The sequence below is a fragment of the Micromonospora sp. NPDC048040 genome, assembly GCF_055587185.1.
The window spans coordinates 1-47860 of sequence record NZ_JBVJGT010000050.1 but is presented as its reverse complement, the minus strand read 5'-3'; the positions used below and the strand labels follow the sequence as shown (position 1 = coordinate 47860).

Here is a 47860-nt window from a genome sequence, read left to right as displayed (position 1 = left end):
CGAGCGCCTGCAGGACCGGCTGGACACCGTGTTCGGCCTTCTGGGAGTCGACGAACTCGACCTTCATCGCGACGGACGGTCCAACTCCGCCGCGAGTGGGATGCGCTTCTCCGGGTCGAGCCACTGGCCGCCGTCACCGTCGAGGTAGCAGCAGAGCAGTCGGTCTGACTCCGCTCCCAGGCGGGTGGACGCACGCCACTCCGGTGTCTCGGTGTGACTCAACGATTGCAGATCGGTCACATCAATGGGATCGGGTATGACACCTAATTCGGCCGTTCCGCGCACCGCCATGCCCTCGGCCCGGTATCTGTCATACTCCGCGCCTAGCGTCGGCTCGTGGCGGATTGACTGCGGCACATACACCGCCTCCACAAGGCCCTGCACCGCGTGAGGTACGGTGATCTTGTCGACCCCCGCCAGCCGAAGGTGCGTGGCCCGCAGCAGGTAGGGCGCGTACACGTCGCCCCAAGCAGCGGGCTTGACGTGATCGACACCGCCCGACCCACGCGGATCGAGGACCACGACCCGCGGCTGCTGGGCCCAGGGCGGCCTCGGCCTGACATGCCGATGGCATCAGCCGGCTCGCTGCAACAGCTGCGCCATCGGAGCCAGATCCGTCACCAGCAGGTCGAAGTCCAAGTCGAGTGACTGTTCGATCACCTGGGTGGCGACGACGATCGTCGACCGTGAACGGTCACCATCCCTACCCAACCGGCCCGTGATCTCCGCCGTGATCTCCTCCCGACGGCGAGCCGGAAACCGGGAATGCAGCAGCATCACGTCTACCCCGTGGGGCGCCCAGTCACGGAGCACGCAGTAGGTCTGCTGGGCATCGTTGACCGTGTTGCAGACCACGGCCGCACACCCGCCATGTTCCGCAACCGGTGTCAGCACTTGCCGTACGACAGCCCTGCGGTCGGCGGGATCGTTTACCGGCCCCTCGAGGTGACGAACTGGGCGTACGTCGAGCGTGAGCTCCATCGTCCTGCCCGACACCAGCGCATCCCGCGCCAGCGGTGAGATCGAAACGGGGTCGCACTCTCGGCTCGCTGGCACGAATGTCCAGCCCGGATACGGCACGGACGCCTTGGTCGGCTCGGTGCCCGCGCCTTCCTCGTACGCCCGCATGAGGGTCGCCGCCTGGGACGACGGCAACGTCGCCGACAGCAGGACGACTGGGCATCCGTACGCTCCCAGCCAGTTCAACAGGCGGCATAGCAGGGTGGTCATGTAGTCGTCGTAGGCGTGCGCCTCGTCAACCACGAACACCTTGCCTGAAAGGCCGAGTAGACGCAGCGCGTTGTGCTTGGTGGTCAGCGAGGCCAGCAGGGCCTGGTCGACGGTGCCCACGGCCATCGGGGCCAACAGTCCACGCTTGCGACCGCGCAGCCAATCCGTCGCCACCACCTCACGGCTTGGGTTGTCGGACACCACCACGCCGGGATCACTGAGGTCGGCAGCGGCGCGGGCCTCGTACTCGGCGTTCAGCCACGACATGCTGTGCAGCAGCGTGACCGGCGCCGGGCCCGCGGCCAGCTTGGCGGCGAATGCCCGCACCCGGCGGTACATCTCGTCAGAGGTCGCCATGGTTGGCAAGGCGAAGAAGAACCCGTGGGCCCCACATACCTCGGCCAACCTCCGGGCGGCCACCAACGCGGCTTCGGTCTTTCCGTCCCCCGTCGCCGCCGTCACGACCACCATCCCCGGACCGTCGACTACCGGCAGCAACTCATCGATGATCGACCGTTGAAGCGCGTTCGGGCGGTGCGGAAACAAATCCTCGAAGCCCACGGCCCGAAACGAGGGCGTCCCCAGTCCAGCGTTGTCGAGCAGGACAGCGACGGGCGCGGCCAGGGCCGCGAGGCGAGCCGAGACGACGGTGATGTCCGTGCGCTGCGGCACTCGTGACGACTGCTGGCGCAAGAAGTCTTCTTGGCTGGCCAGCCAATCGGCGAGGATCACGAGCCCCGTTACCAGCACACTGGCCGGCGCGCTGATCGCCGGCGGCGGCTTCGGCGAGCCCACCGCCTCATGCACCACCCGCACCAGGGCCGCACGCTGTCGTGCCCAACCGCCTTCACCCAGGTGCAACCGGCCGCCATGCGGACCACTGGTCTGCTGGAAACGGCCGTGGTGGCCGCCGACGACTTGAGCGATGCGGTATGCCAAGCGGCCGCTGGCTCGCCTGGCTGACTGCGGATATCCCAGGGGGTCGAGAAGGCCAGGCATGGCGAGTTGACCAGCGGTGTCGTGCCTGAGCGATCCGTCGCCTGCAGTGTCCTCATACGAACCGCTGCTCCGCAGCGCGCTGAACGCGGTCTCGTTCTGCTTCTGGAAGCCAGGCGTGGCCTTGCCGACGTCGTGCAGCCCTGCCCAGAACATCATCAACGACCTGGCGTGGGCATCGTCGGTGCCCAGCCCTCCCACAATGATCCTCCGCTGGTTCGGAGCCAGGTAACGATCCCACAGCGCCCCGGCAACGGCAGCAGTGTCGATCAAGTGCCAGAGCAGCGGGTACGGCACCTCGAGATGATTAGACTTGCCCCAGATTCCGGCATCGACTTCCTCGTGGTCGAAACCCAACCCGACCGCCTCCGTCCACATCCGCTCGTGAGGACGTCCGCATGCAACCACGGCCATACGACACTTCCGTCCGCTCGTTGCAGGACGGGGCATCGGGCGAATAAAGCCGCAGGTCGCGAAGTGTCCTCCCCACGCACGTGGGGGTGCTCCGGATTGGGGGGCGGCCCCCCCCCCTCGGTCCGTCGAGTCCTCCCCACGCACGTGGGGGTGCTCCGGATCCACTCGGCGCCTTGGACGACATCCGCCAGTCCTCCCCACGCACGTGGGGGTGCTCCGCAGCTCGCCATCACCGCCGTGATCGCGCTGGCGTCCTCCCCACGCACGTGGGGGTGCTCCTGTTCGTCATCGCGCGGGCCAGAGACGAGAACGGTCCTCCCCACGCACGTGGGGGTGCTCCGCTGCCGACGCTCGACCCGGCCGAGACGTGGACGTCCTCCCCACGCACGTGGGGGTGCTCCGTTCGACCGGCACATCCCTCTGGACCGCATCGGGTCCTCCCCACGCACGTGGGGGTGCTCCGTCGGCAATCGCCGTTGCCGCCGCCCAGGACCGGTCCTCCCCACGCACGTGGGGGTGCTCCGGCCGACCGGTGGGACTGCCCGCCGTGCAAGGCGTCCTCCCCACGCACGTGGGGGTGCTCCGATCGCCCGGCATGTCGGATGCGGAGATCGCTGCGTCCTCCCCACGCACGTGGGGGTGCTCCGCTCTGCGACTGCACGAGCGTCCCGGACCCGATGTCCTCCCCACGCACGTGGGGGGTGCACCTGGTCGAGGCCGACCGGCGCCTACCGCTGGACCTCGACGAGTCGGCCCACCGCGTTCTGCTGCGCACCCACCTGCTCACCTCGCCGCGAGCGGTCCTCGTTGAGGCACCCACGCCGGAGAACCTCGGGTGGTGCGACGGCCGCCCGCACGAGGTCATCGTCGCGTTGCATGCCACCGAGCCACCGCCCTGGCCGCCGCTACCCATACCGACCCCCGCCCGGGTCATCGGACGCGACCAGGGACAGAGCCCGGCCGCCGCCTCCCAGATCCTGCTCGCGAAACTGTACGGAGACATCCGCCGCCAGGATCTGCTCCTGGCTGAGCACCTGCCGCGGCTGATCGCCGAGTGGGACGCCCCGCCTGACTGGTGGTTCCTCCGGTTCCGCGACCCGGACCAGCACCTACGCCTGCGCATCGCGCTCCCCGACGCGTCCGCGTTCGGGCCGGCGGCCGAGCGTGTCAGCGCGTGGTCCGACGACCTGCGCCAGCGCGGCCTGCTGCGGGAGGTGCAATACGCCACCTCCTACCCGGAGACCGGCCGGTGGGGATCCGGCCCGCCGTGCGCCGCCGAGGCGGTGTTCATCGCCGACTCACACGCCGTACTCACGCAGCTGCGCCAAACGGTGCGCCCGAGCCGGCAGGCGCTGGTCGCCGCGCACACCGCGGCCATCGCCGTCGCCTACACCGGCAGCGTCGAAACCGGAATGCGCTGGCTGGTTGACCACGTACCCGCCACGGCACCCCAGCCGGTCCCCCCGGCCGCTGTTCCGCGAAGCTGTCCGCCTCGCCCAGCCCGGTGGCGACGCTGCGCGCGGTCGCCGGCGGCTCCGCCATCGTCGACGCCTGGAAGAACCGGGACGTCGCCCTCGCCGTCTACCGGACCCACCTACCCGGCCCACACACCGACGGCATCGACCCCCACGACGTCCTCGGCTCGCTCATGCATTCGCACTACATCAGAGCAGTCGGCATCGATTTCGACGACGAGGACCAGTGCCGATACCTCGCCCGGGCCGCCGCCATTGCCTACTTCGCCCGGAGCCGGTCATGAACCGGGCGTACGAGAGCCACGAGTTGGCCGTCGCGGTCGCCGACCTCCTCGCTCACCCCGACGATCCCAGCCTGCTGATCCACCAACCCTGGTGGCGGCAGTCGCTCGCCTTCGGCGTACCCGGCATCCCCCTGCTACACGTGGAGCTGGCAGCGGCAGGGCTAAGACCGTGACAACGCGCCCATCACTGGCTCACCGCCGCTACCAACCACCCGGTAACAGCGGGCCCCGACAGCCACCCCTTCTACGGCGCACCCGCGCTGGCGCACGTCCTGGCATGCGCTGCCGCCCACCAGCCCGGTTCGTACGCCCGCGCGCTGGATGGCCTCGACACGGCGATTGCCGCCGACGCGCGGCGCCGCGTGGCCGCCGCGCACGCCCGCATCGATGCCGGCGAGCTACCGGCCCTTGCGGAGTTCGACGCGATCCGAGGGCTCACCGGGATCGGGGCATACCTGCTGCGCCGACCGCCCGGCGAGAAGGAGCTTCGCACCGTACTCGAGTATCTGGTCCGCCTGACCACTCCCCTGCACCGCGACGGCGAGGTGCTGCCCGGCTCGTGGACCGGCAGTGGTCCCAACGGACGCGCCGATGACCGGTTCCCCGGCGGGCACGGCAACACCGGTGTGGCCCACGGCATCGCCGGGCCCCTGGCGCTCCTGGCACTCGCCGCCCTGAGGGCGAGGTCAACAGAGGCGTGCTCACCGAATTTCCCCAAGTCAGGCTGCCCGCCACGGCGATCCTCGTTCACTTGGCGGAAGGAACCGGCTCTCCGTGATCACGATAGGCATCGACCCGCACAAGTCCTCCTTGACCGCCGTCGCCCTCGACGAGACCGGTCACCTGCTGGCGACCAGGCGGATCACCGTCAACGCCGCCGCATACAAGACGCTGACCGACTGGGCCGCCCGCTGGCCGCAACGCCGCTTCGCTGTCGAAGGCGCCGCGGGCCTGGGGCGGGGTATCGCGCAACTGCTGGCCGCCGCCGCCGAGCACGTCGTCGACGTCCCAGCCACCCTGGCCGCTCGAGCTCGACTGCTGGACACCGGCGGCACCCGCAAGACCGACGCCGCGGACGCCGCCAGCGTCGCCCACGCCGCCATGCGGCACCAGCGGCTGCGCCACGTCGTCGCCGAGGACCATCACACCCGGCTGCGGCTGCTCTCCGAACGCCGTGACGACCTGGCTCGCGAACGCGTCCGGCTGCTCAACCGGCTTCACGTGCTGCTGCGTGATCTGATCCCCGGTGGCGCGGCGCTGGACCTCACCGCGGACAAGGCCACCGCGCTGCTACGCACGACCCGGCCGCTCACCGCCACCGACAGCTGCCGCGACCTGGCTCGTGAACTGATCGCGGACCTACGCCACCTGGACCGGCGCCTGCACACCAACCAGGCCCAGATCCGGCAGGTCCTGAGCGAGACTCACTCCACCATCACCGAAATCCGCGGCGTCGGACACATCATCGCCGCCAAGATCCTCGGCCACGTCGGCGAGGCCACCCGCTTCCCGACGGCCGACCACTTCGCCAGCTACGCCGGCACCTCGCCACTCGAGGCCTCCAGCGGCGAACGCCGCCGCCACCGACTCAACCCCACCGGCAACCGGCAACTCAACACCGCCCTGCACACCATCGCGCTCGTCCAAGCCCGCGACGAAGGCCCCGGCCGCGTCTACTACCAGCGCAAACTCAGCGAAGGGAAAACACCCGCCGAAGCCCGCCGCGCGCTCAAACGACGCCTCACCAACGTCCTCTACCGACACCTCATCAAAGATCAACTCAAACTCGCCACCAGCACGGGTTGACACAAAGAGGCGCTCTTGGCAGCTCAGCAGCGACCGCTGCCAGGCGCTGGCCACGCGGCTTGATGGAATGCGCCGACTGGGCGCTCACGATCGGCGGCAGATCAGCGCACCGGAAGCTGGTGGCGGCTTTGCCGGGTCTGGCGGTTCCTCTACAATGGCGAAGGCTGCGGGTGAGCGTCCGCTAACGCCTCAGAGATCGGATGCTTGCACCGATAAGCATATTGCGGCCCAGAAGGGATGCCTGTCGCCGCGAGGGTTGCACCGCAGACCGAACAGTGTGTCGCCATCCAAAGTCTGTGGACACTGCGCGCAAAGCTTCGCCCCTCCGCATCGGAAAGCGTTTGAGCCCATTCATTGAAATGTGCACCAGCCGTATTGCGCAGGACATACAAGTCATTAATGCGATTGGCTGGCTCTTTTAGATCCGACGGGAGACTCGCCTTGCGTAAGGCACTATACACCGGTGGCCATATTGCCTCCAAGGTGTAGCGATCCCCCTCCATGCGGGTGATGCTGACACGCATAGAAGCCGACAAGATATCGGAGAGTTCTTCCAATGCCTTGCCGGCGTAGCCGACCAGCACGTCAGCCTCGGAGTTCTTGATTTGTTGCTCAAGTTGCGCTGGCGTACCGAAGTAGCCTTGGCGGACCACTGGTCCGCTCTCTGGCGACCAAGCGACCACGCGTAGCGTTTTGAGGGAAAACCCTTGACGACGGGCCTTATCTTCGATCAGACGGGCCCAGAGCCTGTCGTGTACCGTTATGACTAGCTGCCATTTCTTGAAGTTGCCGCCGAACATGTAAGCGAGCACTGCGGTCCGATGCACCGTATCGACGCTCTGCCACACGTCATCAAGCACGAGGACCGGCACTTGTCCGCGTTTAGCGCAGGCGCGCGCCACCTCGAGCATGAGAAGAAGCGCAAGTAAATCCAATGCACCTTCGCTCAGAACTTGTCGAGGATCGACATCATGTCCTGACGTCAAGGAGCAAGTGAGCTGCAGTCCCCCCTCCTCGTCGCCAACTGCCATCACGATTCCTAGGATATGTGGCAGCTCGGCGATACGCAGAAACGCGGCAGTGACCTCATTACTGATCTCAGCTAGCAACATCGGCAATTCGCTTGCGATAACAGGCGGAAGTTCGCCTGGCGTTCCTCCCGCCGCCTTGGTGGCCGCCTCCAGCTGCTCTCGCAAATCGTGCCTCGCTTCTAGAGCCGCCGCAAGATCGGAGTTTGCCCGCTGGATATAATGCGGGAGTCTTCTAATCGCTTTCAACCTTTGCGGAGATGACGCGCCATAAGGTGTCGATCCGGTCGGGGTCGCATAAGCCGGCCACTGACGGGCTCGCCATTGATAAAACGCGACGCGGTCGCTAACTGGAATGTCAGAAATGGGAACGTCGGCGGCCACAGCCAGGGCAATTTGCGCTTTCAGGATCGCAGTCTCCGCTACACCAACAGCCACCGCCAGCCGCTCCGCCTCCAGAGCATGATATCCAGCATGACGGTACTCACTCCGGAGATAATCGAAGAAGAATCGCATTCGCTCTCGATCTTCGAGTCTCCAGAACGCATCGATATCCGCTCTGCTGATAGTTACGGGCGCCAAATGAAAGCCGGGCACAAGCTCTCGCCCCAGATGTTTGCCCTGACTTGACGGCTGCGGCCGCCCTCTTTGATAACGCTTCCCTCCCACTTCGACGACCACGTTCGGCCGACTCGCTAAATGCAGCAGGTTCCGAGCTTCTCGCTTGACTTTTGTGCCAGCATTCCCTCGCCGACTGACCCTACCCCGGAGCGCGAACTCAATAGCATCCACGATGCTGGTCTTTCCCGTTCCATTGTCTCCCAGGATTAGGAGACTCGTAGGCCTACCATCTCGGTCAGCGAAATTGATAGTCAGGCTATCTGCAACGCCACGGAAAGACTGAATTTCAAGTGTCGAGATCTTCGATGCGGTCAGACGTTGGGGCTTCGTTTCAACATTCGGCTGGACAGCACCCCGGCCCTGGCTTACTTCTCGAGGTTGATTCGCCATCGTCGCATCATATCTGTCCACCGCTGCGAGGCAGAAGGCATCGGCCCTCGCCTTCGCCCCACTTTCAAAACGTTCGTGGATGCTCCTCGTGGTCCGGAGGATCAACTTCTGTGCCAGCAGTACCTCGTCGCGCCCTATCGTCGGCAGAAGAGGATGGCCCGAACCACGACGGGCGCGGTCGAATGAGAACTGCGGCTGCAACAATGAGCCCCCGAATCTCGTTGCCCGTCAGGCTGAGCTACGACGGGCGCGGTCGAATGAGAACTGCGGCTGCAACTCCTCGAACTCTGCGCAGCCTCGCGGAACACGCTCGCGGCCGTTCGGGTCTGGAGGATCGCGACCTGGATCATCCGGAGGCGCCAACTTGCAGCGAGGTACCTTCGCCTGGTTGCTGCAGCACAGCACATGGACGCTCGTCGACCAGCTGACCGTCGGCCGGGACGCCCTTGGCAGTCAGCAGGGCGATGATCTAGGGCGCGAGGGCGGCTTCACCGGCGCGGTGACCGTGGGGCCAGGCTTCACCAAGGAGTTTGATCGGCATCAGCAATGGTTCGCTTCGGTGCGGTCGATGTCAGACCGACCTCCGCACCGCCGCAAGACCACAGGCCACCAGGAATGTGACCGCCATCAGTCCGATCCGTAGCCAGGGCACGTCGCGGGTCGGCCGTACGCCGATCGACACCGCCAAGGCCAGCTGTGCCAGCAGAGTCAGGCAGATGACGACGCTGAGCGACCGGTAGGTGTTTCCGAATTCGGACCAGAACATCCAGGTGCCGTAGACGGCGGGGACGACCATCAGCAGGCTCAGGCCGATCAACGGGACGGCCAATCTCCATCGCATGCGGGCGTTCACCGCCGCTCCTCCCGGCCCTCGCTGGTGGCACCGCCCAGAGGCTCCGCCTCACCGGTCAGCGCCGCGCCCGCGTCACGAAGCTGCTGCGCCTGCCGCTCCCATGCGGCGCGCTCGTCCCGCGTCAGGGCGTCGCGCTCGTGCAGCGACGCCGTGAAGGCGTCGTCCAGCGCGCGGCCGTGCCAGGAGAACGTCGCCGCCGTGCGCAGGTCCGCCTCGCCGCGCAGGACGGTGCGAGCCAGGGAACCCAGCGGGTCGTCGCCGCCGCGGCTTCTGGCGAGGGTCGTCAGGACCGCGCGGGCCAGTGGCTGGCGGTGGATCTCGTCGGTCATGGCCTATCCCTGTTGTCCGGGGTGCTGGTAGGGCTTGAGGTCAGGAAGCGCGGCGACGGCCGCGCCAGCCTGGATCATGCCAATGGTGCCGGCGATGCCCTTGAAGGTGGCCTCAGCGTTGCCGTAGAAGGTCGAAATCTCGTTGTAGAGGTCGTACGCCTGCCACGCGTAGTAGGCGGCCACGCCGTAACCGAGGACTGGCCCAACCCCCGTCTCGATCGTCGCCGTGCCCACGGCCGCGGCCAGATTGATGACGATCAGGACGTCGATGAGTTTGGCGGTCAGGCCACTGACCACGTCGAAGAGATGCTTGGCAGCCTCGGCGGCCTTGGTGTAGAGGTCGGCGTACTGGTCGCAGATCGGGTGCAGGGCCATGGCGGCATTGCCGAGCGTGAGCTGGAACTCCTGCTCGGCCTCCGCGGCCCGGCCGCGCCAGACTTCCGGTACGTCGCCAGCGGTGGTGACGAGGTTGCGGCCGACATCGAGCAGCGCGTTTCCGATGATCCGCCACGCCGCGGCGCAGTGGATGTAGGCGTCCCAGTCGCCGCTGAGCTGCTTGCTCCAGCTCTCGAACGGGTCGTGCCCGAACAGCCACACGCTGACCTGGCGCAGCCAGGCAGCAGGGCTGATCAGATCCGCGAGAGGGTTGATCTTCCACATCTCGACCGGGGTCGCGTAATTGGGGGGCACGAGGTGTTTGGTCGGCTCGGCTACATCAGCGAACGCAGACCGGGGCGCGGTGGGCCACAGATCGGGACGGCCGGTGCTGAGTGCGGCCCACATCGCCGCCGGGTCTTTCGCGCCCGGATAGGTCCGGTCGAGCCGACCTGCCGACTCCGCATCGGAGGTGGCGTAGGCGCGCTGGGCCAGGTTGATCTGGGTGGCGGCGCTCCGACTGACCGTCTGCAGCCGCTCCAGCCCCTGCGTCATCCGGTCGTACACCAGCTTGTGCGGGCTGGCGAAGATGACCAGCAGACCTTCCTCGGCGAAGGTCAGGTCGCAATGCCGCTTGACGTACGCGAGCGTGTCGCCGACGTCGCCCGACGCCCGGTGCAGCACGTTGTACAGCCCGTTCAGGCTGCCTGGATCTACGTAGAAGCCGCTCATGTTCCCCCGTTGAACGTCGTTCGGCTCTTGTGAGAACACGAACCGTACTGGACTGTGATCAACAGCGTCAATGAACACTTCGGCGCACAGTCACCCACCCGACACGAGGTGTATCGCGGAGAGGCCGGGGGCCTCCTCAGGCCATGCGAGATCTCGCCTCATGTGTCGAACTGGGACCAGCTGGGCGCTTGGCACGGGCCCGCGAGACCCGCAGGATGGCGTTCGGCCCTGCTCGGGCTCATCGCGTTCGGCGACGACCGTGCCCCGACACTGCATCGGTCCCTGCTCGGGTCGGCGTCTGAGCCATCGGAGCTCTTGGGCGTGGTGGGTGGGGAAACGCCCGAGCCGCGGTCCCTGGGCCGCCGTTGTCTGGCTGATGCCGCTGCGCCAGCCCCCGACTCAAGTCCTGCACCACATCGTCATCGTCGACGGCCGGTCGCCACCGCTCGGCAGCACGGAAAATGAGCGAGCCGGCTGGACGCGCCAAGGGCATCTCGGCCTTGACGAACAGCTCGCCCCGCTGAAGGGCAACGGACAGCCCCCGGTGGAGAGTGTCCGCCAGGAACGGAAGCTCGGAGCTGAGGCGTACGACCTGCTTGTCCCCCAGCTGCGCACGCTCCTTACGGCCGACCGCCGCCTGTGACCGCGCCCAGCGCAGGAATTCTGCCAGCTCAGAGGCGGCGTCTCGGGCTGCACCGGCCGGCGGGGTGGCCCGCAGGTCGGCGGCCGCGATCGCCGACTGCCGCCAACCACCCACCATCGTGGCGCACCGTCGCTGACCAGGATGTGCACGGCGAGTCCGAGCTGAGTTCCGAGCTGAAGATGTGCACCGTGACCTGCCCAGGGTTCTGCCACATCCAGCTCCGCGCGGCGGCCGCGGCCCCGACCGCATCGTCGGTGGTACGGACGCTGGGCGCGGGGGTTCTCGGCCTCGTTGCGGATCCGCCAGCTCGTGCGGTAGACGGGTTCGATCTTCAGCGTCGACCAGAAACTCTTGCGAGGTGCACCTGCCCATAGGGTGTGGTCAGAACGAGATACTCGCCGCCAGCAGCCGTCACAAGACGCTGACCCGCCGCCGGGGCGAGGGCCGGTACCGTATCCCGCCGACCGGTTCGGACACCAACCGGACTACCGGGCGGCGGGCCGGACCACGAGTTGGCTCACCTGCGGCAGCCGGACGCCGAGATCCCGCGACCGGCCGGTCGCCGCGTCGACGGCGGCGAGTTGCCCGTCCAGTCCGGTGACGAACAGCCACTTGCCGTCCGGGGACCAGACCACGGACCCCGGACTGGCCTCCACCGGCAGGTCCAGCACACGAACGGCACCCGAGCGCAGATTCAACAAATGGACCCGGGGCGCGCCGGTGGCGTTCGTGGCTATCAGGGCGGCCATCCGACCGTCGCCGGAGATCGCTCCGCGGTCGAAGGCGGTGATCTCGGCCGGCAGCGTGACCGCCCGCCGGGCACCGCCGGGGTGTGAGATCAGCACGCCCGCGCACCGCAGACGCTCGTCGCACTCCCGGGCCAGCCAGTGACGCGGGCCGACGGCCACCAGGTCGCCCGTGGTGATCCGGCGGACCCCATCGGGACGGATGGTGTAGACCCCGCCGGTCGCGGTGATCGCCGGATAACCGGCCCCGTCCGGCTGGGCGAAGGGGCTGACCCCCGCGGGCAGGGCGATCTCCACACCGGTGGCCCTGCCGTCGAACCGGGCCAACAGTATCCTGGGCCGCACGCTGTTACCGTCGGACACCCACACCGACTCCGGATCCGGCCCGGGCAGCATCGCCCCGGACCGGTCAAGGTCGTTGGTCGTTTCCGTCGACGGCTGGCCGTCGGGCACCCGGTAGCCCTCCACCGCGTCGAGGGGACGGATGACCACCCCGTCCGGGGAGAGCAGGAAGCTGACCGGGCCGGTGCTCCGCAGGTCCCGCACCGGGGTGATGCTTACCCGGCCCCGCGCGAACTCGATCCGGACCACCGCGTCCGGCCCCCGGCCGTACAGTTGCCAACCGCCGGTGATCCCGAGCAGGGGCCGGCCGACCTCAGTGACCGTCGGTGGCGCTCCGGTCGTGGCTGGCCCCGGGGTGGCCGGGGCGGTGGCCTCGGGCGCCGACGACGCGGCCGGCGGCGACGGCGACCGGCTCGCCGAGGGCGGATCCCGGTCGGCCCCGGTACGCGCGTACACGGCCAACCCGACCCCGGCGGCCAGCACCAATGGCAGCCACTTCGGCCACCGCCGCCAGCGGGGTGCGGCGTCATCGCGGATCGAGCCGCCGATCTCGATGATGTCGCCCCGCGCCGGCCGGTCCTGGTCCCCCGTCATCCTGACATCATCCACCTCGAACATTCACGGCCCCGCATCCGGCTACCGCCCGGCCTCCGAACCGCCCGGCATGGATTCCTGGTGCCTCGATGTTTGACGGCTCTTCGAAGTTCAGTGGTTTGAGGTGTCCGCGGTGGCGTCGGGTGGTGGCGGTGCGGCTGCGTATGCGCTGGTTCTCCGGTTGCGAGAGGCGTAGGCGTCGCGGGCGATCGTTTTGATGACGCGGTTGGTGTCTTCTCTGAGCCTGAGTTGGTGATGCCGGTATGCAGGAACGCGTGGGATCTGCGGCCACCAGGCCTCGATCGTGGTGGCGAGGCGGTGGAGTTCGGGCAGGTCGGAGGCGGCGCAGCGGGCATAGATGCGGTGCAGCAGCCGGTGGACGTGTTCCCGGTCGGGGTGGGTGCGGGCGGTCACGAGCAGGTCGAGCAGGTCCTCTTCGCGCGGTCGGGATCGGGGTGCCGATGGCGGTGGGCGGGGCGTCGAGGGTGTCGACTAGCCCGTGTTTCGTAAGGGCCTGCTGGGCGGTGAGAAGAGCCGGCGTGGCGGTGATCGATAAGAGAGGAGGTCTCTGGTAGATCGGTTAGCGACCAAGCAAACCGAAGGCCGACCGGAGACCTCGTGGCCAGGGTAGCGGCAGCGAGGCGGCACGATCTCACCAACGCTTAGTGGGCGGAGCCGGAGGCAGGCTCGGCGACACAAGCGGTTGAAGCGTGACTTTCGTCAGTGGATGGCCGTCTCTGACCGCCGCGTGGAGCGATAGGAATTCGCCGGCGAGGTCGTTCATCCGGGAGTGGTTCGGCCGGTGGCAAGACCTGCAGGCACGGTATCGGGAATCCGTCGGCCCCTTGCTGTGCCCGGAGGCCAGGCGAATCCCGCAACCATCGGCTCTGCGTTCGACTGGATGGTGCGCGTCATGGTGCATCCCCCGCCCAGAACTGCGCTTGGCATTGATCGGCGTACGTATACCCTCTGCACGGCAGGCGGTCCACGACCTGGCGCTCGTGCTCGGCTACGGGGACAGCGACGGCAGCGGCGGCGTGGGCACTGCCCGGTTCAGCGGGCCGGTCGCAGGTAGCGAGGCCGACAGTCAGCTCCTCGCCCGCGCTTGCTGGGCGCTGGCGCTGCTGACCGACCTATACCGCGTCGGTCCCGCAGCAGGATCCCCGGCGATGGCCCTGGCGTCAAGATCCATCACGGCCGAGAAGCTACTTGATCTCGCGTCACCCGAAGCTGTCGAGGAGCTCCGAGCTCTGCGCGCCTCCGCCGAGCGAGTCATCCTGCCGTCCCTTGCGGCACGGCGTGGCGCTTGGGCGCTCGGGCCAACCTTCGCGGGATCATCCCTGATGAACGCCGACGCCGATCTGACTGCCGCCGGCCTAGTGCTCGAACTCAAGACGGGCCTCGGTAGCAAGCGCCGCGACGGAACGCGACGATCATCGCTGGAGGCACCCACCATCATGCAGCTGCTCGGCTACGTACTGCTCGAGTTCGCCGACGAGTTCGCCATCGAGACCGTCGGTGTCTACAACGCCCGTTACGCACACCTGGCGGCATGGTGCCTACCAGAACTCCTGGCCGAGCTGGCAGGCCGGCCCGTCGACCTCAAGAAGGAACGTGTGGCCTTCCACCAGCTGCCCGCCACCGCAGTTGCATGATCCGGAGGGGACCAAGCCCGGCACGAGGACGTAGTCGAGAAAGAATCACCCACGCCGGCCAGGAAAACCGACCGGTGGCAGCACGGTGGCGGGCTGCGGCAGTGACGACGACGACGCTGGTGCCGCAGGTGGCCGGTCGGTTGCCTTGCCTGGTTCGCAGGCGGTGAGCAGGACGCGCCCGAGGATGCCCGCCACGAGACGGGCGGGAGCGGTCAGTCGTCCCTGACCATCGGTATGTTGGTTCCTCACTGGTGGCTGGGGTGTGCGGGAACGCGGGTTGGGATCGGCGCCGGACTATGGGGGCGGTCCGGCACTGATCGGCGTGCCCAGGTGGATCACGGGTTGTGAGGAGGTGCGATCGTCGGACGGACCGGACGAGCGTTTCGGATCAGCGGCCAGAGCTTCGGTCCGCTGGGCAGGTTCAGGGGTAGGGCCGCGTGGTATCCCTGCTCGCGGAGCATGTCCCTGGCGCCCTCGGTCGTGACCACGGTGTAGATCGGCCATCCGGTGTCGTCGACGACCTGGTGGTGTCGGCGCAGCAGCTCGCTGGCGAGGCCGCGGCCTCGAAAGGACGGGTGCACGGCCAGCCAGGACAGCCAATGATGCGGCGCCGAGGACCTGTAGCTGTCGATGGCTGAGTTCAGGGCCGCGAGGCGGGGTGCTGCGCTGCCGGCAAAGGTCGGCAGGTGGTGTTGCCCGAACGTCCGGAGACCGCTGTTCGGATCGTGCCGTCGCCACACCGAGACCGCCGAGAGGTTCAGCGCTACGTCAACGCCGCCGGTTTCGACGGCGTGGTCGACGTCGACCGCGAGGAGGCGGTGCAGGACGACGACCCGCTCGGCGGCGTCGGGCACCAACCACTCGATGACGGGGTCACGGTCGAGTGCGCCGGCCAGTAGCACGGTGATGGCGGCGACGTCGCGTGGTTTCGCCGCGCGGATGGTCGTGTCCAGGGTGGGGCCGTTCACAGTGGCCGCCTTGCCGGGAACGCTTCTGCCGGGAACCGCGCGGGGACGCCTCCGTTCGGTTGGCCTCGCCACATGCGCCAGATCGTCGGTCCGTCGGTCGGTAGTTGCATCGGTGGGCCTTGGCGGTAGCCGAGGCGCCGGTACAGGTCTCGGTTGCGGGTGTTGCTGGCCTCCAGGTACGCCGCCCGGTTCGCCGCATCCAGCGCCTGGTGGGCACTGTTGAGCAGTGCCGTTCCGACGCCGCGGTTTTGTTGGCGGGGGGCGACGGCGACGTAGGCGAGGTAGTCGTGTGGGACATGCGGGTGGTGTGTTTCGAACAGGGCGTCGAGTAGCAGGAATCTGGGCGCGTATTTGCCGGTGGCCTGCTCCACCTCGTAGTACATGGCGGTTGATCCCGCCGGCGGAGCCTCGTTGCGGGTGTACCAGATCGCGACGGCTGACCGGTCGGTGGTGGTGTCCACGCGTCCGTGTTGGAGTCCGTGGTGGAAGACGAGTGTGAAGTACCGGAAGTAGACCGCGCGGCGGTCGTCGAGGTTGGGGATGAGCCAGTCGGCGACGGGTCCGTCGAGGAACGCCTCGACCAGGACGGTGATGAGTTCGCCGGCGTCGTCGGGTGTGGCCTGGCGGATGCTGATGGTGTTGGTCGGTGGCATCGTCACTCCTGGTCAGACCGGCTGGCGGGTGGCGTCGGGGGTGCGCACCGGTGCGGTGGCGCTTTCCGCGCCGAGTCCGATCGCCTGGAATATGTCTGGGCGGGTGGCGCGTAGGGTCAGTGCCCAGGCGGTTCCGGCGAGTGCGAAGAGGCCGTAGGTGGCGGGGAACCACCAGCGCAACGGGGATGTGGCGGCGACGCCGAGGAGGACGTCGAATTCCTGGATGGTGACGGCGAGGATCGCGGTCAGGGCGGCGGTGGCGGCCAGCGGCGCGATCGCGGTGCGCCACGGGCCGTCGTGGTGGGGGGTGCGGGCGAAGAACGCGACCACGGCGGCGGAGGTGACGGTCATCAGGATCAGAACGCCGAGGCCGCCGGTGACGGTGATCCAGAAGAACAGATGCACGATGGGGTCAGCGTTGGCTACCGCGTAGCTGGCGAGGACGGCTACCGCGATGCTGCTTTGGACGATGGAGCCGGCTTTCGGTGCGCCGGTGCGGCGGCTCGTGCGTCCCAGCCACGCGGGCAGGACTCGTTCGCGTCCGAGTGCGAACAGGTAGCGGGCGACGGTGTGGTGGAACGCCAGGAGTGCGGCGAAGAGGCTGGTGATGAACAGGACCCGGCCGATGGTGACGATACCGTCGCCGAGGTGGGGCGAGACGAGGTTGAAGATGAGGTCGGTGCCGTCGGTGCGGGCGGCGTCGACGATGGTGTCGGGGCCGGTGGCGACGGACATCGCCCACGCGGACAGCCCGTAGAGCAGACCGATGATCGCGACGGCCAGGTACGTGGCTCGCGGTACGGTGCGGCGTGGGTCCTTGGTCTCCTCGGCGAACACCACGGTGCCTTCGAAGCCGACGAATCCGGTGATGGCGGTGACCAGGGCGGCGCCGATGCCGGCGGCGAAGATGTGCGACGGGGCGAGGGTGCCGAAGCTGATACCGCCAGGGGCGGGGTTGGTGACCATGACGGCGTCGAAGACGAGGGCGACGGCGCACTCGGCGATGAGCACGACCGCTAGGACCTTGCCGTTGAGGTCGATGCGTAGGAGCCCGAGGATGGTCACGGTCGCCCAGGCGGCGAGGGCGCACAGCCACCAGGTGCTGTTCCAGCCGTAGCGGTCCTGGAGAAACTGGGCCAGTACCGCGCCGAATCCGCCGTAGAGGCCGATCTGCATAGCGTTGTAGGCGAGCAGCGCGACGAAGGCGGCGGCGACGCCGGCCGGCCGGCCGAGGCCCCGGGTGACGTAGGTGTAGAAGGCGCCGGCGTTGACGATGCGGCGGGACATGGCCACGTAGCCGACAGCGAACAGGGCCAGGATGGCGGCGACGACGAGATAGGACACGGGTATACCGACGACGCCGGTGACGGCGTACCCGGTGGTCGCGCCGCCAGCGACAACAGTGAGCGGCGCTGCCGCCGCGATCACGAAGAACACGACCGACGGGATACCAAGCCGGCCCCGGGCGAGAACGGCGGAGACAGTGTCCGGTCTGTGGTGAGGCATTGGATCTCTTTCGACGAGGGGGATGGAGGGGGGCAACTACGCTCAGGTGCGGTGGCTCAGGACGCTGCCGCCGACGGCGCTGCCGAGGTCGGCGAAGAGGTCGCGCAGTGGTGGCCGGGACTGTTCGACCACCTGACGTAGGTGGGCGCGGACGGCCAGCGTCGCGCCGTCCAGCAGGGCGGTGTCCAGTTGGGTGTGTAGCGTCAGACCGGCGAGGGCCTGGTCGAAGGCGTTGAGCCGACGGGCGTTACGCAGTTCGATCGACAGCCGAGCCCACGACCAGGCGGCGGTGTTCATGTCGGCGGGCACGTAGACGATGCGCTGGCGCCACAGCCGGCCGACCTGCCGCTGGTCGAGAAGCCCGCGCTGCCACATGCGGGTAGTGACCTGCTCGCAGGCGGTGGCGGCCAGGAACGCCAGCCACGTGCGGGTGTCGGTGTGGTGCGGCTCAGCGATCAGCCGGTCGAGTACCAGGTGTTGCAGCCAGTCCCCCGGGGGCCCGGTTTGGAGCACCCGGATGTGTCCGCGGGCGAAGGTGATCCGGCCCTCATAGTGCAGCTCGGCGAGCAGCGCAGCGGCCAGACCGTGAGCTAGCGCGGACTCGTAGAGGCGCGGACGGCCGGTCTGGTCATCGTGGGCCATGAACCAGAACTCGTCGCCAATCATCATCGGTCTGGTGGGCGCGGTGCCTACGGCGCGTACGGGACGCTGCGGCTCGGCGGCCTGAACATTGGCGGGCGGAGCAGCGTCGTCGTCGGCTGCGCCGGGATGTGTGTGCACGACGGCTGGCCTTCCTGGGTCAGTTGTCGAGGGCGGTCGCAGCGGGCGGGGCCTCTGCGTGGCGGCCAGGGTGGCGGGCGAGTTCCTGTTGCGCCCAGGCGTTCTGCTCGCAGCTGCCGTCCGGCTGGCAGTGGAAACAGGTGCTGCCGTCGGCGTGCTGCTTTTCGGTCATCCGCGCGGACGCGTACCTGTCGGCCGGGCCGCACGGCTCATCACTGCGGCTCATGTCGCGCTCGCGTACCGGCGTAGGGCGGCAAGGCGGACCCGCAGCTCCATGCACGGCAGGTACTCGTCGGTGCTCGGGTAGAGGCACTCGGGGCGGTGACCGACCACCCATACCCACTCGTCGCTGAGGTGCGCCAAGTCGGTGCGGAGCCTGACGACAACGACGTCGACCGCGCTGCCGGGCGTGAGGTCCCGGCCAAGGGACCAGTCGTCGCTGCCGAGCTGCAGGAGGGTGCCTGAGACGACCTGCGGGATCGGGGGCGCCGGGTTCACGCCAACCGCCCCTTCCGTCGGCGTGGCTCCAGCCACCGGCGCGGCTGCCGCGACGGTTGCTGGTCGAGCAAGACCCAGAACGCGCGGTTGGTCTCGGCGAGTTCCTGGACGGTTTGCTCGTCGGGTTCACCCGGGGTGCGGTTCCAGCCGCTGCGGCCCTCGAACAACGTGGCCGCGCCTTCGCAGTCGATGCCGAAAGGGCTGTAGGTCACGCCGTCGCCGGCGGGAGCGAACCACTTGCGCCGCATCGGCGCTACCTCCTTCACTGGGTTGCACTGCCGGGCCTCCCCGGCTCAGACGCGCACCCCGACCGGTTGGGTGCAGGGATCGTCCGCACGGGGCCCGGAGGGACTAGCGAGCGGCAGGTGTGGCCATTCGCCCGTCACATCGACAACAAGGACGAAAGCCGGTGCGCTCGGGGAAGCAACGCGCCGGCGCATCCAGACTGGCCGGGGAGGCGGATGGATGGAATGTCCTGCTGGTGCACCGCCGGTGCACCTGCTGTCACCCGAGGTGCCGCTACGATCACCAGGCAGGCGACTGTCCGTGTCGGGAGGACGTGCATGGCTGCGGTGACGACCTGGACCGGTCGGGAGGCGAACGCACTGCGCCATGCCTTGCGGATGAGCGTCACCGCCTTCGCCGAGCACCTGGGCGCGGCCCGGCGGACGGTGGCCAAGTGGAGCAGCCAGGGCGACAGCGTCCTCCCGCGCGCCGACATGCAGGCCGCGCTGGACACCGTGCTCGCCCGGGCCACCTCCGACGTACGCGAACGTTTCGAGGCCCTACGGATGACGGGCACCAGCGGTGCACCTATCAGCACCACACCGCCGTACACCGGCGCGGACGCTGATACTGGAGGTGACGGAGACGGCGGCTCGGGCTCGGATGGTGACGTGCGACGGAGAGATCTTCTGCGCAAAGCTGCGGTCGGCGTCGCCGCTGCGCCAAGCGTCGCGCCATTACTCGACGCGCTCGTCTCGCCGCGACATCCACCTGCGGCGGTGCTGTCCGTCCAGCAGCTTGCCCGCGACGTGGCCGCCGTCAAGCGCGACTACCAGGCCTGTCGCTACGAGCGTGTCCTCGACCATCTCGTCACGCTGCTACCGGCCCTCGAACCCGCCGGGGCCAGCGCGGAAGGCGAGCATCAGACGCAGGTCAGCGTCTTGGCGTCCGAGCTGTACCACGTCGTCGGGAGTGTGCTGCTCAAGGTGGGTGACCGAGGGATGGCCCTGGTCGCGGCCGAGCGAAGCACCCGCGCCGCGGCGGCGAGTCAGGACCCGGTGGCCGTCGCCGCGAGCGCACGGATCATGACCCACGCCCTGATGAGCAACGGCCACGACGCCCAAGCGGTGACCCTCGCGGGGAACGCGGCCGGCGTACTCGACCGGGACACCCGCCTCGCGTCGACCGACGCGATCGCGGTGTATGGCGCCCTCGTCCTTCGGGGTGCCGTCGCTGCAGCCCGTCGAGACGACCGGGACACCGCACACGCCATGCTCGACGAGGCGATGCGCGCCGCAGCTCGACTCGGCTACGACGGCAACGACCGGTGGACCGGCTTTGGCGCCACCAACATCCTGCTGCACCAGGTCAACATCACACTGACCCTCGGCGACGCCGGAACCGCCATCGCGCTCGCCCGCACCGTGCCCCTGAACAAGGTGGCGCTTGCCGAGCGCAGAGCCACGCTGTACGTCGACGTCGCCCGTGCCTACACCCAGTGGGGCCGCCACGAGCACGGCCTGAACGCGCTGCGCACGGCGTACGAGGTAGCACCCGAGGAGATTCGCTGCCGTCCAGCGGTCCAGCGCATCGCCGGCGCCCTCGCTCTCCTTGCCAGGGGCTCGGTCCGCACGGCCGTCGTCGACTTCGCCCAGACGGCCGGGATCCCACTGTGACCGGGGGGCACCTGCAGATCGTGGTCTGCGGCGCTGGCCCCGCCGCCGACGTAACCAGGCTGGTCAGCGCCGCGCAGGAGCATACATGGACTGCGGCGGTCACCGCCACGCCCAACGCGACGAGCTTCATGGACGTGCCGGCCATCGAGGAGCTGACCGGTGCCCCCGTGCGATCCAGCTATCGGGCATCCCCCGGCACCCGCCGCTCGCTGCCCGCCGCCGACGCTCTGGTCATCGCACCCGCGACATATAATTCGATCAACAAAATCGCCCTCGGCCTGGCCGACAACTACGCAATGACCTCAGTCGCCGAGCTCATCGGACGACAGGTGTCGACCGTCGTCGTCCCGTTCGTCAATGCCGCCCTCGCCACCCGGCTGCCCTTCCGCCGCGCTGTGGCCAGCCTCCGCGACGAGGGAGTACACGTCCTGCTCGGTCCCGAAGACGGATGGGAACCACACCCACCCGGCAGCGGAACTGACCGGCAGCGCGCCTTCCCCTGGGCGACGGCATTCGAGACAGCGGCCAGACGTGCCCACGAAGCACAGACTTGAAGCAATGCGCCACCAGCGCTGGTAACCCGACTCAGACGAGCCGGCTCGTGTAGCCCGCCGCCACCAGACGACCGAAGGCCAACCGCACCTCCTATCGACCAGGACGGGCTACATAGCACCGGCTTCCGCCGCCGCAAGCGCAGCCTCACATGGCCAGCCTGCCGCGGTGGCGGGCTGGACCGGAACGTCGCGCCGAATGGCGAGGGCGCTCCGGGGGGATGTCCGGGTCGGCGGCCGGGGCGCCGACCCGGACATCCCCGCGAAGGCCGCTAGCGCACCGGCTCCCGCCACCGCCGCCTCCCCCAACACATCCCGACGTCGCATCGCTCTCTCCTCACCTCGCCCAGCCCGATCGGTTCGCCACCGAGGCTGGCTACACCTGGCGCTGCTGGGCCGCCCGCGGGCGCCTGGACTGATCAGTCGTGAATGAGACGGACCTGCCAGGAGGTGCTCGCACAGCCGGCCTCGGCGTCGGTGACCTCGGCCACCCCGGACCCGTCGACCCGCTCGACGACGTAGTCGTCGAGCTGATGGAACCGGGCCAGTTCGTCGGCCGCGGTCCCATCGAGGCGGCCGGCGACGAAGATGTCTTCGGGATCGAGAGTGTCCAGCACCTCGGCGAGGGTGTCCACGCCGTCATCCGGATGATCGTCCGGCCGCCGCCAGATCTCGGGCGCCTCACCAGCCGTCCCGGCGGCTGTGGCGGCCACGGCCGCCAGCGCGCCGTCGAGCAGCGACACCCGCAGCTGCTCGGCGTCGGCGCCGACCAGGGAACGGGGCAGGACGATCCGCGTGGTGTCCGGGCCAGCGACGTCCGTCAGCACGCGATCGCCGTCACCCGTCACTACCTCGAGGGTGAGGTCCCGCGACAGCGTCACGCTGACGATGCTGCCCAGCACGGTGAACCAATGCTCGACCGCCGCCACTGCTTCCCGCAGGTCCCCCGCCGCCGTCCGGTTCAGACCCTCCGACCCAACCCGCCAGCTCACCCGCCCTGCCTGACCACCCATACCCGTACCCCTTCCTTTCCGCCCGCCCGCACCTCGAACTCCTGCACCACCTCGCCGAGCGCCCGGACGACGACCTCCCGGTCGCGCCGTACCGCGAACGTCGCCGGCACGGTCGCGGCGAGCACCAACTGGTCCGGCTTCATCCGATCCATCGCCTCTCGGACCCGGCCAGCGGTCACCGTGGCACCGGCGGGCCGGGCGGCGGGCGGCACGAAGAGGTCCACCAGTTCCGGCCGCCCCGGGTCGGAACGCGGGGCGCGTACCGGGGGCGCTCCGAGGCGCTGCTCCACGCCGACGGCCTCCAACGCGCCCAGCAGCGCCCGGAACAACCGGACCGCGAGTAGTCCGTCACCGGACACGTCGAACCACGCCACCGGTACCCGCACCAGGTAGCCGATTTCCTGGCGCCGCCCTGGCCGCGCGTCCGCACGTGCTTGACGGACGGCTCCGCTTCGGTGTGCACGGTGACGTCGAGGCGAAGGTAGCTGCGGGCCGGGAAGGAACGCCGCAGCCACTTCGCGCCGTCGACCACCCGTTGCAGCGCCGCCTCGGCGAAGGCGGCGAGGTTGTGTACCCGGGCGTCGTACCCCGCGACGTCCACGCCGAAATCGCGTGGCGCGTCGCGGGGCTGAACGGACAACCAGAAGGTCATGGAGGCTGACCCTACTGGCAGGACCTGGCCATGCCCGGCGGGCGCACGTTGTAGCGACGCACGTAGCTCAGGCAGCTGCGGTACTCCCAATATCCGGGCGTGGTAGCGGGTGGGAAACCTCTTGATCTTCCGGATCCGGCAGTTCCGGTAACCCGCCTTGACGCACTTGTACCGACTAACGCTGGCCCGAACGAGGGGCGGCCAGGCACTGGTGATGCCGTACATGTAGACCCGTTCGCGACCCCGCGAATCGGTGTAGTTAATCTGATAACCCCAGCTGCGGCCCCGATACCTGTTGCTGTTGCTGTTGCTGTTGCGGTTGCGGTTGCTCGACGAGCCCTTGGAACGGGCCGGTGGCCGACCCGCGATCTTCTTGATCCGCTTGTTCCGGGCGGCCGTCCTGGCCGCGGCGCGCTGCGCCAGCCGTTTCGCCACGTATCGGGCTGCCAACCGACCGCCGATACCGACGAGGATGGGCACACACACCGGGCAACGCCCATCCAGGTCCGTGACGTTGACCGGGTCCTGATTGGCGTAGTCGTAGTCGTTCGCCGAACCACCCTGCACCGGGTCGACGGACAGGAAGCGGCCGGTGTGCGGGTTGTACAGGCGGACACCCATCAGGATGACGTCGTCGAGGGCGTCACCGGAGCGTTGCTTGCCGCCCAGCCAGCCGTACCGCTGGTCGGCCTGCCCCGCCACCGGCACGCCGAACTCCTCGTAGTCCAGCAGTTCGGGTTCGGTGAGGGCGGGGTCGATGGTGACGTTGACGTCGCCGTGCAGCCCCACCGGGTGCAGCCGTACGTCGCCGGTGGCCGAGGTGGTCGCCGCCAGGTCGCCGTCCGGGCCGGACACGTTCCGGGTGACGGTGCCCTGGGCGTCCTCCACCACCCAGTGGACCTCGTCGGAGTCGTCGCCGTAGTGGTTCACCTTGGTGGTGGCGGCACCCCAGGTGTCGTCGATCAGCGTCTCGGTGGTGAAGGTGCGGAAACGCTGCGCCGGGTCCAGCATCCACGTCTAGCGCGCGTCTCCGAACTGCTGCCGCTGCACCAGGTCGTTGACGTGGAAGGTGTTGGTCAGGCCGCTGGGCATTCGGGCCGTCCGGCCGAACGCGTCGTACTCGTACCCGGCGTCCGTCATCCGGTCGGCGGTGTCGTAACTGTGACCGCTCTGCGCCTCGACCGTCGTCTCCTGACAGGCTCCCTCCGCGTCGGGCGCGTACCGGCTCAGGGAGGTGCGGTTGCTGCGCCCGTCGTAGTCGTAGACGCGGGTCACACAGCCGCCGGTGATGGGGCTGTCGTGGCGGGTGCGGACCAGCCGGCCTGCCCGGTCGTAGCCGTACTCCTTGCTGCCGCCGGTGTAGGCGTGGTCCACCCACTGGCCGGCGACGTTCTCGGTCACCGCCTCGGTGAAGACCACCTCACCGTCGGAGTCGCGGGTGTACGTCCGCTCGACCGGCTTACAACTCCTAACTCTTTGAGCGTTGGAGTCGGCGCCAGCAGATGATGGCGCAAGCGAGGGTGAGGAAGGCTTCGTGGATGTCGTCGCGGATCTCCCAGCGGATTCGTAGGCGGCGGAACCAGTGCAGCAAGGCGACCGTTTGCTCGACAACCCACCGTCGGGCGCCGAGTCCGGAGCCGTACGTGGGCCTCGTCGTTCATTACGTCGCTCGCCCAGGTTCCTGGCAGCCACGAGAGGCGCTGGGGCCCGCGCGGACGTCCTGAGACGACGCGTCGCCGTGACGGTGGAGGCCACCGCCACGGCGACGCTGCGGCGTCAGTCGCGGATCGACTCGCTCAGCACCCGACCCTGCGCGCCCGACGGCGGCTGGATGCCGAGCAGCGCGGCGATCGTCGGGGCGATGTCGACGTGGTTCGGGTCAACGGGGCGCACACCGGGCAGGACGCCGGCGCCGGAGAGCACCAGCGGGATGTGCAGCTCGGTCGTGGCGCCGTGACGGCCGGCGACGCCGCCCGCCGGGTCGCCGCCGATCGACCAGCCGGGCTCCGGCTCGATGACGAGCTCACCGAAGCGGGGGCTCATGTGCATCGCCTGCTGGGCGACATTGTCGAACACCTGCCTCACGTGCGGGGTCGCCTCGAGCGCGGCCTTGATCTTCGCGACCGCCTGCGGGTCGTTCTTCGCGGCGCCGACCATGTGCAGGCTGCCGATGCCGCCGACGACGATGACGGCGTCGGTGTCGGGCTTGGGCGTCTTGCCGGTCCCGAGGAGCTCGGCCTTGTAGCCGGCCTTGGCGATCGCGTCGATCATCTGCGTGCCGAAGCCCTTGGTGAACGTGGTCATGCCGTGGTCGCCGGTGATGACGAAGGTGGTGCGACCGAAGATGTCGGCGTCCTTGGTGGCCTGCACGATCCGGCCGATCTGGGCGTCGATATCCGCCAGAGCGCCCGGGATCCGCGGGTCGTGGTCGCCACCCTCGTGGCCGATCGCGTCGAGCGCGTCGCAGTAGACCGCCATGAGGTCGGGGATCTTCGGGGCCGTGACCATGGTGGCGCCGCTCTTGACAGGCTCGCCCTTGATCACCTTCACGATGTCGTCGACGCGACGCGAGCAGTCACCGCCGGGCTGGGTGTAGATGCCCTCCGGGTCGCCGTACGCCGTCCCGTGGTTCTGCACGATGAACCACTGCGACGACATCACAGTCCCGCCCTGGGCGCGGACCGCCTCCGCGATGGTGGGCACCGCGAGATCGCGCTCCTGGCCGCGGGCGGTGTGCGACACCGGGTCGTAGACGTAGGCGGTGTTGAGGTGCCGCTCCGGCCAGGCGCCGGTCGCGATCGAGGACCAGGACGGGTTGGTGATCGACTGCATGACGCCGTTCGACTCGGTGACGCTGCCACGCTTGACGAGCTGGTCGATGTTGGGCGTCGACACCTCGCCCAGGTAGTCGTAGTCGAAGCCGTCGAGGCCGATGAGGATCACGTGGTCGGCCGCCGGCGCCGCCTGCGCCGGTAGGGAGTCCGGCACGGCGGCGTACGCCGGCAGCGAGGTGAGCAGAGGGAGGGCGAGGGCCGCGGTGAGGTGGCCCAGGGTGCGGAGAGTTCGGATCATGGTGTGCACTGAATCGGGTCGGGTTGGCGCCCCCGTGAGCCCAAGGTGGCGACGTCGTAAGCGTGCAACGTGGTTTCGCGTCGTTCACACCTCGTCGCCCGGGGAGCTTCGCCGGGCGCCCGGTCGGCAGGCCGCGGGCCTGCTTGCCCGCGCGGGCGCCGGCGGCACGCTCCAGCCGGAGCCGCCCAGCGGATCAAGGACGGTGCGATCCCCGAGCAAGTCGCGCGCGTGCCGGCGAGCACTGGCGCGGCTGGCGACGGCACGTCGGCTGGGTGGAGGCGCTTGTGGCCGGCGCGGCGAGCCCGCGCGGATCTTCCAGCGGCGTCCGGCCACCGACACGAGAACGTTGAGCGCGACCGTTGTGGGTGACCAGCACTGGTCGTGGGTGCGCCGGTTGCGGGGGATCAGCGGCCAGTGGTGTCCGCCGTGATCGTCGGGGTGGGCGGGTCAGGTAATACAGATCGGGGTGTGGCCCAGGTACTTCGTCAGCTCGTAGCCGTGAGTGACCTCGTTGACGCTGACCAGCGACGCTCCCTGCGTGGCGCCGGGCAGCCACCGCTGGCGGATTTGCTGCGGAATCGTCATGAGTAAATCCCGGACCTACCCGCAGACCAGACACAGGCCGGCCCTGCCGAGACCACCGAGCATCGGCCCCAGCCTGGCCGCGTGCGATCCTCGCCTGGTCCGTAGACCGGGCGCAGCGGTGTCGTCCGCTACGCCATACGCGGTCAGACAGCTCTTGACCTTCATAGACCAGTACAGCGGCCCGAGCGGACTGCGAAACCGGTGGCGGCAGGGGGAAGCCCTTGCCACCACCGGTAATCGTCACCTAGAGGCCGCGCAGGTGTTGATCACGTCTGTCTTGCGTTCGTAGCAGCGTTGGAGCCGGTTGAAGGCGTTGTGCCAGGCATTGGTGCGCTCGATGTGCCAGCGCTGGGTGGCCTGCACGGGGGCTTTTGACGCCTTTACGGGCGATGCCGCCGGTCAGTTCGCGGGTGTGCAGGAGGGCGCGGGTGGCGGCTGAGTCGTAGCCGGCGTCCAGGTGCACGGTGATGTCGTCGGGCAACGGGCCGAGGTCGTCGAGTCGGTCGAGGGTGGGTTCCAGCAGTGGGGAGTCGTGGCGGTTGGCACCGGCCAGGACGCGTCCGAGGGGATGCTGCGGGCTTCGACCAGCAGGGAGCGTTTCATGCCCTGTTTGCCGCGGTCGACTGGGGAGCGTCCGGCGACGTCGCCACCGCCGGGTGCTTTGGTGATGCAGCCGTCAACGGCAAGGTCGTCGAGCAGCAGCCCGACGATGCGGTCGTAGGCGTCCAGGACGACCTTCTTGAGCTGGGCGAGCACGCCGAGGCGGATCCACTCGTCGCGGCGGTTGCGGATCGTGGTGGCCGAGCAGGTGGTGTCGGCGATGCCTTCGTAAGAGCAGCCGAACGCAGGACTTGAAGGAGCTTGTCGAACACGATCCGGTGAGCGATGCGCGGCCGGTGACAGCCCAGCGGGTGGGCCAGATCGACGAGGGGTCGTACGGGCAACAGCGCGGCGAACTGGTCCCACAGGGGATCGCTCAGCCATGATGGGACAGCGGGCACAGGCGTTCCGATGGTCACTGGGTGCAGGAATCTTCATGATCACCGATGCCTGTGCCTGCCTCGTACCCGCCCCGCGCCCACTGACCTAGTTGCGTGGCCTCTTACCAGCCGGAAACGGTTGTCCCCGGCTGTCGGTTACACCCCTTCCCCCCGTCCAGGCTCGCCTCTCGCCCCTCTCAGTGCTCCGGGTCGGCATCTCGCGCGAGACGCGACGCCAGCTCCTCCGCCCGCTGCCGCCCCTCTTCGGTCAGCCCGACCCGGGCATGCCCCTCGAGTAGTCCCGCAGCCGCGCCCGGGTGATCCGGCGGCAGCGGCTCGCTAGTCAGCCATCCACTCCTAACCGCCTCGGCGGCGAAGGCGCTGATCATCCGAGCCTGAGCACCATCAATTGAGGGCTCCACTGGCGCCGGAGCGAGATCCGCCGGTCCCAGTTGTGCGGGGTCGGCGAAGACGAGCCTACTGAGGTCGTAACCCGGCAGACGGCGCGGCCGCCCAGGAGGCAACACCGGCGCCAACGCCCGGAATGCCGCTTGCACGGATTCCGGCCGGTAAGGATCCATTGCGTCACCGGCCCTGAGCAGCACACCTCCCCCGGGCAGCGGGACAACCTCCGCGAACGCCCCACTGGCTACGAGCGAATCGACGCCGCCGAGGCGTTCGGCCAGTTCCCGAGGCACGACCGTTACCCAGTCGTAGCCCCGCAGGAAACGCCTGCTCTCGGCAGCAGAGTCCGAGTTGATGCGGTACAAGCCCATGTCCAGGAGCGTGTCTCCGGTAGTTGCCCCGCCGTCCAAGGCCACCTCGCCGTACGCGGGATCGGTCGAGTTGGCGACCCTGCGCAACACCTCCTGCAGCCGGGGGGCGATCTCGGCCAGGCGGCCCGGCTGGCCGTCGAAGGACACCGAGGCCTCGAGCATGAGGTGGTCCGGAGCGGCGAATCGGAACACGTACAGATCCAGTGATGAACGCCGTCGGCGGTTGGACCAGTTCCAGGAGATCTGGCAGACGTCGGGTGTTAGGGCGTCCCTCCATGTGCTGATCCGCCGCCCGGCGCTGCCCTCGTCCACCGCTCTGCCGTACTTCGGTGGCCGCACCCCATCGCCCAACGTGGGCAGGAGCAGGTCGGTCGTTTCGTCGTACCAGCGCTCGAGCACTGGTAGGACAGACTCGAAATCGCCGCCAAAGTCGAGATAGAGGCGGATCACGCCGTTGTCCTGGATTGTCCCATCGCCATGCCATTCGGGGGGCGTTTCGTCCGTGTCGTCGTACATGGTTGCTCTCCGAGAAACGGGGATGGGCCGGGGAGGATCCCCGGCCCATCCTTTCGGCTGTCGCTGTCGGGCTGCCCTAGCACTACCTCAGCCTGACAGCTAGGCCAGTGCCGGGTTGAATGCAGAGGATGATGCATCCGACGATCGCCACACCGGCCACCACCGCGCTGCCGACCGTCTCGACGTCGGGGTCCCAGTGCACTCCTCCGCCCGAGCTCGTAGTTCCCTTCGGGATACAACCCGGACCGGGGCAAGCCGTATGGGCCGGCTGGGTGTGGGTGAGGAACGACACCAGTGCCGGGTGGCACGGGTTTGGTCGTCGGTGCCTCAACCGGCTCTGGCGCAGTGACTGGGCGCGGCAAGGGCAACGTCGTGGGATGCGGCTTCGGCCGATCTTTGGTCTTGGGTTGGCCGGATGTTCCGTACAGGATGAGACCTGCGCTGCTTCGGTTGCGCGGCTCCATCCAGATGTTGACGACCTTGCCGTTGCCGATCGGAATACCGCGCACCGGAGGCAGGGCTGGACCCGCCATCACTCTACGAGGGTCACCCGCCGCCTTCAGCTCGGCCTGGAGCTCGTTGATGTACCTGTCGAGTTGCTCCCGCCCCAGCCTCCTACCGTCGGGGTTGGCTGGCTTGACCTCCCAGACATAGACAACATCACACCGCGCCCAAGGCGTGGATCGCCTTGGGCTTTGTCAACGCTCCTGACGAGGCCCTAGAGCGATGAGTGTCGGTTATCCATGACTACAAAGGGCCCGGAAACAACCTCCCGTGCATGAGCGTCGGATCGGACCGTGACTCCAGCAACTCTCGTTGACCAGGTGGGGCAGGGACTTCTGTCCCTGCCCCACCTGGTCAACGGCATCTATTCCTGACCTTCTGGCGTCGGTTTGCGACTGCTGAGCATGCGCACGGTTGTGCTGAGCTTGATCGGCGCGTCGTCGGGGCCTCTGAGAAACGGGTTGATGTAGACGGGGCGGCGCAGCGCTCTACCTGGCCCGTGCGGCTGGTTGCGCCAGTGGCCGGACACCCAGAACCGGTTGGTTTGAGGGCGCCCTGAGTCGCCTGGAGCCGATCCGGTGCTGGTCGATGTGATGCTGCTGTTGGCACGGATGCGGACGATCCGTACCTCGGGTGCGGGTCGGTTGGTGCGGGCGTAGGTCTTGCGAACGGCTTTGTCGACGTCTGCTGTCGTGACTTCAGCGGCCTGCTGTGCGATCAGCAGCCATGTCGCGATCAGCGCTGCCGCTGGATGGTCGCCGGGCAGCACGTGCTGCTCGTGAGCCTGGAGGGTGCTCATCGGGGCGAGCCAGCCCACGTGTTCGCGGAGTCGCTGGAGGGGTTTGCCGTCCAGTCCCCCGCCGATGGTGCGGTAGGTGACCAGCTTCCAGCCGTCGCGGTTGGCGGTCCAGGATGCGGCGGTGATCTGCCGATGTGTCACTGGTCGCGGCCATACGAGCAGTCCGTCCGTCGAGGGCATGAGGTCGCGGCTGATGGTGACGTCGGGAAGTTTCTCCGCGGCGTATTCGGCCAGGTCGGTGAAGTCGGCGTCGATCCAGAACAGGCGTGATCGGTCCAGGCCCGCGGCGACCTGTTGGCGTACGTCGGTGTTGGCGAGCGCGACGGGTAGGCCGTCGGGGCCACGGTAGAAGCGGGCGAGCCGGTCGCGCACCTTCGGTAGGTCTCGGGCGGTGATGGTTGTGGCGGGCCAAGCGGTCGTCGTGATGAGCGTGCGGCCCTGAACCTGGGCGTTCAGGAACGCCAGGTGCAGGTGTTCGATACGTTCTCGTGCCTGCGGATTGTCGCCGAGGCCGAGCGCCTGCACTGCCCGGTCGACGACCTTGTCGTTGCTGCCAGCATCGATGTGGGTCTGGCAGGTCGCGCACGCCGCCCATGCATCGCCGAAGTTTTGCACCAGTCCCCCGGTCGCGCCGATGGCGACGGCGGAGACTTCGCCGCCGAGGAGCGTCCACGTCGGGTACAGGTCCCCGCAGAAGTCGCAGGTGCGGCGCACAGTGTCGAGCTGGCTGACCGGGACGGGTATCGGCTCGTGTCCGTCGGTGGCGAGTTGGATCGGGTGCACATAGGTAGGCGGCGTACCAAGGGTGTTCAGTGGGGAGAGGCAGATCCGGCAGGCCATCTCCTCGCGGGCGGCGGCCGTCATGCCGTCGCCTCCCGGTTCAGCTGCCCGCGGTCGCGGAGACGAGGTCCTCGACGGCGCCCGGCGGCGGGCATCGCCATACCCGGCTCGTACACCACGTGGCGGTTCCGGCCGTGCTGTTTGGCGTGGTACATCGCCATGTCGGCGCGGCGTAGGGCCACCTCCTCGATCGGGTCGGTGGCTTCGGCGAGCGCCAGGCCGACGCTGGCGGTGACGGTGACCGTGACGGGTTCGCCGTCCGCAGTGAGTTCGACGGGCTCGGAGATCAGGGCCACGAAGGTATCGGCGATGCGAGCCAGGTCGTCGGTGCGGACGGGCAGCAGTGCCGCGTACTCGTCGCCGGAGAGCCGTGCGGCGGTGCCGCCGTGGAGTGTGGCGATGCCGTGGATGCGGTTGCCGATCTCGACCAGGACCTCGTCCCCTCGGTCGTGGCCGTGGGTGTCGTTGACTGGTTTGAAGTCGTCGAGGTCGATCAGGACGACGATGACGGGCCCGGCGCTGTCGGCCTCGGCGAGGGTAGCGTGTGCGGCGAGCAGGCCGGCGCGGTTGAGCAGGCCGGTGACCGGGTCGTGTTCCAGCTGCCAGAGAGCGTCGGTGAGTCGGTTGTCGAGGCGGCGGATGAATGGCCACATGGTGAGGCCGCCGAGGGTGAATGCCACCAAGGCGGTGGCGATCATGATCAGCGGTAGGGACACTGGGGTCCTCCAATTGGTTGGAGGACCCGGGACGCGTACGTTGTCGAGGCGAGGCGTCCCGGGTCCTGATACGACGACGGCCCGCCATGTGGCGGGCCGTTCTTTCCTGTGTGTGCCGCCCCGGTTTTGCGGCACGGCCGTGGCTGCCTCCTTGAGAGGCACCATCGGCAGGGCTCAGCGGGCGGCCGATGAGGGCCGGTGTGTCGCCGGTCGACCGGGCCTCACGCCCTGGGGTGGCAGGCGAGTTCCTCGGCCAGTTCGACGATCTTGTCGCGGCGCGCGGCGGCAAGGCCGGCGAGCAGCTCGATGTACTGCTGTTCCTGTGCGGTGACGGGTTCGGCGAACGCCGCCTTGTACGCCAGGCGCGCTGCTTCGTGTGCGGCCTCGATCGCGCCGCTGTGGTCGTAGGCGACAGCGACCTGACGCAGTTGCTCGGCCGCAGCGAGAGGGTCGCGGGACAGCGTGATGTCGTAGATGCGGAAGTTCGCTGGAAGGTCCGCTGCGCCGATCGCGGTGATCAGGCACAGGTTGGCCTGGACGTGGTAGGCGTACGCCTCGGTGCGGGCCGGCGTTTCCCCGCGAGCCCGCACGGCGGCGCGTTCGGCGTTCCAGCGCAGCCGCGCTTCTTCCGCCTGCCTCGCGAGGGCGAGCAGCATGCTGCGAGTGGAATCCATCGTGTTCCTCCTGTTACTCGGTTGAGGGGTCGGTCCGGCCGGTGGCGATTGCCTGCTCGAACACCGATGGCGGGAGTCCGCCGTGCAACGCCTGCCGCAGCAGGTCGGCGAGTTGGTATGTGGAGTCGACCTGCAGGGCACGGTCTGCTGCCATGGCGGCCAGGGCGCCGTCACCGCACCGCCACGCGGCGACGGCGAGCAGGGTGGCCGGTGCCGGCACGAGCGGCTCCTCGGCGCGGCGGGTGACGTCGGCCCAGAACGTGACGTGCCCGTCGTGCGGTCGGGTGAGGTCTATGGCTAGGTCCCGCACCGAAGGCCGCTTCAGGAGCAGGGTGAGCCAGGCCACCTCGTCGTCGGTGAGGCGCTTGCCGGCGTCGTGCTGTCGTAGCGCGTCGCGGACCGCTTGCGCGCCGGCCTCGTCCATGCCCGTGCCGCCGGCGGCGTTCAGTGTCTTCAGGCGGTTGGTCGCCGCCCGGGTGGCGTCGCGCATACCGTCACGGGCGGCACCGTCGACAGGCGTGAACCGGGCGGCCACGGCTGCCCGGTCCGGTAGCGCGACCAGCCCGGCGGCGGTTGCCTGCACGGCGACGAGTGAGGCGGTGGGGTCGAACGGGGTTCCCTGCGGTGGGCAGCAGGCCGGGTTTTCGCAGGTGAGGTTAAAGATCCGTGTACCGGTGACCCGCAGCAACTCCCGGACGGTCATGCCGCTGGCGGTGAACGCCTCGCCGATGGTGCGTATTGCCGGGTCAAGGCGGTCGGCGTCTCCGTATCCGACGATCATGAGATCGGTGATCGGCTGCTGCCGCCGCACGACCGGGACCAGGTTGGCGACAAGGTCGAGAAGGTGACTTGCGGGGGCGCCGAGGGCAGGCAGGTCGCTGCGGGCGGCGAAAACGATCCGGCGGTCCCTGCTCGCGATCACGGCGACGCTGCCGTCGCTGGGGCGGAAGCCGAGGAGGTACGGCACCGCGGCCACCAGGTCGGCCGGGGATCGCACGGTCAGCTTGTTGTCTGGAAACGACATGATGATCTCCAATGCGGATTTCGGGTCGGTAGATGGCGGAGGGCTCAGTCGCGGTCGGGGTTCAGGTAGAGGTCGATGCCGACGCTCTCGACGCTGGCGGTCACCGTGATCAGGGTGTGGTCGATGCCGGGCAGCGCCCGGGTCAGGTCCGCGCGGGCGAGGGCTTCGGCCGCCGCCGTCGCGTCGTCGGAGGTGGTGTGGCCGCGGAGCCGCATCTCGTACTCGTGCCGCCACGGAATTCGCCAGCCGTCCTGGTCGCCGGTGGCGTACTCGGGGGTGGTCCAGCCGTACGCGGTCCACGGCCGCGTCTCGTCCGGGCTGCCGCTGGTGGTGGCGGCCCGCATCACGTCTCGTGCCGCGTCGCAGGCTTCTCGGGCTGTGCCGACGCTGACTGGCAGCGTCAGGTCGGCGACCACCGTGACGTGGTGTGCTCGGGGCAGCCGGTCGAGCCCGAGATCGGCCAGGAACCGGTCGACCCGCTCGGCAGTGTGCTGGTAGATGCCACCAAACTCGTCGTCGATCAGGGCGCGGATCGCGCGGGCGCGGATGCTGCGCCGCAGGTCGGCGAGGGTCTGCACCGCGGCGTCACGTGCGTCCGTCGCGGCGGTGATGTCGTCGGCGAGTTCGGTCAGCTGCGCCGCCCGGTTCACGGTTCGCGTATCGGCGTCGATGTCGTCCTGCGGGATGTCGTCGGGGCCGTCGGCGGCTTGCCACGTCAGCCCGGTCAAACTGATGCCGGCGTCAGCCAGCGCAGGCAGGTGACCCTCGACGATTGCGCGTGCGGCTTCGTACGCGTCGGCTTCCCGGGTCGCTGTGACCCAGGTCTGGAGCGTGACCTGCACGGTGATGCGGTATCGCTGGGGCCCAGGCTGGTCGTTTCCGTTCGGCACGGGTGTCACGTCGAGGACGTGTCGCGGGTAGACCGCGATCGCCGGCTGCAGCTGTCGCAGTTCGTCCGGTACGCCGAAGCGGGCTTGCTCGCGGGCTTCGTTGTGGTCGGTGTGCGACCGCGTGTGCGACAGCTGCGCTTCGGCGGTGGTGGTCCATCGTTGCGGCAGGGGTTCCAAACCCCAGGTGGCGAGGGCGTCTTCGCAGCCGGGCCGGCAGATCAGCCTGCTCCGCAGCGCGTCGATGAGAGCGGATCGGGCCTCGTCGGCCAAGGTCTGCCGCTGCTCGATAGCGGCGATCGTTTCGGTGTGCAGGGTGCGGAGCTGGTCCGCGAGGCTCTCGTCGGTCATCGCTGCGCCGCCCGAGTGCCGGCGGTGGCCAGGTGGGTGTCCGTGAGCAACTCGGCGTGTGAAGCCGACGCGCTGCTGTGGGCCAGGCGGGATCCGCTGTTCTCACCGACGAGGGCGGCGACACCGTCGAGGAGGTCGGGCTGGGCGGCGTTGTGGTGGTTGGCGCGGAGGCCGTGTGTCAGGTGAAGCATCTGTCCTCCTTGGGACACGTTGAAGGCGGCCACCGGGTGGTGGCCGCCTGAAGGGATGGGGATGGCGCGCCCTGTCCGTGTGGGCGAGGGGCGTGCGTGGTGCCAGATCCGAGGCTGGCGGCGGCGGCCGACCGGAAATGGTGGGCGCGATGCCGTCGCGCGAGGCGTCAGATCAGAGGCACATGGAACGAAAGGAGAGCGTTCAGGCTAGCCGTGCCGGGAGTCCCGACGGCCGGGCTGTCAGGTTCGGCCTCCTGGCAGAACCTGACAGCCGGGCGATGCCCGCGCTCCCTGTCAGGTCTGCTCATCGCAGCGGTTCACGGCGGGACTGCAGTGCCCCTTGCTGATAGCGGCAGCCGCCGGTACCCGCTCTGCCTAGCCGGTGACGGGCTACCGGGTGCGGGGAGTCATCGCCACCGAGCAACGCGACCGATCCCCTGTGCTCTGGATCGGACCCGCACGCCGGTCACCATGCGGGCAGCTGGTGACCGGTCGGCGGATCCGTCAGCGGAACCCGCCTGCAGTCTGGCCGTCGCCGAGGCAGCCCAGAGCGGAAGGTGGCTGTGAGCCGCCGCCTCCTGCCTCCGGGCCGGGCGGCCATAGGGCCGCTACGTCGCTCGGCTGCGGCCGCCCGGCTTCGGACCTGCCCGCGACGTTCAGGATTTCCTGGGCATCGCGGGCGTTGTTCAGCAGCGCCGCAGGACCAGCACGTCCTCGTGTGCCACCAGGTGCACGGGGATGCCTTGGTCCCTGGCGCGGCGGACCGCTAGGAGCCCGAACATGTTGGCCCGGTGCACGATCTGCCCGTCACGGACGGCGGCGAGCATCGCCGCGCACCGCTGCACCGGGACCAGTCCGATCGACTGCGCGACGGCGAGGAGCTCGCCGGGCAGGTCGATCAGGTCGTCGCGCTGGCGGCGTACTGGTCGGCAGGTGATCACCACGGTCCCGCCGGGCTGCAGCAGTTGGTAGCTGGCGGCCAGGATCGCGGCGAACCCGTCGAGTAAGCGGGACCATCCCGTGTAGGCGAGGTTGCCGCTTTTCCGGTTGCCGTAGTGGTGGTCCCGTTTGCGTACCCCGGTAGTCGTCGTGCGCACGAGGCCGTGGGTCCCGCGCCCGTACGGCGGTGAGGTGAGCACGAGGCTCACTCGACCGACTGCGGACGCGGGCACCAGATCGAGCAGACCTTTGGCATCGCCGGTGAGCACCTGCGCCACGCCGGCGGCGCCCTGCGACGCTGCGAGAGCGACGTTGGCGGCAGCAAGCTCGGTGAACCGGGGCTCGATGTCGATCCCGATCCCCTGCCGGCCAAGATGCATGGCCTCCACCAGGGTGGTGCCGGATCCGCACATCGGGTCGAACACCAGATCGTCGGGCGCGGTGTAGGAGCTGATCGCGTGCGCGGCCAGGTGGGGCAGCATCTTCCCAGGGTGGCTGGAGGTTTTCGCGACGTAGCGGCCTCGGCGTTGGTCCCGGGCGGGCTGCTGGCAGGTCAGCCACACCGAGGTGACCGGCAGGGACTCAACCATCGGTGCCCCCGGTCTCCGACGCGCTGCGGGTCAGGATCAGCACGTCGGTGTGGATGTCCAGCTGCGCCCGCTGGCCACGCCGAGGCGGTCGGTCGACCGCCACGATGTGCTGCAGGTACGCCAGCCCGGCCCGCTTGGCGGCGATGATGACGTCGACCGGCAGGGTGACGTCGTCGTGCGGCAGCAGCACCGCCACGCAGCCGCCGGGCACGAGGCTGGCGCGGCAACGGATGAAGAACTCGACCGGTGAGGCGTCGTCGAGCGGCCAGCCGGTGACGATCAGCGTCGCCGCCTCCCGGCCCCAGCCGACCTGCCGAGGCGCGTGCAGGTGACTGCGGCGATGCGCGGCGATGACCGCACGGGCCAGCTGCGGCCCCACGGCCAGGTCGATGATCAGATCGGACGGGTGGGTGAGGTTGTGGACCAGCCGCACGCCCATCGCGTTGGACAGGGTCTCGCCCTCCTGCGGGGCGGGGACCGGCCAGACGGTGATCGGCACGGGCGGGTCGCCGGGCACCACGTCCCCCACAGGGGTCGGCGCGCGGCGCGGGTTTTTATCAGTCATGGGCACGGTGGCCCCCGGACCGGCAGGGCGTACTGACGATCCCTAGTGCGCCGCTGACAGGCCGATCGAACCCGCCCCGACCTGACAGAACCCGTCATTCCCTGGCCGTCTGACAGCCCGACCGGGCGGTCCTGACGGCGGCGAACCTGACAGAACCGGGCACGACCTGTCTCAGTCCGGCAACGGCCTCTGGTGTCAGGTCGGGCTGTCCCAATCGAGATCACGGGCCTCCGGACACCTCGGAGCGCTCCCTTCCGAAGGGACATCACCATGGCAACGACCACCCGCACAAGGATGGCCGACACGGCGCTGACCACCGCCGAGAAGGCATTCGAGCTGCTGACCTGCGAACCCGCACCGCTGGTGTTCGACGCGCGCCCGGTTCCGGGCCTGCCGGACACGACAATGCCGCTGAACGAGCTGCGCAAGCTGCTGATGTACGAGGCCTACGACAGCGACACCACCGACGAGCTGTGGCGGCAGCTCGCCCACCACGCCCGCGAACGGGGGCCGGCCTGGGTGGTCGGGGCGATCGGTGTGGCGTTACCCGCGCTGACGCACCTCGCGGCGAAGATCAGCCGCGGCTACGTCCGGCACGCCGACGACGTGGACTCCGAAGTCCTGGCCGGGTTCCTCCACGCACTGCGCACGGCGGACCTCGCCCCACCCCGACTGTGGCTGCGGCTGTGCTGGGCGGCCTGGCGCGCCGGCGCCACGGTCGTCAAGGCCGACGACGGCGAGGAACTGCCGTTTGACCTGTCGAGCGGGTCGCGTTCACCGCGGATGCCTTACGGGCACCCGGACCTGCTGCTCGGTCGGGCCGCCGCCGCTGGCCTGATCACCGCCGAAGCCGCCGAGCTGATCAGCGCGACCCGATTCGGCGACGCACTGATCGAGCACCTGGCCGCTGAGCAGGGCGTGACCGCGTCGGCCCTGCGGATGCGGCGACGCCGTGCCGAGCGCGTCGTGGCCGCCGCCGTCACGCGAGGCGACCTGTCCGGCCCGATCCACTCGTCCAGCCGCCGCGAAGTCACCATGGCGGCCTAAACTAGACAAGAGGATCATCAACCAAGGATTGTTTCCGTGGTCAACCAGGGTCCCCAATGGACCCCGCAGGGGTTAAAGGTCAAGTTAGCTGCGGACCGCTCGCCTGACGGGTGGGGCACCAGTTTGGAAGTCGGTGGCTGGTTGCCCCACGATGTCCGAATCGCCTGTTCAGCCGGTTGGCATTGGTGACCGCTAATGCCGCTTTGTGACCGTTCGACGAACCAGTTATTGGCCCGTGGCTGGCCTACGCGTTCGGTGGCTGCCCGCTCTGGTCCGATGCCGCCATAGGGCCACGGCGACCAATCCGGCGGCGAGGAGAGTCAGCATCGCACCGGTCGCAAACCACCAACGGCCGGGCCACTGCACAGGCGCAGGTACTGCCACGACAGGCGTTGGGGCCGCTGCGGGCGCGGACGGTGCGCCCGGCAACTGGCGGATCCCGAAACACAGCCCAGTGGCGCCGTCGACCGAATTCACCCGGTACCGGGTGCCAGCGCGAAAGTCGTAGCCGCAGCTGGCCTCGCCGCGGCTCACGGCCAGCCTGAGCGTGGCATCTGACCCGGGACGGCCCTTCTCGACCGACTCGACCGCGAGTTGGACGGCCCTGTCCGTCACGCCAGTGACAGTGCCGACGACGATGAGGTCCGCCCGCTCGTCCTCCTGGTCGGGCCGCAAGGCGCAAGAGCAGGCCCAAGCGGGCTGCACCGGTGAGACGAGCACGACGAGGCCGAGGCTGAGAGTGGTCAGGGCAACCAGAATCGCGGCGCGCAGCTTCATGCGATCACCGACGCGCGCGAAGCCCCAAGGGTTCCATCAGTAATCGTCATGCTGGCGGCTACGCGGGAAGCCAGTGACGCCCACGTCCGCGCCGGCGACAGCAGTAACCCGGACAATGCCCTGGACTACCTCGTCGAAGGTCACGTGTTCGACTGCTACTCGCCGGCGGCGCGCGCGTCGGTGCGCAACGTCTGGAGCCAAGTCCGGGAGAAGGTCGATGACGATCAGACCCAACGCGTGGTGGTGAACCTGCATAACTGGAATGGTGACCTGACGGCTCTGCGGCGCCAGTTCGACGACTGGCCCATCGACGGGCTCAAGGAACTGGTCGTGGTGAAACCCGACGGTACGTTCCGACAGATCATCCGGCGACAGTGACAAGGGGCAGAGATGGCCGTCGAGTTCCGTCTGATCCTGGCCGGTGATCTTCCCGTCGACGAGATCGCCGCCCTGACCGCCGCGGACCCCCGCGAAAAGCCGCAGCCGATGTCGAACCAGCGTCTGTTCACGGCCCGCCTGTACGACCAACGCGGCTACGCCATCGCCGTCCGCTCCGGCACGCACGGCCACTACGAGGCCGAGACAGATGGCGACTCCCGCTGGGAATGGGAACCCGAGACGTACGTCAACATCACCTTCTCCATGCGCGCCGACGACCTGGTCGACAAGGGAATCCCCAACATGGTGGCGGCGGTAGCCAGGGTGCTGGCCGGTCGCAACGAGGACGCGGCCCTGATCCAGGACGGCGACCACCTCCTCCTGACCCGCACCAACGGCGTCACCCGCACACACCGCACAAGCTGGTGGAACCACTACCACCTGGAGCACCTCGTCACCGGCGGAGCAGGCCGATATCGCCCGGTTGCGCCGTGAGCTGGAGTTGGCGCAGGCGAAGCTGGCGCGGACCGAGACGGCGTCGACGACAGGAAAAGCGCGTGAGCTCTTGGAGGACATCTCCAGGAGCGAGCCGGACAGTCCGGACGTGTTCGGGCTCGGCAGGCGCTGATGGCCGCCTATCATGCGCTGACCAGCGCGAGGATCACGACGCGGGACGCGAAGCGGCTGACCGGGATCGCCCGGTCCAGCGCCAAACGCGACCGGCGGCGGCCAACACTGGCGGCGCCGGTGCGGCGAGCGCCGGCGAACGCGCTCACCCCGGCCGAACGCGAGCAGGTTCTGCGGCTGTTGAACAGTCCGGAGTTCGTCGACGCGGCCCCGGCCCAGACCTACGCGGCGCTGCTGGAACAGGGCGTGTACGTCGGTTCGATCGCCACCATGTATCGGGTTCTTCGCGAACACGCGCAGGTTCGCGAGCGTCGCCGGCTGGCCCGGCACCCGGCCCGCCGGCGTCCCGAGTTGGTCGCTGACGCGCCGCGGCAGGTTTACACCTGGGACATAACGAAGCTGGCCGGACCCGCAAAGGGCGTCTACCACGACGCCTACGTGATGATCGACATCTACTCCCGGTACATCGTCGGTGCCCGTGTGCACGCCCGCGAGTCCGGCCCCCTCGCCGAGGCGATGATGCGCGAGGTGTTCGGTGTCCATGGCGTCCCGCACGTCGTGCACGCCGACCGCGGTACGTCGATGACGTCGAAATCGATGGCTGACCTGCTCGAAGACCTCGATGTCACCCGCTCCTACTCCCGACCCTGGGTATCGAATGACAACCCGTACTCCGAAGCGCAGTTGCCGGGTAGGCGGCCGGAGTCGCACCGGCCGCCCCCCACAGATCCGGACGTGAACCTCTCGACTCATCCGGCTCGTGCCGTTCAGTTCCCAGGGCGTCAGTACCGCAGCGCCCACTGCACGAACAGGCCGGGTGACCGTTGTCGGACTCCCTTCAGCCACGCCCGCGCCCTTATTGCCCCCCTGGTGACTCCTTCAGCGGGCACGTAACGGGCACGGCAGAGGATGCCACGTGCTTCGGGCTGCTGGCATGATTCGCGCCGTGGACCTGCTTTGCGACTACTTCTCGGCTACCGCCGCAGTGATCGATGTTCTCGGCGGTCCGCGCGCCGCCTCAGGTCTGAGGTACTGAGGTGACCGAGGCCCAACGGCGCGGTGCCGGCTGGTGGCTCGGGCGCACCTGTCTGGTGGCCGCGCTGCTCGTGCCGGTCAAGTTCGGTCTAATGCTGATCATCCTTGGGCCGGAGGCGTACCTCAGCTCCACCCAACCCGGGGGGACGTTCCTCGCCCTCGGGTTGGAGGTCTTCCTCTCCCTGGTGCCCACAGTGCTGCTGTTGGCGTTGTCGGCGGCGGTGGGTCGAGCGCTCGGAATCGGACTCGCGTTCCGCGTGCTCACCACGGTGCTGATCGCCGCCGTCGCGGCCCTGCCGGTCGTGTTCATCGGCTGGATCGTCTACGCGATGATCGAGCTCCTCGGGCAGCTCGTGGTGGCTGCCGTCGCGATCCGTTACGTGAACGCGCTGCGACCTTCGGTGTGAACGCGGCTGGAGAGCACCGACGGCTGTCGACTGCTGCCAGGAAACCTCAGTCCATGCGTGTTGTTCGGGGTCTAGCCACGTCCGGTGTTATCGGTTGCCGTCTCGTTCGCTGCCTCTCTGCTGCCCCCGCGCCTCCCGTTACCTGCACGCGCGTATGGCGGCCAGGTCGCTACGCTTCTCCGGTGACGAATGGTGCCGGTGTCGCATTGGGTATCGAGGCCGCTCGGCGGTTAGCGCAACTGGACCTGGTGGACATCCAGCCAGGGCTCACCGACGCCGAGTTCGTCAGCCTCAATCGACGGTTCGGCTTCGAGTTCGCCGACGACCACCGCGCCTTCCTCGCGGCCGGGCTGCCAGTCTGGACACCTGGCCACGATGACCACCCCGACAAGGCAAGTTGGGGCTGGCCGAACTGGCGCCAACTCGACTCCACCATCCTGCAAGAGCAGGTTGACTGGCCGCTCACAACCGCGCTCGACGACATCGAGCAGGGCGAGTGGCCACCCGGGTGGGGCAATCGCCCTCACGACCTCGTCCGGCGCATTGCCAAGGCGAAGCGCCTTCTCGCCGACGTTCCCCAGATGGTTCCCGTGTACGCCCACCGCTACCTGCCGGCCGGCCGCGGCTCCTTCGGACATCCCGTGCTGTCCATCCACCGGCTGACCGACACCATCGTGTATGGCCACGACCTCGCCCACTACATCGATCAGGAGTTCCGAGAGCCCCGGGTGACTGTGCCCCTCTGGCGTGACTACGTGTGAGGGTGAAGGCCGGCGCCCGACTGCTTGATTCCCAGGCAACCAACACAGGGCGCTGACCTGCCGTTCCATGGGTGTTGGCCTGGTAGAACGGTCCATCAACGTCCCTGCTCGTCCGCTGGCGTCCGTCCCGATCGTCACTCGGTTAGTCACCCGGCCTACGACACGGCATCGGGCACCCCCTGCAGGGGCCGAGCTATGCGGGAAAGACCACGCCGTCCGTCGTAATACGCGGCGGTGGTTCGAGCCTCATACCCAATGCGAGGCACACCGCATGGGCAGCCGCGATCTTCACGTCACCGTCAGCCGTGTCCGCCGGCATATCCACAATCTTCGTCACCGTCACCTTGTAGCCGCCGGGTCGCCCCAAGCGGGCGAGCGCATACCGCACGCCCTCAACCGCCTCAGCCACCAATCGATCATTGATCGGCCGATCGATCACAGCTCGCGACCCATAGACATCCCACAACCAGGCAAAGGCATCCGGGGAGACATCCACCTCGTCACGGTCTGCTGGCTCGACCGCGACAGCCACATCCGCCGCATGCCCAATCCGGCCAAGCACCTGCCGAAGGCGAAACTCTCCCTGCACGGCCAGAGGATACCGGCGCCGGTTCTTCGTCCCCAAGGAATGATCAGCCGTCGATGATCTGGGCGGGTAGCCCACAAACGACGCGCTATCGCCATCCCGCCTGCCGCCGGCCCGCCCCCTGGCACATCACCATGCGCGGCTAGTTGCTGGGTTACTCCCGCGAGGCGACGGACCAAGCCAGCGCAGCTACGGCAACCAGCATTGCTACCGCCGACAAGATGCCCGAGATCAGGAAGGGCATGGGTATGAGCGACGTGCCTTCCAGGATCAGCAGAATCGCGGCAACCAACATGACGCCGACACCAACGCGGACCTGTCGGGATTGCTGGCTCTCCGTCGGATGCGCGGGCCGAGCCCAGGTAACGGGGAACCGTTGCGACACGGCGAGACGGACGCCGAATACGAACAGGAGAAGGAAGAAGATCACGAGCACCAGGCGGAAGGCGACCAACACGGAGTTCGCGTCTCTCATGCGGCCATCATTCACGGCGGCGTCAAAGCTCTTTGCACGAGCCATCGCACGACGAGTTGCGGCGCCTCGCCCGGCGCGGACCCGGCTCCCGGGGTCGGAGCTGGCCACCGGCGGCCACCCTCCCCCTCCCAGGTGAGCGGTTGACCTGACCCTGAGCGGCTGCGGAGCCGGCTCCTGGACGACCGGCATGCCGTCGCGCGGCCACCACCCCCATGCTTAAAACTTGCCGCGCGGACCCGGCGCGCGCCCTCCCCTGCGCCGCGCTGCTCAGGCGCGGCGCGGCCGGCCGCCGGCGACGAACCTCCACCACTCTCCCCGCTATCCCGTCTGCGGCGGCCCCGGCTCCCCGCTCTCCGCGCCAGGCGCCGGGCGTTCTGCGTGGCCGGGGACTGTACATTTGTACAGTCCCCATCCTGGCACGGCCGACCGACGGACCGGGCGGGCCAGACACCGACCGGTCAGCAAGCCCGCTCAGGATCGGAACAGCCCGGCGGTGAGCATGTGAAGGTCGAGAGGGGGACGGCATGCCCGCAGCGTTCAACACCGCCCGAGGGCGGCTCGGTCCGCGCCAACCTTGCCCGGTGTCCTTTCGCAGTCAATCTGCTCCGGCCGTGGCGGGCTGACCTGCGCGGATCAGCTTTGGTTGAGAATCCGACTCGCCGGTTGTTCTCGGTTGATCTGCTCCGCAGGCACGCCTACGCCGGTGTTTCTCAGTTCGCCTGCTTCGCAGGACGGTGTGGTCGCGATCCTGGGACCCGGCGGATGCAAGGCGGCTACACGAACGAAAAGACACGTTCCTCCGGGTCCACGACCGCGGCCAAAAACGCTCCAGGCACGAGGGCCGGGTCATCAGCGCGGATCGTCTCGGCCTCGAAGGTGGCGAACCCAGTACCACTGATCCGCAGGCGGAGTTTCAACCCGGGATCCTCCCCACCCAGGTGGTTGGCCACCGCGAGAATCTCGGCCGTCGCGGCGACACCGGTAGCGGCGAGCCGCCGCGCGTCGCGGCGCGAGCGAGTGACCAGGCGCAAGCCCCAAACTCCGAAGCCGCCGCCGACGATCGTCATCAGTAGGCTCCCGGCGAGCAGGCCCCAGAAGTCTGCGGCAGACAGGCTCCGGCCCTGCGATACGGCGACGGACAGCAGGAACGGTCCGGGCAGACAGATCGCCAAGAACATCATTCGGCAAAGAAGTGCGCCGATCGGACCGATGCGCGGCTCCGCCTCCCGGGGTGTAGTCGTCATCCTCACAACCTAGTGCGGGGTCCTTCAGCGCTGAGGCCGGACAAGCCCCGCCTGAGGCAGAGCAGATCGATTGGGAAGACCGGGCAGTCGGAGCAAAAGTCTGAGAAACGGGGCAGGTTAGCTGCGAAAGGACAACCGGCAACGCGGTTCGCTGACCGGTCTTGTCAGGGCGTGACAGACCGGCAGCGAGTTCGATCGGCCTGACAGTCGAGATCTGGGCGGTGCATGTCGTCCACGGCATGCCCGCCCGGTGGGGACCACCCAATCGGCGAGGCCCACGGTCCGGCATGGCTGGCGCGGCGTACTGACACCGCAATCCCGTCGCATGACGCAAGGGAGGAGCGCCCCCACCGGACCACACGGACCTTCGCCCGGTCCCCACCGCGGCGGCCCGCAGATCTTTTGTGGAGCGCCGCAATGCACACGACTCTCTCAATCTTGTCCGACCTCGCCGCAGCCACCCCCACGCCCACGCCGGCACCGACGCCCAAGAGCATCAACGAGGTCATCTCTGGCATCACTGGCTGGATCATGGGCATCATCGCGTTGGTCGCGACGATGTTCCTGGTCATCGGCGGCCTTCGGTACATGGCCGCCGGAGGCGACCCGGCCCAGGTCGAGCAGGCGAAGGGCAACTTCAAGTCCGCGTTGATCGGCTACGCCCTCGCGGTGCTGTCCCCGGTCATCCTGCAGGTGCTGCAGGGCATCCTCGGCGGCTGAGGCAGTCGTCATGGTCGACTGGCTGATGAACGGCCTGGTCAGCTGGCTCGCCGAGAAGGTCACCGACCTTCTCGGCGGCCTGCTGGCCTTCCTGGCATCCTCCATCTTCATATCGCCGGACGTCACCGTCCTGCCGCAGGTGACGTCGATCGCCGACAAGAGCGCGCTGGTCGTCAACGCCTGCTTCATCCTCGCGATCATCGCCGTGGGCGTCGCCACGATGGTCGGCGACTCGGTCGAGATGCGCTACCACATCAAGGAGCTGATCCCCCGGCTCGTCGTCGGGTTCGTCCTGTCCGCGTTCGCGGTCCCGCTGACCAGCGTGCTCATCAACATCGCCAACGCCCTGACGGTGTCGATGACCGGCACGTCGGCGCCGACCACCGAGGCGGTCACCTTCGTCAAGGTCCGCATCGCCTCGGCGATGACCGACGAGAGCGCCGCCCTCCTGATCGCCATCATCGGACTGCTCATCGTCGTGCTGATGTTCATGCTCGTCGGCAGCTGGCTCGCGCGGATCGGAGTGCTGATCATCCTCGCCGGGATCGCACCGGTGGCGCTCGCCTGCTACGCCACGCCCTGGACACAGGGCGCCGCGCAGCTGTGGTGGCGCACCCTGCTGGGTTGCCTGGCCACACCCACGCTGCAGGCGGTCGCGTTCTCGGCGGGCATCAACCTGCTGATCGACCCGGGATCGAACCTGCCGATCCTGCTCGGCCTGCCCGCCTCGGACGCGATGAACCTCATGCTCGTCATCGTCGTGCTCTGGGTCACGATCAAGATCCCCGGAATGATGCGCCGGTACGTGGCCCGGGCGGGCTCGTCGAACGTCGGCGGGATGCTGCTGCGGGCGGTGTTCGTCCAGGGGGTCACCCGCCGCCTGCCGCTCGGCCGGCTCGGTGCTGCTGCCGTGCGAGGTGGGCGATGACCGACGGCGACACCACTGCGCGCGCCGTCGTCCCGACGGGCGCTTCATACTGCCTCTCCGATGACTGTTGTTGGATTGGTGGACGCGGGTCACGTGCTGATCGGGTTCTCGCGCCGACGTCGGCGGAGTAATCCGGCCGCCGTCGAGCCGCGCGAAGCTGACCTGTGTGCTTCAACGATCGAGTCGCGGCAGCCGCCCGCTCCGACCGTCCGCGATGACGGTTGGAGCCGGTGGCGTGTAACGGATAGCCCGGGTCATTGAGAACGGTCACCGTACGGGGTAAATGAGAATGCGCAGGTCCTGAGCGTTGACGGAGTCGATCGGCGATCAGAGTTGTCCGCTGAGGGATCGCCTTATGGACGCCGCCACGCGCTCAATGCGGCATGACCGCGTGTTGGCGCGTTGCAGCAGATGAACGGCAGGAACGGTACGGACGTTGTTCAAGATTATTTAGGAGGGGGCTGGCGAAGCCTCCCTGAGCGACATGCCCAGACCATGGCGGGGCTGCCGAGTTCCTCGATCCAGTCCGGCGGTTCGGTTGCGGTGAATGCCTGGGTCATTGCGGTCAGCCATGCTGCGAACGAGGGGAAGTCCGGCACTGCGTCGTCGGGATCCTCCCAGGCGTAACCGTCGAGGTAACGGACGCGGGGCTCGTCTTCATGGTGGTAGTAGACCGGGTACTCGCCGTTGGCGTCCGGCCGAGTCACGTCGAAGCACCACACTGCCTCGTCGTAGACGGTGTAGGCGAACCCGACGAGGTGGTTGGTCGACAGGTAGCGGCCGGGATCGCGGCTGACGTGTTCCGGAAGGTGTATCCATGTCTGGTTGAGCGGGACCATCTCCTCCTCGTTGACGATCACGAATTCGGGATCGTTGTCGCCGACGGTCCGGCGGCACGACAACCGGTTGTGCTCGGCGAGGAACGCGCGATAGCTCGGCGGCGCCGACCACCTCACCGACCCGAAATGCGGTTCGAGACCGTTCTCACGGGTGCGGATCGCCTCCTCGCTGGCCGGCGGGGAGGCGGAGAGCTGGAGCATACCGGCAGCAGCGGCTTGCCGTAGAGCCTCAAGGTTGGCGTGCGGTTCGATGATCACCCGTGTGACATTAGGGGTCGGGCACAAGCGCTGTGCTGTCCTGTCCGTCGCGGCCGAGCAGGTCAGCTACGGCTTGCAGCCCGCTACCACCCCAGTCACGCTCTGTAGCGCACGGAATGCGACATGGTGTGAGTATGTCTGCTGTGTGGGCATTTGCTGGAGGCCGCCCGGGGTGGTGGGGGTGTGTCAGGCCGCAACGGTGATCGACGCGGTTCGGTTCGGCGAAGTTGTGGAACTGCGATGTCGGGCGGACGTCCGGGCCGTCTCGGCCACCGCGGTCGACCTCGCCGCCGAACAGAGACGCGCCATATCTCGATGGAGCGCAACACCCGCATATCAAGCATGAGCGGACGACGATGGCACCGGAGGCCGAGGTTCTGTCCGCTGAAGATTCCCCTAATACTCCAACGTCACTTGGCTTCGGCGTTGGGCGTGGCGCAGGCATGAAGACGGCCACCGCGTTGATCATCGATGGTTTGTGAGGACAACCGAAGATCGTGCGGTGGCCGCGTGCCACAGCGTAGACCTTGATCGGTGGCGGGTCACTCTGGACGAGGCAGCGGCGCGTGTCGCTGGCCGATTCGTGCGGGCAGAGCCGCGCCGGACCGCCGGGCAGTTCGTGGAAGGGCTGCTGTCGGGCGTGGAACGCAAGACCTGCTGGTCGTTGGCGGAGCGGGCGGGTCACGCTGATCCGCAGGCGATGCAGCGGTTGCTGCGTACGGCGGTGTGGGACG

General features: G+C 68.5%; 50 protein-coding genes, 6 pseudogenes and 1 CRISPR repeat array. Of the genes and pseudogenes, 18 read left to right on the top strand and 38 right to left on the bottom strand.

Annotation, left to right across the window (positions count from 1 at the left end; genetic code table 11):
• Nucleotides 1-63: 63 nt before the first annotated feature.
• Entirely contained in the window at nt 64-522 is a 459-nt protein-coding gene (locus ACZ6O2_RS29630; protein WP_466025157.1) for a hypothetical protein, read from the bottom strand.
• 51 nt (nt 523-573) lie between these two features.
• On the bottom strand, nt 574-2583 hold the full coding sequence (cas3, locus tag ACZ6O2_RS29625) for a CRISPR-associated helicase Cas3' (RefSeq protein WP_466025156.1): 2010 nt from the start codon (nt 2581-2583) through the stop codon (nt 574-576).
• Nucleotides 2584-2705: 122 nt separating this feature from the next.
• Nucleotides 2706-3287: a CRISPR direct-repeat array (repeat unit 29 nt; unit sequence GTCCTCCCCACGCACGTGGGGGTGCTCCG).
• 30 nt (nt 3288-3317) lie between these two features.
• Here cas3 and ACZ6O2_RS29620 point away from each other — a divergent pair.
• From ACZ6O2_RS29620 to ACZ6O2_RS29600, 5 genes and pseudogenes are all read left to right on the top strand, one after another.
• Nucleotides 3318-4034: pseudogene (locus ACZ6O2_RS29620) on the top strand (thiopeptide-type bacteriocin biosynthesis protein); the annotation flags it as partial.
• A 110-nt stretch (nt 4035-4144) separates the two neighbouring features.
• Nucleotides 4145-4399 carry a hypothetical protein gene (locus tag ACZ6O2_RS29615; protein ID WP_466025155.1) on the top strand — a complete coding sequence of 85 codons (255 nt, stop codon included), beginning with the start codon at nt 4145-4147 and terminating at the stop codon, nt 4397-4399.
• A complete protein-coding gene (locus ACZ6O2_RS29610; RefSeq protein WP_466025154.1) occupies nt 4396-4572 on the top strand; it encodes a hypothetical protein in 177 nt (58 codons plus the stop codon). The genes ACZ6O2_RS29615 and ACZ6O2_RS29610 overlap by 4 nt, the downstream gene beginning before the upstream one ends.
• Before the next feature lie 15 nt (nt 4573-4587).
• Nucleotides 4588-5079: pseudogene (locus ACZ6O2_RS29605) on the top strand (lanthionine synthetase LanC family protein); the annotation flags it as partial.
• 94 nt (nt 5080-5173) lie between these two features.
• Entirely contained in the window at nt 5174-6205 is a 1032-nt protein-coding gene (locus tag ACZ6O2_RS29600) for an IS110 family RNA-guided transposase (protein WP_466025153.1), read from the top strand.
• Nucleotides 6206-6354: 149 nt separating this feature from the next.
• Here the strand turns inward: ACZ6O2_RS29600 and ACZ6O2_RS29595 are convergent, their stop codons facing one another.
• The 5 genes and pseudogenes from ACZ6O2_RS29595 to ACZ6O2_RS29575 all read right to left on the bottom strand — a co-directional run bounded on the left by ACZ6O2_RS29595 (nt 6355) and on the right by ACZ6O2_RS29575 (nt 10533).
• Nucleotides 6355-7749, bottom strand: a complete 1395-nt coding sequence (locus tag ACZ6O2_RS29595) for a hypothetical protein (RefSeq protein WP_466025159.1) — start codon at nt 7747-7749, stop codon at nt 6355-6357.
• Nucleotides 7750-7977: 228 nt separating this feature from the next.
• Nucleotides 7978-8244: pseudogene (locus tag ACZ6O2_RS29590) on the bottom strand (AAA family ATPase); the annotation flags it as partial.
• A gap of 571 nt (nt 8245-8815) precedes the next feature.
• Entirely contained in the window at nt 8816-9097 is a 282-nt protein-coding gene (locus ACZ6O2_RS29585) for a hypothetical protein (protein WP_466025152.1), read from the bottom strand.
• A complete protein-coding gene (locus ACZ6O2_RS29580; protein WP_466025151.1) occupies nt 9094-9426 on the bottom strand; it encodes a hypothetical protein in 333 nt (110 codons plus the stop codon). Before ACZ6O2_RS29580 ends, ACZ6O2_RS29585 begins: the two co-directional genes overlap by 4 nt.
• A gap of 3 nt (nt 9427-9429) precedes the next feature.
• Nucleotides 9430-10533 (bottom strand): hypothetical protein, encoded by a 1104-nt coding sequence (locus ACZ6O2_RS29575; protein WP_466025150.1) that lies wholly within the window; start codon nt 10531-10533, stop codon nt 9430-9432.
• Nucleotides 10534-10909: 376 nt separating this feature from the next.
• Between ACZ6O2_RS29575 and ACZ6O2_RS29570 the strand changes: the two genes are divergently transcribed.
• Nucleotides 10910-11176, top strand: a complete 267-nt coding sequence (locus ACZ6O2_RS29570) for a hypothetical protein (protein ID WP_466025149.1) — start codon at nt 10910-10912, stop codon at nt 11174-11176.
• A gap of 485 nt (nt 11177-11661) precedes the next feature.
• Here the strand turns inward: ACZ6O2_RS29570 and ACZ6O2_RS29565 are convergent, their stop codons facing one another.
• Nucleotides 11662-12858, bottom strand: a complete 1197-nt coding sequence (locus ACZ6O2_RS29565) for a hypothetical protein (protein ID WP_466025148.1) — start codon at nt 12856-12858, stop codon at nt 11662-11664.
• Nucleotides 12859-12969: 111 nt separating this feature from the next.
• Nucleotides 12970-13272 (bottom strand): transposase, encoded by a 303-nt coding sequence (locus ACZ6O2_RS29560; RefSeq protein ID WP_466025147.1) that lies wholly within the window; start codon nt 13270-13272, stop codon nt 12970-12972.
• 527 nt (nt 13273-13799) lie between these two features.
• Between ACZ6O2_RS29560 and ACZ6O2_RS29555 the strand changes: the two genes are divergently transcribed.
• Entirely contained in the window at nt 13800-14513 is a 714-nt protein-coding gene (locus ACZ6O2_RS29555; protein WP_466025146.1) for a hypothetical protein, read from the top strand.
• A gap of 335 nt (nt 14514-14848) precedes the next feature.
• Here the strand turns inward: ACZ6O2_RS29555 and ACZ6O2_RS29550 are convergent, their stop codons facing one another.
• From ACZ6O2_RS29550 to ACZ6O2_RS29520, 7 genes are all read right to left on the bottom strand, one after another.
• Nucleotides 14849-15367, bottom strand: a complete 519-nt coding sequence (locus ACZ6O2_RS29550) for a GNAT family N-acetyltransferase (protein WP_466025145.1) — start codon at nt 15365-15367, stop codon at nt 14849-14851.
• Between the two features lie 110 nt (nt 15368-15477).
• Nucleotides 15478-16134, bottom strand: a complete 657-nt coding sequence (locus ACZ6O2_RS29545) for a GNAT family N-acetyltransferase (RefSeq protein ID WP_466025144.1) — start codon at nt 16132-16134, stop codon at nt 15478-15480.
• Nucleotides 16135-16146: 12 nt separating this feature from the next.
• Entirely contained in the window at nt 16147-17640 is a 1494-nt protein-coding gene (locus ACZ6O2_RS29540; protein ID WP_466025143.1) for an APC family permease, read from the bottom strand.
• Between the two features lie 42 nt (nt 17641-17682).
• Nucleotides 17683-18306, bottom strand: coding sequence for a GOLPH3/VPS74 family protein (locus tag ACZ6O2_RS29535; protein ID WP_466025142.1), 624 nt, complete (start codon nt 18304-18306; stop codon nt 17683-17685).
• 133 nt (nt 18307-18439) lie between these two features.
• Nucleotides 18440-18646 (bottom strand): hypothetical protein, encoded by a 207-nt coding sequence (locus tag ACZ6O2_RS29530; RefSeq protein ID WP_350712002.1) that lies wholly within the window; start codon nt 18644-18646, stop codon nt 18440-18442.
• Nucleotides 18643-18918 carry a hypothetical protein gene (locus tag ACZ6O2_RS29525; protein ID WP_350712003.1) on the bottom strand — a complete coding sequence of 92 codons (276 nt, stop codon included), beginning with the start codon at nt 18916-18918 and terminating at the stop codon, nt 18643-18645. Before ACZ6O2_RS29525 ends, ACZ6O2_RS29530 begins: the two co-directional genes overlap by 4 nt.
• Nucleotides 18915-19166: a hypothetical protein gene (locus ACZ6O2_RS29520; protein ID WP_350712004.1), complete on the bottom strand. Its 252-nt coding sequence runs from the start codon at nt 19164-19166 to the stop codon at nt 18915-18917. The genes ACZ6O2_RS29525 and ACZ6O2_RS29520 overlap by 4 nt, the downstream gene beginning before the upstream one ends.
• Nucleotides 19167-19481: 315 nt before the next feature.
• Here ACZ6O2_RS29520 and ACZ6O2_RS29515 point away from each other — a divergent pair, with 315 nt between their 5' ends.
• A complete protein-coding gene (locus ACZ6O2_RS29515; RefSeq protein ID WP_466025158.1) occupies nt 19482-20819 on the top strand; it encodes a hypothetical protein in 1338 nt (445 codons plus the stop codon).
• A complete protein-coding gene (locus ACZ6O2_RS29510) occupies nt 20816-21373 on the top strand; it encodes a flavoprotein (protein WP_466025141.1) in 558 nt (185 codons plus the stop codon). The genes ACZ6O2_RS29515 and ACZ6O2_RS29510 overlap by 4 nt, the downstream gene beginning before the upstream one ends.
• Nucleotides 21374-21789: 416 nt before the next feature.
• Here ACZ6O2_RS29510 and ACZ6O2_RS29505 read toward each other — a convergent pair whose 3' ends face one another.
• The 17 genes and pseudogenes from ACZ6O2_RS29505 to ACZ6O2_RS29425 form a co-directional block, all read right to left on the bottom strand.
• The gene (locus tag ACZ6O2_RS29505) at nt 21790-22362 is read right to left on the bottom strand and encodes a hypothetical protein (protein ID WP_466025140.1); all 573 of its coding nucleotides are present in this window, start codon (nt 22360-22362) and stop codon (nt 21790-21792) included.
• Entirely contained in the window at nt 22359-22535 is a 177-nt protein-coding gene (locus ACZ6O2_RS29500) for a hypothetical protein (RefSeq protein WP_466025139.1), read from the bottom strand. The genes ACZ6O2_RS29505 and ACZ6O2_RS29500 overlap by 4 nt, the downstream gene beginning before the upstream one ends.
• A 23-nt stretch (nt 22536-22558) precedes the next feature.
• On the bottom strand, nt 22559-24046 hold the full coding sequence (locus ACZ6O2_RS29495) for an RHS repeat-associated core domain-containing protein (protein WP_466025138.1): 1488 nt from the start codon (nt 24044-24046) through the stop codon (nt 22559-22561).
• Between the two features lie 6 nt (nt 24047-24052).
• Nucleotides 24053-24454, bottom strand: coding sequence for a hypothetical protein (locus ACZ6O2_RS29490; protein ID WP_466025137.1), 402 nt, complete (start codon nt 24452-24454; stop codon nt 24053-24055).
• Nucleotides 24455-24503: 49 nt separating this feature from the next.
• Nucleotides 24504-24686 (bottom strand): annotated as a pseudogene (locus tag ACZ6O2_RS29485) (transposase); the annotation flags it as partial.
• 125 nt (nt 24687-24811) lie between these two features.
• The gene (locus ACZ6O2_RS29480) at nt 24812-26107 is read right to left on the bottom strand and encodes an alkaline phosphatase family protein (protein WP_466025136.1); all 1296 of its coding nucleotides are present in this window, start codon (nt 26105-26107) and stop codon (nt 24812-24814) included.
• 447 nt (nt 26108-26554) lie between these two features.
• The gene (locus ACZ6O2_RS29475; protein WP_466025135.1) at nt 26555-26692 is read right to left on the bottom strand and encodes a hypothetical protein; all 138 of its coding nucleotides are present in this window, start codon (nt 26690-26692) and stop codon (nt 26555-26557) included.
• Nucleotides 26693-26953: 261 nt separating this feature from the next.
• A pseudogene (locus ACZ6O2_RS29470) lies at nt 26954-27693 on the bottom strand (IS5 family transposase); the annotation flags it as partial.
• A 176-nt stretch (nt 27694-27869) separates the two neighbouring features.
• Nucleotides 27870-28964: a hypothetical protein gene (locus ACZ6O2_RS29465; protein ID WP_466025134.1), complete on the bottom strand. Its 1095-nt coding sequence runs from the start codon at nt 28962-28964 to the stop codon at nt 27870-27872.
• Nucleotides 28965-29832: 868 nt separating this feature from the next.
• The gene (locus ACZ6O2_RS29460; protein WP_466025133.1) at nt 29833-31131 is read right to left on the bottom strand and encodes an AcrVA2 family anti-CRISPR protein; all 1299 of its coding nucleotides are present in this window, start codon (nt 31129-31131) and stop codon (nt 29833-29835) included.
• Nucleotides 31128-31823, bottom strand: a complete 696-nt coding sequence (locus ACZ6O2_RS29455) for a GGDEF domain-containing protein (RefSeq protein ID WP_466025132.1) — start codon at nt 31821-31823, stop codon at nt 31128-31130. The genes ACZ6O2_RS29460 and ACZ6O2_RS29455 overlap by 4 nt, the downstream gene beginning before the upstream one ends.
• A 221-nt stretch (nt 31824-32044) precedes the next feature.
• Entirely contained in the window at nt 32045-32479 is a 435-nt protein-coding gene (locus ACZ6O2_RS29450) for a hypothetical protein (RefSeq protein ID WP_466025131.1), read from the bottom strand.
• 31 nt (nt 32480-32510) lie between these two features.
• The gene (locus ACZ6O2_RS29445) at nt 32511-33521 is read right to left on the bottom strand and encodes a DUF4192 domain-containing protein (protein ID WP_466025130.1); all 1011 of its coding nucleotides are present in this window, start codon (nt 33519-33521) and stop codon (nt 32511-32513) included.
• Between the two features lie 44 nt (nt 33522-33565).
• Nucleotides 33566-34759 carry a hypothetical protein gene (locus ACZ6O2_RS29440; RefSeq protein ID WP_466025129.1) on the bottom strand — a complete coding sequence of 398 codons (1194 nt, stop codon included), beginning with the start codon at nt 34757-34759 and terminating at the stop codon, nt 33566-33568.
• Complete coding sequence (locus tag ACZ6O2_RS29435) at nt 34756-34950, bottom strand: hypothetical protein (protein ID WP_466025128.1); 195 nt, start codon at nt 34948-34950, stop codon at nt 34756-34758. Before ACZ6O2_RS29435 ends, ACZ6O2_RS29440 begins: the two co-directional genes overlap by 4 nt.
• A 686-nt stretch (nt 34951-35636) precedes the next feature.
• Complete coding sequence (locus ACZ6O2_RS29430; protein WP_466025127.1) at nt 35637-36479, bottom strand: TRM11 family SAM-dependent methyltransferase; 843 nt, start codon at nt 36477-36479, stop codon at nt 35637-35639.
• Entirely contained in the window at nt 36472-37044 is a 573-nt protein-coding gene (locus tag ACZ6O2_RS29425; protein WP_466025126.1) for a hypothetical protein, read from the bottom strand. Before ACZ6O2_RS29425 ends, ACZ6O2_RS29430 begins: the two co-directional genes overlap by 8 nt.
• Nucleotides 37045-37314: 270 nt before the next feature.
• Here ACZ6O2_RS29425 and ACZ6O2_RS29420 point away from each other — a divergent pair, with 270 nt between their 5' ends.
• Nucleotides 37315-38091 carry a hypothetical protein gene (locus ACZ6O2_RS29420; protein WP_466025125.1) on the top strand — a complete coding sequence of 259 codons (777 nt, stop codon included), beginning with the start codon at nt 37315-37317 and terminating at the stop codon, nt 38089-38091.
• Between the two features lie 225 nt (nt 38092-38316).
• Here ACZ6O2_RS29420 and ACZ6O2_RS29415 read toward each other — a convergent pair whose 3' ends face one another.
• Nucleotides 38317-38868, bottom strand: coding sequence for a hypothetical protein (locus tag ACZ6O2_RS29415; protein WP_466025124.1), 552 nt, complete (start codon nt 38866-38868; stop codon nt 38317-38319).
• 48 nt (nt 38869-38916) lie between these two features.
• Here ACZ6O2_RS29415 and ACZ6O2_RS29410 point away from each other — a divergent pair, with 48 nt between their 5' ends.
• From ACZ6O2_RS29410 to ACZ6O2_RS29390, 5 genes are all read left to right on the top strand, one after another.
• Nucleotides 38917-39246 (top strand): CdiA C-terminal domain-containing protein, encoded by a 330-nt coding sequence (locus tag ACZ6O2_RS29410; RefSeq protein ID WP_466025123.1) that lies wholly within the window; start codon nt 38917-38919, stop codon nt 39244-39246.
• Nucleotides 39247-39258: 12 nt separating this feature from the next.
• Entirely contained in the window at nt 39259-39741 is a 483-nt protein-coding gene (locus tag ACZ6O2_RS29405; protein ID WP_466025122.1) for a SitI3 family protein, read from the top strand.
• 132 nt (nt 39742-39873) lie between these two features.
• The gene (locus ACZ6O2_RS29400; RefSeq protein WP_466025121.1) at nt 39874-40767 is read left to right on the top strand and encodes a transposase; all 894 of its coding nucleotides are present in this window, start codon (nt 39874-39876) and stop codon (nt 40765-40767) included.
• Nucleotides 40768-40910: 143 nt separating this feature from the next.
• Nucleotides 40911-41315: a hypothetical protein gene (locus ACZ6O2_RS29395; protein ID WP_350712034.1), complete on the top strand. Its 405-nt coding sequence runs from the start codon at nt 40911-40913 to the stop codon at nt 41313-41315.
• Between the two features lie 182 nt (nt 41316-41497).
• Nucleotides 41498-42076: a hypothetical protein gene (locus tag ACZ6O2_RS29390; RefSeq protein ID WP_466025120.1), complete on the top strand. Its 579-nt coding sequence runs from the start codon at nt 41498-41500 to the stop codon at nt 42074-42076.
• 193 nt (nt 42077-42269) lie between these two features.
• Here the strand turns inward: ACZ6O2_RS29390 and ACZ6O2_RS29385 are convergent, their stop codons facing one another.
• From ACZ6O2_RS29385 to ACZ6O2_RS29375, 3 genes are all read right to left on the bottom strand, one after another.
• Nucleotides 42270-42665: a hypothetical protein gene (locus ACZ6O2_RS29385; protein ID WP_466025119.1), complete on the bottom strand. Its 396-nt coding sequence runs from the start codon at nt 42663-42665 to the stop codon at nt 42270-42272.
• Nucleotides 42666-42816: 151 nt separating this feature from the next.
• Nucleotides 42817-43137: a hypothetical protein gene (locus tag ACZ6O2_RS29380; protein WP_350712037.1), complete on the bottom strand. Its 321-nt coding sequence runs from the start codon at nt 43135-43137 to the stop codon at nt 42817-42819.
• A 773-nt stretch (nt 43138-43910) separates the two neighbouring features.
• On the bottom strand, nt 43911-44381 hold the full coding sequence (locus ACZ6O2_RS29375; protein ID WP_466025118.1) for a hypothetical protein: 471 nt from the start codon (nt 44379-44381) through the stop codon (nt 43911-43913).
• A gap of 438 nt (nt 44382-44819) precedes the next feature.
• On the opposite strand from ACZ6O2_RS29375, the gene ACZ6O2_RS29370 reads away from it, so the two are divergent.
• On the top strand, nt 44820-45101 hold the full coding sequence (locus tag ACZ6O2_RS29370; protein WP_350712039.1) for a pilin: 282 nt from the start codon (nt 44820-44822) through the stop codon (nt 45099-45101).
• Between the two features lie 10 nt (nt 45102-45111).
• Complete coding sequence (locus ACZ6O2_RS29365; protein WP_466025117.1) at nt 45112-46029, top strand: conjugal transfer protein TrbL family protein; 918 nt, start codon at nt 45112-45114, stop codon at nt 46027-46029.
• Between the two features lie 446 nt (nt 46030-46475).
• On the opposite strand, the gene ACZ6O2_RS29360 is transcribed toward ACZ6O2_RS29365, so the two are convergent.
• Complete coding sequence (locus ACZ6O2_RS29360; RefSeq protein WP_350712041.1) at nt 46476-47126, bottom strand: SMI1/KNR4 family protein; 651 nt, start codon at nt 47124-47126, stop codon at nt 46476-46478.
• Nucleotides 47127-47628: 502 nt separating this feature from the next.
• On the opposite strand from ACZ6O2_RS29360, the pseudogene ACZ6O2_RS29355 reads away from it, so the two are divergent.
• Nucleotides 47629-47860: pseudogene (locus ACZ6O2_RS29355) on the top strand (IS701 family transposase); the annotation flags it as partial.

Coding starts and splice junctions, on each gene's coding strand:
- ACZ6O2_RS29440 (WP_466025129.1), bottom strand. CDS start 34,759: ATGACCGACGAGAGCCTCGCGGACCAGCTCCGCACCCTGCACACCGAA.
- ACZ6O2_RS29575 (WP_466025150.1), bottom strand. CDS start 10,533: ATGAGCGGCTTCTACGTAGATCCAGGCAGCCTGAACGGGCTGTACAAC.
- ACZ6O2_RS29595 (WP_466025159.1), bottom strand. CDS start 7,749: ATGCGATTCTTCTTCGATTATCTCCGGAGTGAGTACCGTCATGCTGGA.
- ACZ6O2_RS29415 (WP_466025124.1), bottom strand. CDS start 38,868: ATGAAGCTGCGCGCCGCGATTCTGGTTGCCCTGACCACTCTCAGCCTC.
- ACZ6O2_RS29365 (WP_466025117.1), top strand. CDS start 45,112: ATGGTCGACTGGCTGATGAACGGCCTGGTCAGCTGGCTCGCCGAGAAG.
- ACZ6O2_RS29450 (WP_466025131.1), bottom strand. CDS start 32,479: ATGCTGCTCGCCCTCGCGAGGCAGGCGGAAGAAGCGCGGCTGCGCTGG.
- ACZ6O2_RS29520 (WP_350712004.1), bottom strand. CDS start 19,166: ATGCGGCGCAAGTGGTTCGCTCCCGCCGGCGACGGCGTGACCTACAGC.
- ACZ6O2_RS29480 (WP_466025136.1), bottom strand. CDS start 26,107: ATGATCCGAACTCTCCGCACCCTGGGCCACCTCACCGCGGCCCTCGCC.
- ACZ6O2_RS29515 (WP_466025158.1), top strand. CDS start 19,482: ATGGCTGCGGTGACGACCTGGACCGGTCGGGAGGCGAACGCACTGCGC.
- ACZ6O2_RS29570 (WP_466025149.1), top strand. CDS start 10,910: ATGCCGCTGCGCCAGCCCCCGACTCAAGTCCTGCACCACATCGTCATC.
- ACZ6O2_RS29410 (WP_466025123.1), top strand. CDS start 38,917: ATGCTGGCGGCTACGCGGGAAGCCAGTGACGCCCACGTCCGCGCCGGC.
- ACZ6O2_RS29495 (WP_466025138.1), bottom strand. CDS start 24,046: ATGCTGGACCCGGCGCAGCGTTTCCGCACCTTCACCACCGAGACGCTG.
- ACZ6O2_RS29610 (WP_466025154.1), top strand. CDS start 4,396: ATGAACCGGGCGTACGAGAGCCACGAGTTGGCCGTCGCGGTCGCCGAC.
- ACZ6O2_RS29445 (WP_466025130.1), bottom strand. CDS start 33,521: ATGTCGTTTCCAGACAACAAGCTGACCGTGCGATCCCCGGCCGACCTG.
- ACZ6O2_RS29405 (WP_466025122.1), top strand. CDS start 39,259: ATGGCCGTCGAGTTCCGTCTGATCCTGGCCGGTGATCTTCCCGTCGAC.
- ACZ6O2_RS29420 (WP_466025125.1), top strand. CDS start 37,315: ATGGCAACGACCACCCGCACAAGGATGGCCGACACGGCGCTGACCACC.
- ACZ6O2_RS29460 (WP_466025133.1), bottom strand. CDS start 31,131: ATGACGGCCGCCGCCCGCGAGGAGATGGCCTGCCGGATCTGCCTCTCC.
- ACZ6O2_RS29540 (WP_466025143.1), bottom strand. CDS start 17,640: ATGCCTCACCACAGACCGGACACTGTCTCCGCCGTTCTCGCCCGGGGC.
- ACZ6O2_RS29500 (WP_466025139.1), bottom strand. CDS start 22,535: ATGGATCGGATGAAGCCGGACCAGTTGGTGCTCGCCGCGACCGTGCCG.
- ACZ6O2_RS29565 (WP_466025148.1), bottom strand. CDS start 12,858: ATGACGGGGGACCAGGACCGGCCGGCGCGGGGCGACATCATCGAGATC.
- ACZ6O2_RS29375 (WP_466025118.1), bottom strand. CDS start 44,381: ATGACGACTACACCCCGGGAGGCGGAGCCGCGCATCGGTCCGATCGGC.
- ACZ6O2_RS29530 (WP_350712002.1), bottom strand. CDS start 18,646: ATGAGCCGCAGTGATGAGCCGTGCGGCCCGGCCGACAGGTACGCGTCC.
- ACZ6O2_RS29465 (WP_466025134.1), bottom strand. CDS start 28,964: ATGTACGACGACACGGACGAAACGCCCCCCGAATGGCATGGCGATGGG.
- ACZ6O2_RS29535 (WP_466025142.1), bottom strand. CDS start 18,306: ATGATTGGCGACGAGTTCTGGTTCATGGCCCACGATGACCAGACCGGC.
- ACZ6O2_RS29545 (WP_466025144.1), bottom strand. CDS start 16,134: ATGCCACCGACCAACACCATCAGCATCCGCCAGGCCACACCCGACGAC.
- ACZ6O2_RS29580 (WP_466025151.1), bottom strand. CDS start 9,426: ATGACCGACGAGATCCACCGCCAGCCACTGGCCCGCGCGGTCCTGACG.
- ACZ6O2_RS29435 (WP_466025128.1), bottom strand. CDS start 34,950: ATGCTTCACCTGACACACGGCCTCCGCGCCAACCACCACAACGCCGCC.
- ACZ6O2_RS29380 (WP_350712037.1), bottom strand. CDS start 43,137: ATGAGAGACGCGAACTCCGTGTTGGTCGCCTTCCGCCTGGTGCTCGTG.
- ACZ6O2_RS29430 (WP_466025127.1), bottom strand. CDS start 36,479: ATGGTTGAGTCCCTGCCGGTCACCTCGGTGTGGCTGACCTGCCAGCAG.
- ACZ6O2_RS29400 (WP_466025121.1), top strand. CDS start 39,874: ATGGCCGCCTATCATGCGCTGACCAGCGCGAGGATCACGACGCGGGAC.
- ACZ6O2_RS29425 (WP_466025126.1), bottom strand. CDS start 37,044: ATGACTGATAAAAACCCGCGCCGCGCGCCGACCCCTGTGGGGGACGTG.
- ACZ6O2_RS29475 (WP_466025135.1), bottom strand. CDS start 26,692: ATGACGATTCCGCAGCAAATCCGCCAGCGGTGGCTGCCCGGCGCCACG.